The 57,671-nt window shown below is 28.9% G+C and carries 51 protein-coding genes and 2 pseudogenes (1 of these 53 running past the window's edge); 29 read left to right on the top strand and 24 right to left on the bottom strand.

Features of this window, described 5'->3' with window-relative positions; all coding sequences use genetic code 11:
* Window positions 1-722 precede the first annotated feature (722 nt).
* The 4 genes and pseudogenes from trmA to O6B72_RS01035 form a co-directional block, all read right to left on the bottom strand.
* Window positions 723-1,811: pseudogene (gene trmA, locus O6B72_RS01020) on the bottom strand (tRNA (uridine(54)-C5)-methyltransferase TrmA); the annotation flags it as partial.
* Window positions 1,811-2,566: an SDR family NAD(P)-dependent oxidoreductase gene (locus tag O6B72_RS01025; protein ID WP_269487454.1), complete on the bottom strand. Its 756-nt coding sequence runs from the start codon at window positions 2,564-2,566 to the stop codon at window positions 1,811-1,813. The gene O6B72_RS01025 and the pseudogene trmA, both read right to left, overlap by 1 nt.
* Complete coding sequence (locus O6B72_RS01030) at window positions 2,559-3,761, bottom strand: ankyrin repeat domain-containing protein (RefSeq protein ID WP_269491962.1); 1,203 nt, start codon at window positions 3,759-3,761, stop codon at window positions 2,559-2,561. The genes O6B72_RS01025 and O6B72_RS01030 overlap by 8 nt, the downstream gene beginning before the upstream one ends.
* 65 nt (window positions 3,762-3,826) lie before the next feature.
* Complete coding sequence (locus O6B72_RS01035; RefSeq protein WP_269491963.1) at window positions 3,827-6,379, bottom strand: bifunctional aconitate hydratase 2/2-methylisocitrate dehydratase; 2,553 nt, start codon at window positions 6,377-6,379, stop codon at window positions 3,827-3,829.
* Between the two features lie 93 nt (window positions 6,380-6,472).
* On the opposite strand from O6B72_RS01035, the gene O6B72_RS01040 reads away from it, so the two are divergent.
* Together O6B72_RS01040 and O6B72_RS01045 are read left to right on the top strand one after the other, a co-directional pair.
* Window positions 6,473-6,922: a methylated-DNA--[protein]-cysteine S-methyltransferase gene (locus tag O6B72_RS01040; RefSeq protein ID WP_016647073.1), complete on the top strand. Its 450-nt coding sequence runs from the start codon at window positions 6,473-6,475 to the stop codon at window positions 6,920-6,922.
* Between the two features lie 103 nt (window positions 6,923-7,025).
* Window positions 7,026-7,844: a transporter substrate-binding domain-containing protein gene (locus O6B72_RS01045; RefSeq protein WP_269491964.1), complete on the top strand. Its 819-nt coding sequence runs from the start codon at window positions 7,026-7,028 to the stop codon at window positions 7,842-7,844.
* Between the two features lie 18 nt (window positions 7,845-7,862).
* Here the strand turns inward: O6B72_RS01045 and O6B72_RS01050 are convergent, their stop codons facing one another.
* Both O6B72_RS01050 and O6B72_RS01055 read right to left on the bottom strand, forming a co-directional pair.
* On the bottom strand, window positions 7,863-10,001 hold the full coding sequence (locus O6B72_RS01050) for a heavy metal translocating P-type ATPase (protein WP_016647075.1): 2,139 nt from the start codon (window positions 9,999-10,001) through the stop codon (window positions 7,863-7,865).
* A complete protein-coding gene (locus O6B72_RS01055) occupies window positions 10,001-10,201 on the bottom strand; it encodes a heavy-metal-associated domain-containing protein (protein ID WP_244078823.1) in 201 nt (66 codons plus the stop codon). The genes O6B72_RS01050 and O6B72_RS01055 overlap by 1 nt, the downstream gene beginning before the upstream one ends.
* Window positions 10,202-10,354: 153 nt before the next feature.
* Here O6B72_RS01055 and O6B72_RS01060 point away from each other — a divergent pair, with 153 nt between their 5' ends.
* From O6B72_RS01060 to O6B72_RS01090, 7 genes are all read left to right on the top strand, one after another.
* Window positions 10,355-11,083, top strand: a complete 729-nt coding sequence (locus tag O6B72_RS01060; RefSeq protein WP_018713154.1) for a YebC/PmpR family DNA-binding transcriptional regulator — start codon at window positions 10,355-10,357, stop codon at window positions 11,081-11,083.
* A 17-nt stretch (window positions 11,084-11,100) separates the two neighbouring features.
* Complete coding sequence (locus O6B72_RS01065; protein ID WP_269491966.1) at window positions 11,101-11,589, top strand: peptidylprolyl isomerase; 489 nt, start codon at window positions 11,101-11,103, stop codon at window positions 11,587-11,589.
* Window positions 11,590-11,811: 222 nt separating this feature from the next.
* Window positions 11,812-12,783, top strand: a complete 972-nt coding sequence (locus O6B72_RS01070; protein ID WP_269491967.1) for an HlyD family efflux transporter periplasmic adaptor subunit — start codon at window positions 11,812-11,814, stop codon at window positions 12,781-12,783.
* Complete coding sequence (locus O6B72_RS01075; protein ID WP_269491968.1) at window positions 12,780-14,423, top strand: ATP-binding cassette domain-containing protein; 1,644 nt, start codon at window positions 12,780-12,782, stop codon at window positions 14,421-14,423. Before O6B72_RS01070 ends, O6B72_RS01075 begins: the two co-directional genes overlap by 4 nt.
* Window positions 14,413-15,504, top strand: coding sequence for an ABC transporter permease (locus O6B72_RS01080; protein ID WP_269491969.1), 1,092 nt, complete (start codon window positions 14,413-14,415; stop codon window positions 15,502-15,504). The genes O6B72_RS01075 and O6B72_RS01080 overlap by 11 nt, the downstream gene beginning before the upstream one ends.
* Window positions 15,501-16,547 (top strand): ABC transporter permease, encoded by a 1,047-nt coding sequence (locus tag O6B72_RS01085; RefSeq protein ID WP_269491970.1) that lies wholly within the window; start codon window positions 15,501-15,503, stop codon window positions 16,545-16,547. Before O6B72_RS01080 ends, O6B72_RS01085 begins: the two co-directional genes overlap by 4 nt.
* A 264-nt stretch (window positions 16,548-16,811) precedes the next feature.
* Window positions 16,812-17,636, top strand: a complete 825-nt coding sequence (locus O6B72_RS01090) for a class I SAM-dependent methyltransferase (RefSeq protein WP_258298420.1) — start codon at window positions 16,812-16,814, stop codon at window positions 17,634-17,636.
* Window positions 17,637-17,678: 42 nt separating this feature from the next.
* On the opposite strand, the gene lpxD is transcribed toward O6B72_RS01090, so the two are convergent.
* From lpxD to O6B72_RS01105, 3 genes are read right to left on the bottom strand one after another with little or no spacing between them, the layout of a single operon-like run.
* Window positions 17,679-18,632, bottom strand: coding sequence for a UDP-3-O-(3-hydroxymyristoyl)glucosamine N-acyltransferase (gene lpxD / locus O6B72_RS01095; RefSeq protein ID WP_269491971.1), 954 nt, complete (start codon window positions 18,630-18,632; stop codon window positions 17,679-17,681).
* A 1-nt stretch (window position 18,633) separates the two neighbouring features.
* Window positions 18,634-19,104 carry an acetolactate synthase small subunit gene (gene ilvN, locus O6B72_RS01100; RefSeq protein WP_024961659.1) on the bottom strand — a complete coding sequence of 157 codons (471 nt, stop codon included), beginning with the start codon at window positions 19,102-19,104 and terminating at the stop codon, window positions 18,634-18,636.
* A 9-nt stretch (window positions 19,105-19,113) separates the two neighbouring features.
* Window positions 19,114-20,802 carry an acetolactate synthase large subunit gene (locus O6B72_RS01105; protein ID WP_101637362.1) on the bottom strand — a complete coding sequence of 563 codons (1,689 nt, stop codon included), beginning with the start codon at window positions 20,800-20,802 and terminating at the stop codon, window positions 19,114-19,116.
* A 170-nt stretch (window positions 20,803-20,972) separates the two neighbouring features.
* Here O6B72_RS01105 and pta point away from each other — a divergent pair, with 170 nt between their 5' ends.
* Genes pta through O6B72_RS01125 form a run of 4 tightly spaced genes read left to right on the top strand, consistent with a single transcriptional unit; the run spans window position 20,973 to window position 25,489 of the window.
* Entirely contained in the window at window positions 20,973-22,454 is a 1,482-nt protein-coding gene (gene pta, locus O6B72_RS01110) for a phosphate acetyltransferase (RefSeq protein ID WP_269491972.1), read from the top strand.
* A 1-nt stretch (window position 22,455) separates the two neighbouring features.
* Window positions 22,456-23,658 carry an acetate kinase gene (locus O6B72_RS01115; protein WP_101637364.1) on the top strand — a complete coding sequence of 401 codons (1,203 nt, stop codon included), beginning with the start codon at window positions 22,456-22,458 and terminating at the stop codon, window positions 23,656-23,658.
* A gap of 16 nt (window positions 23,659-23,674) precedes the next feature.
* Window positions 23,675-23,950, top strand: a complete 276-nt coding sequence (locus tag O6B72_RS01120; protein WP_018713166.1) for a hypothetical protein — start codon at window positions 23,675-23,677, stop codon at window positions 23,948-23,950.
* 6 nt (window positions 23,951-23,956) lie between these two features.
* Entirely contained in the window at window positions 23,957-25,489 is a 1,533-nt protein-coding gene (locus tag O6B72_RS01125) for an ABC1 kinase family protein (RefSeq protein WP_269491973.1), read from the top strand.
* 12 nt (window positions 25,490-25,501) lie between these two features.
* Here O6B72_RS01125 and O6B72_RS01130 read toward each other — a convergent pair whose 3' ends face one another.
* The 13 genes and pseudogenes from O6B72_RS01130 to O6B72_RS01190 form a co-directional block, all read right to left on the bottom strand.
* Entirely contained in the window at window positions 25,502-26,236 is a 735-nt protein-coding gene (locus O6B72_RS01130; protein WP_269491974.1) for an ABC transporter ATP-binding protein, read from the bottom strand.
* Window positions 26,226-27,206 carry a FecCD family ABC transporter permease gene (locus O6B72_RS01135; RefSeq protein ID WP_269491975.1) on the bottom strand — a complete coding sequence of 327 codons (981 nt, stop codon included), beginning with the start codon at window positions 27,204-27,206 and terminating at the stop codon, window positions 26,226-26,228. The genes O6B72_RS01130 and O6B72_RS01135 overlap by 11 nt, the downstream gene beginning before the upstream one ends.
* Window positions 27,207-27,222: 16 nt before the next feature.
* Complete coding sequence (locus O6B72_RS01140) at window positions 27,223-28,245, bottom strand: ABC transporter substrate-binding protein (RefSeq protein ID WP_269491465.1); 1,023 nt, start codon at window positions 28,243-28,245, stop codon at window positions 27,223-27,225.
* A 104-nt stretch (window positions 28,246-28,349) separates the two neighbouring features.
* The gene (locus tag O6B72_RS01145; RefSeq protein WP_269491976.1) at window positions 28,350-29,414 is read right to left on the bottom strand and encodes a CapA family protein; all 1,065 of its coding nucleotides are present in this window, start codon (window positions 29,412-29,414) and stop codon (window positions 28,350-28,352) included.
* 97 nt (window positions 29,415-29,511) lie between these two features.
* Window positions 29,512-30,948, bottom strand: coding sequence for a Mur ligase family protein (locus O6B72_RS01150; protein ID WP_269491977.1), 1,437 nt, complete (start codon window positions 30,946-30,948; stop codon window positions 29,512-29,514).
* A 1,055-nt stretch (window positions 30,949-32,003) separates the two neighbouring features.
* Window positions 32,004-32,714 (bottom strand): annotated as a pseudogene (locus O6B72_RS09500) (alpha/beta fold hydrolase); the annotation flags it as partial.
* Window positions 32,704-32,931, bottom strand: coding sequence for a type II toxin-antitoxin system prevent-host-death family antitoxin (locus O6B72_RS01160; RefSeq protein WP_024961650.1), 228 nt, complete (start codon window positions 32,929-32,931; stop codon window positions 32,704-32,706). The gene O6B72_RS01160 and the pseudogene O6B72_RS09500, both read right to left, overlap by 11 nt.
* 55 nt (window positions 32,932-32,986) lie before the next feature.
* On the bottom strand, window positions 32,987-34,012 hold the full coding sequence (locus tag O6B72_RS01165) for a D-alanine--D-alanine ligase (protein ID WP_101637371.1): 1,026 nt from the start codon (window positions 34,010-34,012) through the stop codon (window positions 32,987-32,989).
* Window positions 34,013-34,027: 15 nt separating this feature from the next.
* The gene (ruvA, locus tag O6B72_RS01170) at window positions 34,028-34,582 is read right to left on the bottom strand and encodes a Holliday junction branch migration protein RuvA (RefSeq protein ID WP_269491978.1); all 555 of its coding nucleotides are present in this window, start codon (window positions 34,580-34,582) and stop codon (window positions 34,028-34,030) included.
* A gap of 17 nt (window positions 34,583-34,599) precedes the next feature.
* On the bottom strand, window positions 34,600-35,154 hold the full coding sequence (locus tag O6B72_RS01175) for a hypothetical protein (protein WP_114675289.1): 555 nt from the start codon (window positions 35,152-35,154) through the stop codon (window positions 34,600-34,602).
* 15 nt (window positions 35,155-35,169) lie between these two features.
* A complete protein-coding gene (locus tag O6B72_RS01180) occupies window positions 35,170-36,111 on the bottom strand; it encodes an MlaD family protein (RefSeq protein WP_024961646.1) in 942 nt (313 codons plus the stop codon).
* Window positions 36,112-36,852, bottom strand: coding sequence for an ABC transporter ATP-binding protein (locus O6B72_RS01185; RefSeq protein ID WP_101637373.1), 741 nt, complete (start codon window positions 36,850-36,852; stop codon window positions 36,112-36,114).
* Window positions 36,852-37,946, bottom strand: coding sequence for an MlaE family ABC transporter permease (locus tag O6B72_RS01190; protein WP_269491979.1), 1,095 nt, complete (start codon window positions 37,944-37,946; stop codon window positions 36,852-36,854). Before O6B72_RS01190 ends, O6B72_RS01185 begins: the two co-directional genes overlap by 1 nt.
* Before the next feature lie 79 nt (window positions 37,947-38,025).
* On the opposite strand from O6B72_RS01190, the gene murJ reads away from it, so the two are divergent.
* The 11 genes from murJ (at window position 38,026) to O6B72_RS01245 (ending at window position 50,528) form a co-directional block, all read left to right on the top strand.
* A complete protein-coding gene (gene murJ / locus O6B72_RS01195; protein WP_269491980.1) occupies window positions 38,026-39,438 on the top strand; it encodes a murein biosynthesis integral membrane protein MurJ in 1,413 nt (470 codons plus the stop codon).
* A complete protein-coding gene (cysS, locus tag O6B72_RS01200; protein ID WP_269491981.1) occupies window positions 39,425-40,807 on the top strand; it encodes a cysteine--tRNA ligase in 1,383 nt (460 codons plus the stop codon). Before murJ ends, cysS begins: the two co-directional genes overlap by 14 nt.
* Window positions 40,808-42,541: an ABC transporter ATP-binding protein gene (locus O6B72_RS01205; RefSeq protein ID WP_269483147.1), complete on the top strand. Its 1,734-nt coding sequence runs from the start codon at window positions 40,808-40,810 to the stop codon at window positions 42,539-42,541. It begins immediately after the preceding gene.
* A 56-nt stretch (window positions 42,542-42,597) separates the two neighbouring features.
* Window positions 42,598-43,659 carry a quinone-dependent dihydroorotate dehydrogenase gene (locus tag O6B72_RS01210; RefSeq protein WP_018713182.1) on the top strand — a complete coding sequence of 354 codons (1,062 nt, stop codon included), beginning with the start codon at window positions 42,598-42,600 and terminating at the stop codon, window positions 43,657-43,659.
* Window positions 43,660-43,731: 72 nt separating this feature from the next.
* Window positions 43,732-44,925 carry a M16 family metallopeptidase gene (locus tag O6B72_RS01215; protein ID WP_051080274.1) on the top strand — a complete coding sequence of 398 codons (1,194 nt, stop codon included), beginning with the start codon at window positions 43,732-43,734 and terminating at the stop codon, window positions 44,923-44,925.
* 3 nt (window positions 44,926-44,928) lie between these two features.
* Window positions 44,929-45,825, top strand: coding sequence for a 4-hydroxy-tetrahydrodipicolinate synthase (gene dapA, locus O6B72_RS01220; RefSeq protein WP_269483149.1), 897 nt, complete (start codon window positions 44,929-44,931; stop codon window positions 45,823-45,825).
* Window positions 45,825-46,604, top strand: coding sequence for an enoyl-ACP reductase (locus O6B72_RS01225; RefSeq protein WP_016647107.1), 780 nt, complete (start codon window positions 45,825-45,827; stop codon window positions 46,602-46,604). The genes dapA and O6B72_RS01225 overlap by 1 nt, the downstream gene beginning before the upstream one ends.
* Window positions 46,604-47,161: a CDP-diacylglycerol--glycerol-3-phosphate 3-phosphatidyltransferase gene (gene pgsA / locus O6B72_RS01230; RefSeq protein WP_180753821.1), complete on the top strand. Its 558-nt coding sequence runs from the start codon at window positions 46,604-46,606 to the stop codon at window positions 47,159-47,161. Before O6B72_RS01225 ends, pgsA begins: the two co-directional genes overlap by 1 nt.
* Window positions 47,154-48,278 carry an RIP metalloprotease RseP gene (gene rseP, locus O6B72_RS01235; RefSeq protein WP_269491982.1) on the top strand — a complete coding sequence of 375 codons (1,125 nt, stop codon included), beginning with the start codon at window positions 47,154-47,156 and terminating at the stop codon, window positions 48,276-48,278. Before pgsA ends, rseP begins: the two co-directional genes overlap by 8 nt.
* Complete coding sequence (locus O6B72_RS01240) at window positions 48,278-48,913, top strand: YggS family pyridoxal phosphate-dependent enzyme (protein ID WP_269491450.1); 636 nt, start codon at window positions 48,278-48,280, stop codon at window positions 48,911-48,913. The genes rseP and O6B72_RS01240 overlap by 1 nt, the downstream gene beginning before the upstream one ends.
* A complete protein-coding gene (locus O6B72_RS01245; RefSeq protein WP_269491983.1) occupies window positions 48,891-50,528 on the top strand; it encodes a hypothetical protein in 1,638 nt (545 codons plus the stop codon). Before O6B72_RS01240 ends, O6B72_RS01245 begins: the two co-directional genes overlap by 23 nt.
* A 24-nt stretch (window positions 50,529-50,552) precedes the next feature.
* On the opposite strand, the gene O6B72_RS01250 is transcribed toward O6B72_RS01245, so the two are convergent.
* Complete coding sequence (locus O6B72_RS01250) at window positions 50,553-51,218, bottom strand: hypothetical protein (RefSeq protein ID WP_269491984.1); 666 nt, start codon at window positions 51,216-51,218, stop codon at window positions 50,553-50,555.
* A 285-nt stretch (window positions 51,219-51,503) separates the two neighbouring features.
* Window positions 51,504-54,083: an ATP-dependent Clp protease ATP-binding subunit gene (locus O6B72_RS01255; protein WP_269491985.1), complete on the bottom strand. Its 2,580-nt coding sequence runs from the start codon at window positions 54,081-54,083 to the stop codon at window positions 51,504-51,506.
* Between the two features lie 174 nt (window positions 54,084-54,257).
* On the opposite strand from O6B72_RS01255, the gene O6B72_RS01260 reads away from it, so the two are divergent.
* The 5 genes in view from O6B72_RS01260 to O6B72_RS01280 are tightly spaced (at most 4 nt apart) and all read left to right on the top strand, a layout consistent with a single transcriptional unit that may run on beyond the window.
* The gene (locus O6B72_RS01260; RefSeq protein WP_269491986.1) at window positions 54,258-55,622 is read left to right on the top strand and encodes a S41 family peptidase; all 1,365 of its coding nucleotides are present in this window, start codon (window positions 54,258-54,260) and stop codon (window positions 55,620-55,622) included.
* Entirely contained in the window at window positions 55,619-56,332 is a 714-nt protein-coding gene (gene purC / locus O6B72_RS01265; RefSeq protein ID WP_018713192.1) for a phosphoribosylaminoimidazolesuccinocarboxamide synthase, read from the top strand. The genes O6B72_RS01260 and purC overlap by 4 nt, the downstream gene beginning before the upstream one ends.
* 4 nt (window positions 56,333-56,336) lie before the next feature.
* Window positions 56,337-56,570: a phosphoribosylformylglycinamidine synthase subunit PurS gene (gene purS, locus O6B72_RS01270; protein ID WP_018713193.1), complete on the top strand. Its 234-nt coding sequence runs from the start codon at window positions 56,337-56,339 to the stop codon at window positions 56,568-56,570.
* Window positions 56,567-57,241 carry a phosphoribosylformylglycinamidine synthase I gene (gene purQ / locus O6B72_RS01275; RefSeq protein ID WP_269491987.1) on the top strand — a complete coding sequence of 225 codons (675 nt, stop codon included), beginning with the start codon at window positions 56,567-56,569 and terminating at the stop codon, window positions 57,239-57,241. Before purS ends, purQ begins: the two co-directional genes overlap by 4 nt.
* Window positions 57,235-57,671: the 5' portion of an SH3 domain-containing protein gene (locus O6B72_RS01280; protein ID WP_269491988.1), read on the top strand. The gene runs 826 nt beyond the window's last position; 437 of the gene's 1,263 nt are visible here — the first part of the coding sequence; it begins with the start codon at window positions 57,235-57,237; its stop codon lies off the right edge, out of view. The genes purQ and O6B72_RS01280 overlap by 7 nt, the downstream gene beginning before the upstream one ends.

The raw sequence follows: 57,671 nt of genomic DNA on the forward strand, positions 1-57,671 counted from the left end.
TTTAAAATATCATTCTCCATTTCAACCTGTTTCAATTTTTTACGAAGTCTGATTATCTCTTTTTGTTTCGCATCCACATTATCAAAATGGTTACTCTAAGCAGCACACCAACTATTTATTTTTTGAGTTTTAAACTTTGGTAGAAGTCTTGAACTCTTTATATTTACATAACTATTTGCCTCTATCACTATTATGACACGAAACCCTGCACAATGATCTAAAATTTTCAATTCTAACAAGTCTTTTTCAGTATTTTTAACTTCATAAAAACCTCTTTGGCAATAATGCCTAATTCTTCTTTAGTTGTTAAAATTTTTTATTTTACCATCATCGTTCCCCTGATTTTCAATTAATCTTCTTAGGTTATATAAGAAGTACATATCTTTTTAATCTTAAAGTTTTTAAGTCTTAATTTTAAAATTTTCAATCTTAGATATTATTTAAATCATTCCAAAATGCTCTAAAGCATCTTCGATTGCTTTTTCTTTTTCTTCTGGGCAATTTGGCACTCTTTGATTTTCTTTCTTACTAAAATTATAATTTTCTCTCTCTATTAGACCATGTTTCCTTTTTATTTGTGCAATATATAGGCTTGAAACTTTTAGTCCGTATTTATCTAACACATACTTTTTAATTTCTCCATAAGTTGCGTCTTTTGAAAAGTCAATTTCAGATAATTCATCTTCCCCTATTTCTATATCTAAATGATGTTCTGTATTTAGTTTGGACAACAGAGCTACCGTCTCCACATGTTTTGTATGTGGGAACTGGTCAAATAATGCAAATTTGACAACTTTATGAGTTTTGCAAATTTCATCTAAATTTTCTTTTAAAGTTAGGGGATTGCAAGAAACATAGATGATATTTTCATAGTTTTTTATAAATTTTATAACTTCTTTGCTAAGCCCGGCGCGAGGTGGATCAACCAAAATATGGCTGATATCAAAACCGCTTAAATTTATATCTTTAAGCCTATTAAAACTTGCTCCATTAAACGCACTCATCAAGTCATTGCTATCCATTCGCAAAAACTCAATATTTGAAACGCCATTTAACTCGCAGTTTTTAAGTGCGTTTTTTATGGCATTTTTGCTTATTTCATTTGCCAAGACGGCTCTAAATTTGAAGCTTAAAGGTATTGTAAAATTGCCATATCCACAATACATCTCTAAGAGATCTTTTGGCTTATCAATGTTTTTTAAAACCCAGCTTATCATCTGTTCATTTACACTTTTATTTGGTTGGATAAAAGCACCACTTTCAAAAGTGTATTTAAACTCACGACCATTTATAAGCAAGCTTTCATGCAAATTTTCACTTCCAAAAACAAGCTTTTTGCCCCTACTTCTTGCTATCAAATTAACACCCAAAATTTGGCTTAAATTTGATAACTCATTTTGAATCTCTAAAATGTTTCTATGATATAACAAAATCACTAAAATATCATTTTTAGTTACGACAAACTCAGCTCCAAAAACTTTAAATTTCAGTTTATCGCTATTTTTTAACTCATTTAAAAGAGATGGCATTAAACTCGCTATTTTGCTATCAACTTTTAGGCACTCATCTACTTTTAAGTGCCTTTGTTTTGTGCCATTCATCGTGTAAAAAAGGTCGTTTTTTTCATGATATAGCCCAAACTCAGCTCTTATCCTATAGCCTGTTTTTGGCGATATAAAAAACTCAAAATCGCCGCTGTAAATTTGACTAAAAAGCTCTTTTATAAACTCTTTTTTATATGAAATTTGCTCATCATAAGGCAAGTTTAAAGTACAACTTCCACACTCACCTAAATGCTTGCAAAATCCCACTAATTAACTCTTTCGTGGAAAAATCCAGCCCAAGTTTGGGTTGTCGCCATAACTTCAAGAGAGTTGATATTGACATTTTTTGGCAAAATTGCACAACTATAGATAATCTGGGCGATATTTTCAGCTGTTATAAACTCGGTATTTTCATAGACTTTATCGGCTTTTTCTTTATCTCCTTTGAACCTAACAAGGCTAAACTCAGTCTTACAAAGTCCAGGTTCGATGTTTGTCACTCTTATGCCGCTTCCTCTTATGTCATTTCTTAAATTAAGACTAAATTGCTTGATAAATGCCTTTGTGCCACCATAAACATTTGAGCCTTGATAGCTCCAGTTTCCAGCAACAGAGCCAATGTTGAAAATATATCCACCCTTATTCATGAGTGGTAAAACCGCCTTTGTAACATATAAAACACCTTTTATGTTTGTATCAACCATAGTTTCTAAATCATCCATTTTTGCATCACCAAATTTATCCTGCCCCAGAGCCAAACCTGCATTATTTACCAAAATTTCAATGTTTTTAAACTCTTTTGGCAAGTTTTCAATGCTTTCAAAAATAGCTTTTTTATCCCTAACATCAGCGCAAATGGTGTGAGCTTTTACACCAAATTTGACAATACTATCCTTTAAACTATCAAGTCTTTCTTTCCTTCTTGCAAGTAAAATAGTGTTATAGCCATTTTTTGCAAAAAGCAAAGCAGTAGCCTCACCAAACCCAGATGTAGCGCCTGTTATTAATATATTTTTATTCATAATATTCTCCTAAAAAGTTATGTCTTTTAAGCCCTAAGCCCTCTAAATATCTTAAAACTTCTAAGTCGTTATTTTGCAGTGCAAAATCAGCTGCATTATACCCCATATCATCGACTTCATCTATATTTGCACCATTTTGGATTAAAAGCTTTATAATGTTTAAATTTGAATATTTTGCAGCGTGCATTAAAACGCTTTTTGAAGTGTGATTTAAAGCACAAAGGCTAAATGGTAAAGTTCCACTTGAACTAAGTGCTGTTTTTTCATAGTTTGAGATGATTTTTGAATTTACATCTGCACCATTTTGAATTAAAAAAGCAACTAGCCTTTCATCATTTAATTCACAAGCATAAAAAATTGGTGTTTTTCCAAAACTATTTTTATAATTTATCATAGCGCCGTTTTTAAGTAAAAATTTTAAAATATCATAGTTTTTTAATGCGTAAAAAAGAGTATTTTCATGTCCAAAATTTAAATTTGCACCCCAATTTATTAAAGTTTGTATAAATTCTTTATCTTTATTAAGTAAAATAGAAGTTTTTAATGCATTTGTAAGTTCTATTTCGGTTGGCTTATATGTGTAGAGATGATTAATTAATAAATTTATATCAAATTTTGTATTTAACAAAGATTTATTTAGCGTATCAATTTGATAGCTTTTAAAACTTCCAACAGCTGCTTTTAAATACTCATTAGCCACACGTGAGGCATAAAATATCGCACTTCCTTCATCATAACCTAAATCATCTTTATAATAATCCACAAGCATTGGAACAGCTACTTGATAAATGGAGTTAAAAAGATTAAATTTTTCGTAATTATCAAAACTTTGCAAAGCCCAAATTTGAAAATATTCTCTATTTTTATTTACTTCTAAATCGCTTGAATTTGCATCTTTTAAAGTAGTTTTATAAATTTCAGGTGTAAATAAAGCTTTATAAATAACAAATTGAAAATTTTGCCAAAAATTTATAGCTTCACTTCCATCACAATCAATATCAAGCCCTCTAATTTTGGCACTTACTTCTCTTAATGGCTCTAAAGATTTAGCCATATAAAAGCAATTTTCATCTTTTAAAAAAAAATCTTTATTTGAACTATTTGAGAAAAAATCGTTTGGGTTTTTTTTGATCTCATCGCAAATATTTGCATAAGAAAAAATGCAAAAAATAGCAAATATTAAAATTTTTTTCATAAAAACTCCAAATTTAAGATATATAATTTTACCTAAATTTAGCTAAATTTAGGTAAAAAGTTACTTTAAAATTTAAAATTTTCTTCTTCGTTAAAATTTAAATATCTATAAATTGATTTTTCTTTTCCTGCAAGTTTTTTTGGTACAATTTTCATATACTCTTCCACGCTTGGTATTCTTCCAAGGATTGCACAAACCGCGGCTAACTCAGCACTTCCAAGATATACTTTTGCTCCCATTCCCATTCTATTATCAAAATTTCTAGTAGAAGTTGAAAAAACTATCGCGCCATCTTTAACTCTTGCTTGGTTTCCCATACAAAGACTACATCCTGGAATTTCAGTTCTAGCTCCTGCTGCTGCATAAAGTGAGTAATATCCCTCTTCTTTTAGTGTTTTTTCATCCATTTTTGTTGGTGGAACGATCCAAAGTCTAGTTGGAATTTGACCCTCGCCTTTTAAAATTTCTCCCAAGGCTCTGTAATGACCGATATTAGTCATACAACTTCCTACAAAAACCTCATCTATATTATGGACTCTATTTTTATCGGCTAAAATTTCACTTATTGTAGCTACATCATCAGGATCATTTGGACAAGCTAAAATTGGTTCATTTACTTCATCTAAATTAATCTCTAAAATTTCATCATACGAAGCGTCTTTATCAGCCCTTAAAAGAGTAGGATTTTCAAGCCATTTAAGCATTTTTTCTTTTCTTCTTAAAAGTGTGGCTTTACTTTCATAACCAGCTTCTATCATCGCATCTATTAAGCTTATATTTGACTTTATATATTCTTTAACTGGCTCAATATCCAAATTTACAACACAAGCTGCTGCACTCCTTTCAGCACTTGCATCACTTAATTCAAAAGCTTGTTCGACTTTTAAGTTTTCAAGTCCTTCTATTTCTATAATTTTTCCAGCGAAAATATTTTTCTTATTCTTTTTATCTACCGTTAGAAGTCCTTTTTTTATAGCTGCGTATGGAATTACATTTACTAAATCTCTTAGAGTAATACCATCTTTTAATTTTCCTTTAAACCTAACTAAAACTGATTTTGGAACATTTAAAGGCATTTTTCCAGTAACTGCTGCAAATGCCACAAGTCCACTTCCTGCTGGAAAGCTAATTCCAATTGGAAATCTTGTGTGTGAGTCAGCTCCTGTGCCAACACTATCTGGTAAAACCATTCTATTAAGCCATGAATGAATTACTCCATCGCCTGGTTTTAAAGCCACTCCGCCACGACTACTCATAAATTTAGGTAAAGTTTTATGAGTTATGGTATCGCTTGGTTTTGGATAGGCTGCTGTATGACAAAAACTTTGAAGTACAAAATCAGCTCCAAAACCTAAACTCGCAAGTTCTTTTATCTCATCTTTTGTCATAGGTCCTGTAGTATCCTGACTTCCAACTGTTAGAGTGGTCGGCTCTATATACATTCCAGGAACAACACTTTCTAAATTACAGGCTTTTGCTAATATTTTTTGAGCCAAAGTTTGACCAAATTTATTTGATTTTGGTTGTATAGGCTTTATAAAAATATCTTCTTTTGGCATATTTAAAAACTCACGTGATTTTTCACAAAGTCCCTTATAAATAATCAGTGGTATTCTTCCACCTGCTCTAACCTCATCAAAAATAGTATTTGGACTTAAGCTAAATTTAGCGACAACTTTTCCATCTTTTTTTATCTCCCCATCGTATGGATAAATTTCTATCTCATCACCTGTATCTAAGCTAGTTACATCAGTTACTATTGGCATTGCACCACTGTCTTGGGCAGTATTATAAAAAATTGGAGCTATTGTTGAACCAATAATAATTCCACCTGTTTTTTTATTAGGCACTGCATTAATATCTTTTCCAATATGCCATTGAAGAGAGTTTATACCACTTTTTCTACTACTTCCAGTTCCTACAACATCTCCAACATAGGCGATATCTTTACCAATTTTTTTTAATTCATTTATTTTTTCAATACTTCCAGGAAGTCTTCTTACAAGCATTGCATTTGCATGAAGCGGGATATCACTTCTTGTAAAAGCTTCACTTGCTGGACTTAAATCATCTGTATTTGTCTCACCAGGAACTTTAAAAACAATAGCTTCAATTTTTTTAGGAATTTCAGATTTTTTTAAAAACCATTTAGCATTTGCATAAGACTCAATTACGCTTTTGGCAAATACATTGCCATGCTTTGCCAAATCCATAATATCATTAAAATAATCATGTAAAAATATGGTATTTCCTAATGCTTTAGCTGCAGCTTTTGCTATCTCTTCATCATTAGATTTTAAACATTTTATTAAAACAACAACATTATATCCACCAAGCATGGTCTCAAGTATATTAATTGCATCAAATTTTGTAATTCCATTAATTTTTAAATCATGATTTATAATTTCATTTAAAAATTCAGCTTTTATCTTAGCCGCTTCATCAACACCAGGATTTACTCTATTTTTTAAAATTTGTATTAATTTATCTTGATTTTTATCACCATTTTTTAAAGAATTAATTAAATCTTTTATCTCTTCTACATTTAAAGCAAGTGGTGGAACACCGAGAACACTTCTCTCATCGGCGTGTTTTTTATATTTGGTTAAAAAATCCATATTTATCCTTTTTAAAAATTAATTTTCCATATTTTCTTGTAATTGTAGCAAATTTAATATAATATAGTTATAAATAAATTTTTAAGGATAAAAGTGCAAAAAGTATATTTTAGAGCTGGTTTTATAAATTTAGAAATTTATGGTGATAACAATGGAATAAGTGAAATAAAATTTGTTAATTTTTATAAAAATTTATCAACAAATGATGAGAATTTAAAACTTTGTATAGATGAGTTAAGCAGATATTTTAAAGGAGAGCTTAAAAGTTTTAGCGTTAAGTTAAATATAATTGGAACTGAGTTTGAAAAAAATGTATATAATGCACTTTTAAAAATCCCTTATGGTCAAGTTAGAACATACAAAGAAATTGCTAAGTCTATAAATCACCCAAAAGCTTATCGTGCAGTTGGAAATGCAAACTCTAAAAATAAAATTCCTATTATAATTCCTTGTCATAGAGTTGTATCAAATAGTGGAATTGGTGGATATACGGGTGGAATTAGCATAAAGACAAATCTTTTAAAAATAGAGAAATATTTATAAATTTTATATATTATAACCATTTAATTAATTTTATTAAATTTACCTAACATTAACCATTTTTGCCATATACTTTGTTTTAGATTTTTTTAGAAAGGATGTTTTTATGAAGAGAATATTTTTTATTATTTTGTTTGGTTTTTGTGCTTTATTCGCAAGAAATCTAGAAGAAATCAAATCTTCAAATGAGATAAAAATAGGCGTTAGAACTGATTTTCCACCATTTAGCCAAATAAAAGATGGTGAATTTACTGGTTTTGAAGTTGAACTTGCAAAAGCCATAGGAAATAAAATATTAGACAATAAAGGCAAAGTTGTATTAGTCGGAGTTGAAGCAAAAGATAGAATTCCAATGCTTAAAAATGATCAAATCGACTTAATGGTAGCAAACTTTACAATGACAGATGAAAGAAAAAAAGCAGTTGATTTTTCATTCCCCTACTTACTAGACTTTATGGGAATTTTAGCCCCAAGCAATTCACATTTAAATAAACTTTCAAGCTTCAATGGTAAAAAACTTTTAGTTATTCCAGGAACTACCTCAGATGAGTTTTTAAAAGACAACAAAACTAAATTTAAAAACATTGAAGTAGTTAGCTGTGAAAACCTATATGATTGCTTAACAAAACTTAAAAACAATGAAGGTGATGGATATTTTCACACAGTATTTTCACTAGCAAACATAGCTGTTATAGATAATACATTTACTATAACAAATAAAGCTGTTGGACATCCTGACTATATAGCTTGCGGTATAAAAAAAGGTAATTCATCTCTTTTGAATGCAGTAAATAACGCAATCGTAGAACTAAGCAAAGAAAATTTCTTTACAAAAGCTTATGATGAGACTTTTAAGATTCATTATAAAGGAACAATTGATAAAAAGTATTTCTTAGTAGATGATATTTATAGAGTTTTTGGTTAAAAATTAAAGCTTTGGTTTTTACCAAAGCTTTAATCTAAGAGAATTTAACACAACACTAACTGAGCTAAAACTCATAGCAAGTGCAGCATAAACTGGACTTAGCAATAGTCCAAAACTAGCAAAAACCCCAGCTGCAAGAGGAATACATAAAGCATTGTAAAAAAATGCCCAAAAAAGGTTTTGTTTTATTATATTCATAGACCTGTTTGATGCTTTAATAAGTTTCAAAATTCCATTTAAATCATTATTTATAAGTAAAATATCGCCAGAACTTTTAGCTATATCACTTCCACTATTCATGGCAATACCACAATCTGCCTCTTTTAGCGAAAGTGCATCATTTACACCATCTCCAACAAAAACTGTAATTCCTTTTTCTTTTTGTTTTTTTACAATTTCAAATTTTTGTTCAGGCAAAATGTCACTAAAAACTTCTTTTATATCTAAATTTGAAGCGATAAAATTTGCAACTTTTTTATTATCTCCTGTTAGCATTAATGTATTAATTAAAGAATTATTTAAATTATTTATAGTTTCTTTTGATTCAGTTTTAATTTTATCACTTAAAATGATATAGCCTTCATATTTTTTATTAAAAGCTACCAAAATAACACCAAATCCATCATCTAAAAATTCTTTAAAGTCATTTTTATTAAACTCTACTCCATTTTCTAAAAGCAAAGTTTCATTGCCAACTATCAAATCATCAGTTTTTAAACCTTTGCCAACTAAATTTTCAAACTCTTTATTAAATTTTTCAAATTTTATATTTTGATCTTTAGCAAAATTAACTATTGCTTTTGCTATTAAATGTTCGCTCAAAGCTTCTAAAGAAGCAACTTTACTAAGTAAATCATCACTTAAATTTGTTTTAAAAACTTCAATTTTTCCATAGGTTAAAGTCCCTGTTTTATCAAAAATAACATTTTTAGTATCTTTTAAAATTTCCAAAACCTCTGGATTTTTTACTAAAACTCCTTTTTTTGCAAGAGAAGAAATAGCACAAACTATGGCTATTGGTGTTGCAAGTCCTAAAGCACATGGACATGAGATAACTAAAACAGAAATTGCACAAACTACTGCATATCCTAAATTTCCAAGTAAAAACCAAACTAAAAAAGTAACTAATGATATTAAAATAACAATAGGAACAAAAATATTTGCTATTCTATCAGCAAACCTTGAAATAGGCATTTTCTTTGCACTTGCTTCACTTAATAGTTTTGTCATTCGAAAAAGCAAGGTTTCGTGATTTTGTGTAGTTATTTTAATGCTTATTACACCATTTGTATTTAAAGACCCAGCATTTACGCTATCACCTACTTTTTTATAAATTGGCAAACTCTCCCCTGTTAAAATAGATGTATCAATCTCTGCACCGCCATCTACTATAACCCCATCTCTTGGAATTGTCATTCCATTTTTTACTAGTACCACATCGCCTATATTTAAAGTTGTAGCTAAGACTTCATCAGTTGTGCCATCTTCTTTTAACAAAATTGCCATTTTTGGTGTTAAATTTAAAAGTGATTTTATATAATCATCTGCTTTTGCTTTTGAGTTTTCTTCTAAAAATTTACCTAAACTAATGAAAGTTATGATCATTGCAGCTGATTCAAAATAAACATAATTAAGCTTGCTTGGTATTAAACTTGGAAATAAAAACGCAAAAGTTGAGTAAAAATATGCTGAAAAAACGCCCAAAGAAACTAAAACATTCATGTCAAAATTTCTATTTTTTAAAGCTCCAAAAGCATGTATAAAAAAATGTCTTCCGCAGTAAAATACAACTACTGTTGTTAAAATAAACTGCATTAATGAGTTTAAAAAACTATGTTTTAATCCCATATGTAAAATCATAACAATAATAGTTAGAAAAATTGATAATAAAAGAGTATTTTTCATACGTTTTAATGCATTTTGCTTTTTTAAAGCAAGTTCTTCATAATTTGTTGCTATTTCATAGCCTAATTTTTCTATCTTTTGTATTATTTTGTTTTTAACATCGTCATTTTCTATCTCAAATTCGCCTGAGTTTGCTGTAAAACTTACATTAGCATTTTTAACACCAGGTATTTTTTTAGTAACTTTTTCAACTGCGTTTGAGCAGTTTACACAAGTCATTCCCATGATATTTAGTTTAAAAATTTGAGACATTATTTTATCTCCTTAAGCACCTCAAAACCTAAATCCTTCATCTCATCGCAAAAATATTTTATTTTTTCATCATCTAAATCTAATGAAACTATGCCTTTTTCAACATCCACATCAACCTTGCCAAACTCATCTTCAAAATAATTTTTAATAGTATTTGCACAGTTTTGGCACTTTATATTTTTTACCTCAAAATTTTTCATAGAAATATCCTTTTTTTTAAATAAGATTTTAATTAAGCAATTATAATGCTTGTTATTAAATTGTTTTTTAATATTTTTATATGCTAAAATCAACGAAATTTTAAGTTTTTGTATGGTATAATTATACCTTTAAATTTTAAAAAGGATTTATTTATGGGAAGAGCGTTTGAGTATAGAAGAGCCGCAAAAGAAGCAAGATGGGGTAAAATGAGTAGAATTTTTCCAAAACTTGGGAGATCTATAACAATAGCTGCAAAAGAAGGCGGACCAGATCCTGATATGAATCCAAAGTTAAGAACCGCAATCGCTGCTGCAAAAGCACAAAATATGCCTAAAAACAATATTGATGCAGCTATAAAAAGAGCTAGTGAAAAAGATAGTCCTAATATCCAAACTATCCATTATGATGGCAAAGGACCACATGGATGTCTTATAATAGTAGAGTGTGCTACTGAAAACACAACAAGAACAGTTGCAAACATAAAATCTATTTTTGGAAAAAATGGTGGAGAGTTTTTACCAAATGGCAGTTTATCATATATGTTTTCAAGAAAATCAGTTTTTGAAGTAAAAATGCCAAAAAGAGATTTAGAAAGCGTTGAGCTTGATTTAATTGATTATGGAATGACTGAGATGATTGTAAACGAAGATGAAGAAGATGGTGGCGAGACAACTTTAATAATTTATGGTGAATATGAAAGCTTTGGAGAGCTAAACAATGGTATAGAAAAACTTGGTCTTGAAATAATAAACGGAAGCTTAAAATATATTGCAAACAATAAACAAGAATTTAGCGACGATGAACTTGAAGAGATAGAAGTTTTGATAGACAAACTCGAAGAAGATGACGATGTACAAGAGGTTTATACAAATATAGCGTAATAAAATAAAGGATAAAAATGGAAAAATTAAAAGTTTTTGATATAGATAAAGATGAGTTAGCAAAATATAAATTTGCTCTGATTAAAACTGAAAAAGGCGATATTAAATGTGAACTTTATCCAGATGAAACACCACAAACTGTAATGAATTTTGCAAGCTTAGCAAAAAGTGGCTTTTATGATGGGCTAAATTTTCACAGAGTTATACCAAATTTTGTTATTCAGGGTGGTTGTCCTTTTGGCACCGGAACTGGAGGTCCAGGATATAGGATCAAGTGCGAATGCGATAACCAAACTCACAAACACGAAAGAGGAACTCTTTCTATGGCTCATGCTGGACGCGATACTGGCGGAAGTCAGTTTTTTGTCTGCCACTTGGCTCAACCTCATCTTGATGGTGTGCATACAGTTTTTGGAAAAGCCATTGATGAAGAGAGTTTAAAAGTACTTGATAGCATAAGAGTTGGTGATAAGATAAAAACTATCGAGATAAAAGAGAGTTTATAAACTCCAACTTTAAAATAATTAAAAAAGAGTTACTTTAATTGTGGCTCTTTTTACCACATTAAGCTTTTTAAAAAATGTTTAAAATTTTTAATAAATACCAATTTTGCAAATATAAATTTTAAAAAGCATAGTTTTAGCTCTTTAAAAAATATATCATAAATTAAATTTAATAGTTAGCGATTTTATGGTATTATTACCACATCTTAATGTTAGGTTTATAATATGAAAAAAGCTGTTACTATTTTACTTATTATTGGTTTTATCATTATTGGATATTTCTTTTTTCAAAAACAAAATTTGCTTAAAAACAATGAGCTTGTCTTTTATGGAAATATTGACTCGCAAACCTCAACACTTTCATTTAGATTTTTAGGTGAAATTTCAGAAATTTATAAAGATGAAGGGAATTTAGTTAAGGCTGGAGATAAGCTTGCAGAACTTGATAAAAGCTATCTTTTAAATAAACTAGATGAGCTAAAATCTCAAATTTCATTAAATGAAATAAAACTTTCCAAGCTTGAAAAAGGTTTTAGACAAGAAGATATAGCTAAAGCAAAGGCAAATTTAGATATTTCAAAAGCAAGTTTAAATGAAGCAAGGATAAGTTTTAATAGACAAGCAAAACTCATAAAACTAAAAGCAACATCAGAAGATGCCTATACAAAAGCTAAATCAAACCTAGAAAGTCTTGAAGCAAATTTTGACCTCGCAAAGGCAGAATATGAAAAGTTAAAAAATGGCTATGAAAAAGAAGATATTGCATCTCAAATTGAACTTATAAACTCACTTAAAATAAATGCCGAAAAAATTAAACTAGATATGCAAAACTACTCATTGACTTCACCAATTGATGGTGTTATACAGACTAAATTTAAAGAAATTGGTGAAATTGCAAACCCAGGCGAACCCGTTTTTGAAATATCGAAAAAAGATAATTTTTTTGTTAGAGCCTATATAGATGAGCCATACATGGGAAAAATTAAAATTGGAGATAAAGTTTTAGTATATTCAGATATTAAAGATGAGCCATATACAGGTCATATTAGCTTTATTTCAAATATTGCTGAATTTACACCAAAAAATGTTCAAACTATAAAACTAAGAGCCGATTTGGTCTATAGATTTAAAGTAGATATTGATAAAAGTGATGATAAGCTAAAACAGGGAATGCCAGTACACATAAAACTAAAATGATAAAAGCTGTTAATTTAGAAAAGAAATTTAAAAATACAATTGCAATTAACAATATAAGCTTTGAAGCAAAAAGTGGTCTCATAACAGGCTTGGTAGGATCTGATGGAGCTGGAAAAACAACACTTTTAAGACTTCTTGTTGGTCTTATGAAACCAACTTCTGGAAACCTTGAAGTACTTGGCTTTAAAATGCCAAACTCGAGTCAAGAATTTTTATCAAGCATTGGATATATGCCTCAAAATTTTGGACTATACGAAGAGCTAAGCTGCTATGAAAACCTAAAGCTTTATGCTACTTTGCAAGATATTCAAAACCAAAATGATAGAATAAATGAACTTTTAGAATTTACAAAACTAGCTCCATTTAAAAATAGATTTGCTAAAAATTTAAGTGGCGGAATGAAACAAAAGCTTGCACTTTCTTGTGCTCTAATAAGAAAGCCAAAACTTCTTTTATTAGATGAGCCAGGAGTTGGAGTTGATCCGATAGCTAGAAAAGAGCTTTGGAATATGACAAAAGAACTCCAAAAAGATGGTATTACTGTAATTTGGGCAACATCATACCAAGATGAGGCAAATTTATGCGATGAAGTCATAATGCTAAACGAAGGTGAAATTTTACTTCATGAAAATCCACAAAACGCTAAAAAAATACTTAAAAATAGAGTATTTTTAATAAATATTGATGACAAAAAAACATATCTTGATACTCTAAAATCAAACCCAAATATATTGGATGCTTCTATTTTAGGGGATGATATAAAATTTAGTATTAGAAAAAATGCTAAATTTGAAATTCCAAAAAATGCTAAAACTATAGAACCAAGTTTTGAAGATCTTTTTTTAGATCTATTAAACCCAAAAAATATAAAAATTTCATCTTTAAAAACAGATATTTTTAAAAGCGATAAGCCAGTTATACAAGCCATAAATCTAACTAAGAAATTTGGTGATTTTACAGCTACAAATAATATAAATTTTAGTGTAAATAGTGGAGAAATTTTTGGGCTTTTGGGGCCAAATGGAGCTGGTAAATCAACTACTTTTAAAATGCTTTGTGGGCTTTTAAAACCAACTAGTGGAAAAGCATTAGTTTTAGGTCAAGATTTATATGAAAAAGCTCAAGAAACTAAACAAAAAATAGGCTACATGGCACAAAAATTTTCTCTTTATCAAAATTTAAATCTAACTGATAATTTAGATTTTTTTGCGGGAATTTATGGCTTAAAAGGAAAGCAAAGAAAAGAAAAAATTGAGCAAATGATAGAAACTTTTGAGTTTAAAAAATACCTTAAATCAACTGTTTTAGAACTTCCTCTTGGTATAAAACAACGCCTTAGTTTAGCTTGTGCGATAATGCATGAACCATCGGTATTATTCTTAGATGAGCCTACTAGTGGAGTTGATAGTGTAACAAGGCGTGAGTTTTGGACTCATATAAATACTCTTTCAAAAAATGGAGTAAGTGTTATGGTAACAACTCATTTAATGGATGAAGCCGAGCTTTGCGATAAAATAATGATAATTTATAAAGGCAAAGATATAAAAACAGGCTCACCTAGTAAAATAAAAAGTGATATTAAAAACAATGCAACAATGGAGGAAGCTTTTATAAAGCTTGTAAAAGATTATGAAGATTAAAAATATTAAAGCAATTGCCTATAAAGAAACTTTACAAGTTTTTAGAGATCCAAGTTCTATTTTAATTGCTTTTATCTTACCATTAATTTTGCTTTTTTTAATGGGGTATGCTGTTTCGCTTGATTCAAAAAATATTAAATTTGGTATAGTTTCTCATTCAAATCTCACAAATGATTTAATATCAAATTTTATGGCTTCAAAATTTTTTAATACCGAAGCTGGAAGTAATAAAGAAGAATTCATACAAAGAATTAAAAAAAATGATATAAAAGCACTTTTAATAATAGAAGATGATTTTTATAAAACACACAAAATTCAACTCTTATTAGATGGCAGTGAACCAAATACAGCAGGACTTATAGCAAAATACTCAAGCCAAATCATAAAAAATTGGGAAATTCAAAATAAAATAACAAGTAAACTAGAAAAAATAAATCCTATAAACTTGCAAACTCAAATGAGATTTAACTCAGAAATTTCAAGTAGATATTTTATAATACCAGGTTCAATTGCAGTTATAATGACATTAATAAGCACGCTTTTAACCGCTTTAGTAATAACAAGAGAGTGGGAAAGAGGTACGATGGAGGCTCTTTTAGCAACACCAATTAGTATGAATGAAATAATAATTGCAAAACTTATTCCATATCTATTTTTAGCTTTAGGCTCCATGTTAATGTGCTTTTTAGTCGCATTTTTTTGGTATGATGTTCCTTTTAGGGGTAGTATTTTGATACTTATAATAATGAGTATTATATATCTTTTTCCATCTTTGACTATGGGTCTTTTTATTTCATCTTTAACCAAAAGTCAATTTGTATCCGCTCAAGCTGCCATAATAGCTGGTTTTTTACCTGCTTTTTTAATTTCAGGAGCTATTTTTGAGATAAACAATATGCCTGAATTGCTTCAGTATTTTTCATATTTAATTCATGCAAGATATTTTGTTAGCTCACTTCAAACAATATTTTTAGTAGGAGATGTATATAAGATATTTATATTTGATATTATCGGGATGATTATTGTTGGGATATTATTTTTTATACTTGTAAATTTTAAACTAAAAAGGAGCTTAGATTGAGAATTCTTGCACTTATTAAAAAAGAGTTTTTATCCATAATTAAAGATAAACAAAACTCAATTATTGTTTTTTTAGCTCCACTAATTCAGCTTTTAATTTTTTCTTTTTCAATAAATTTAGACATTAAAAATATAGACTTAGCTATTTTTAATCAAAGCAATAGCAAACAAACAAAAGAAATCTTATATAAATTTGAAGGCTCAAGATATATTAGAAATATCTATATGGTGAAAAGTTATGAAGAAGCAAATAAACTATTAGAACTAAAAAAAGCTATCTCCATAGTTGTTTTTCCACCAAATTTTGGAATTAAAGATAATAATATACAGGTAATATCTGATGGACGCCGCTCAAATTCAGCTCAAATAGCAGAAAGCTATATCCTATCAATGACAAATGAAAACAATAGCCTTGAAATTAGAAATTTATATAATCCAAATTTAAATAATTATTGGTGGATTTTACCAAGTGTTTTTGGCTCAGTTAGCCTAGTATCAGCTTTTGCGCTAACTGCTATGTCAATAGCAAGAGAAAGAGAACTTGGTACTTTTGATCAAATTTTAGTATCTCCTCTTTCAGCATTTCAAATAATGCTTGGAAAACTTATCCCTGCGATAATTATAAGTATTTTTAATGCCACTATTATACTTTTAATTGCATTTTTTGGTTTTCATATACCATTAGTTGGAGATTTATGGCTTTTGTATCTTGGAGTGATAGTATTTTTATTTAGCGTTTGCGGTATTGGTCTTTTTGTCTCATCAATATCAAAAACACAACAACAAGCCATACTTTATACTTTTGTATTTTTACTACCTTCATTTTTATTATCAGGTTTTGCAACTCCTGTTGAAAATATGCCAAATTGGCTTGAGCCTTTTACAAATTTAGTAACTTTAAAATATTACTTGCTATTTTTAAGGAGTATATTTTTAAAAGATATAAGTTTTATCGATAGTTTGGAGTACTTAATACCTATGTTTTTAATAGGCATAGTCTCTTTTATATTTGCAATGCAGTTTTTTAAAAGAAAAAGTAGTTAAAAATTTAATTACTAATTTTGCTTTGGATTATACCTTGATAAAAAAATCATTTTATCAGGCTTTGAAACTGATATATGCATATTAAATTCATGATTTATATATTAATTCAAAATTTCTTTATTTAGCCACACAAAATCATTAAAAACCAATTTTTATCCTTTTAAAAATATTAATTAAAAGCTGAAATTTTATATAAAAATTCCTAAAAAATTTAATAAATATAAGTTATAATAATGATATTGATTTTTATAAAAAGGAAAAAATATGGAAAAGATAAAATTTAGCGATGGGGTTAGTGAGACTTTACTTATAAATTTATATTTTAGAAGTCTTGAAAATTTAGTTAAAAAGCCTATTTTAAAAGATGAGTTTTCAGGTGAAATTGTTAAACACCTAGACTATGATTTTTCTAAATTCGATAAAAGTAAATTGAGCCGTGTTGGAACAGTAATTAGAGCTAAATTTTTTGATGATGAAATTTTAAAAATAGCAAATGAAAATAAAAATTGTGATTTAGTCATCATTCAAGTTGGAGCTGGGCTTGATACGCGCCCTTTAAGACTTGAAAGTAAAATTTCAAACGCTATTTTTTACGACCTTGACTTGTGTGATGTTATAAATTTGCGTGAAAAACTGGTAAAAAAAGCTAAAAATAATTTTTATATAACATCATCAATGTTTGAAACTTCTTGGATGGATGAGCTTGTTAGTAAGCATAAAAATGCTAAATTTATCTTTGTATTAGAAGGCGTTACAATGTATTTTGAAAAGCCTAAATTAAAAGAGTTTTTTAAAAATTTACTTGATAGATTTCAGGGTGTTTTAATGGCTGATTTTTTAAATAAATTTGCTGCAAATTTCCCTCAAAGCCGCCATGATGCCATGAAATTTATAAAAAATGCAAAGTTTAAATTTGGAATTGATAGCGAAGATGAAATTTTAGAATTTGATGACAGGCTTAAATTTATTAAAAAAGGTGTAATGTTTGATATGTATAAAAATAGATGGGGAATTTTAGGTTTTATTTTAAGAAATTTCGTTCCAAAAGTTAAAAACTCATGCAATATGTATATTTTTAAACTAAATTAAAAATATTTAAATCATTAAAAGTAAGCAAAAGAGAGCGAAATTTTAGCTCTCTTTTTTAAAAAAGCGGTGGATTTTAGCATTTATTTTTAGCCACTCTTTTAGTTCATATATTGGATGGCCAGCATATTGTTTAAAGCCTTCTAAATTCTTACTAACTCCACCCCTTGCTGCTATTTGAGCAAAATCTCCAACTTTCACATGCCCAGCAGAGCCACTTTGTCCACCCATTACAACATTTCTACCAAGTATTGTTGAGCCAGATATTCCTGTTTGTGAAACTATTAAGCAGTTATTTCCAAGTTCACAATTATGCCCTACTTGAACAAGATTATCTATTTTTGTGCCAGATTTTATTATAGTTGGTTTAAAAACTCCCCTATCTATCGTAGTTCCAGCCCCTATTTCAACATCATCTTCTATTATTACATTTCCATTATGATGAATTTTTACATGCTTTCCGTCTTTTGTATGAGCATATCCAAAACCATCACTTCCAACAACGCTATTTGCATGAATTATGCAATTATTTCCTATAATTGTGTCATTATAAATAACAACATTTGGATAAATAATGCAATTTTTACCTATCTTTACATTATCACCAATATAAGCTCCAGGCATTATTAAAGTACTTTCATCTATTGATGAGTCAAACCCAACATAAGCATTTTTCATTATTGTAGCTGTTTTATCGATATTTGCTACATTACCATGCCTAATTAATTCTTTTTTAAAATATTTACTTAAAATAGCAAAACTAAGATGTGGGTTTTGACAAACTAAAACTCTAATATGCCCTGGAACATGATTTAACATTTTTTCACTTACTAAAACAGCTCCTGCTTTAGTGTGTTCGAGAAATTTTATATTTTTTGCTCCATCACAATAACTAAGCTCATTTTCTAAAGCCAAATCAAGTGAATTTATAGCCTTTATGTCAAAATCATCACCACTAAACTCAATATTTAATATTTCACAAATTTTACTAAGCAGCATTTTACATCTCCATTATAACCGAACCACTTCTTACTATATCAATCGGATTATATTTTTTCATAGTTTTTACAAAACTATCTATTCTAAGCGAGTCATCACACGCCATAACTATTAAAATTTCATCGTCGCTATTTGCAACGCTTCCATTATATGATTTTAAAACAGCATCAAGTCCTGATAAATTTTCTAAAAGCGAAATTTTAACTAAAGCCATCTCTTTTTCTACAAATTCACCTTCTTCTATAACTTTGTAAATAGGAATTAATTTATAAAGTTGTTTAACTATTTGCTCAAACGCTTTACCATCACCACTTGTTACAATACTAACTCTTGAAAATTCCGTATTTGGAACAGGAGCAACAGTTAAGCTGTCTATGTTATATCCACGACCAGAAAAAAGACCTACTATCCTTGATAAAACACCGTGCTCGTTTAATACTATAACTGAAATTAATCTTCTTTTATCTTTCATTTTAAAACCTTATTTAAGTATCATATTATATAACGCACCACCAGCTGGAACCATAGGAACAACATTTTCAAATCTATCTATTCTTGCATCAATCAAAGTTGTCTTTTTACTTTTTATAGCTTCTTTAAGAGCGTTTCTAAACTCATCTTTTGTATTTGCAACAAAACCTTTTCCGCCAAAACTCTCAATTAATTTTACAAAATCAGGCTGATTGCTAATGTCAGTTGAAGCAAACCTTTCTTTGTAAAAAAGACTTTGCCACTGTCTTACCATTCCTAAAAATTTATTATTTAATACTATATTTATGATAGGAAGTTTGTTTTCACAAATAGTTTGAAATTCTTGTAAATTCATCAATACTCCACCATCTCCATTAAAATTTACTACAACACCATTTTTATTTGCCATCGCTGCTCCAAGAGCTGCTGGAAGACCATATCCCATGGTTCCTAAACCTCCACTTGTTAAAAGTGTTCTTGGGTTTTTAAAAGGATAGTATTGAGCCACCCACATTTGATGCTGCCCAACATCAGTTACTATAATAGCTTTTTCATCATCTATAATTTTAGCAGTTTCTTCTATTACCCACTGTGGTTTTAAAACTTCATCGCTATCATTAAATTTAAGAGGGTGAATCTTATCATAAGTTTTTAAGATGTTTCTCCACTCTTTAAAAGAGTTAGAATCTACTTCATTTTTTAATAATGGTATTAAATCCTCAAGCACATTTTTTATATCGCCAACTATAGGATAATCAGCATTTACAATCTTAGAAATTGAACTTGGATCTATGTCAATATGAATAATTTTTGCATTTTTTGCAAACTCGCTTAATTTTCCAGTTACCCTATCATCAAATCTTGCTCCAATACAAAATATCAAATCAGCTTCACTCATAGCCATATTTGCAGCATATTTGCCGTGCATTCCGACCATCCCAAGATTTAATTCATCATCACTTCTTAAAGTCCCAAGCGCCATTAGTGTTTCAACTGCAGGAATTTTTGAAATTTCTGATAGTTTTCTAATCTCATTTGTTGCATTTGAGCTAATTACTCCACCACCTAAATATAAAAGAGGTTTTTTTGATTTTGATATTAAATTTACAGCTTTTTTAATCTGTCTTTGATTTCCTTTATAGGTTGGTTTATATGTTTTCATTGAAATTTCTTCTGGATAGCAGAACTCACCAAGAGCGGCACTTATATCTTTTGGGATATCAATGTGTACTGGACCAGGTCTGCCACTTCTTGCAATATAAAAAGCCTCTTTTAATACTCTTGGAAGCTCTTCAATGGTTTTTACTAAATAATTATGTTTAACACATGGTCTTGAAATTCCAACAGCATCAATTTCTTGAAAAGCATCTGTTCCAATGAGTGAATTAGCTACTTGACCACTTATTAACACAAGTGGTATTGAATCCATATATGCAGTTGCAAGTCCTGTTATTGTATTTGTAAATCCAGGACCACTTGTTACTATGCAAACTCCAACTTTTCCAGTTACTCTTGCATATCCATCGGCTGCGTGGGCTGCAGCTTGCTCATGTCTAGTTAAAATAAGCTCAAAATCTTTCTCATCATAAGTTGCATCAAATATATTTAATGCTGCCCCTCCTGGATATCCAAAAACTACTTTTACGCCTTCGTTTTTTAGTGCTTGCATTATCATTTGTGAACCAGTAAGCTTTGACATTTTGTTTTTACCTTTAAAATAAAATGCAATATTGTATCAAAACAATATTAATTTAAAATGATAAACTTAGTTAAATTTTATAAGTTTTTAGACTAAATTTAGCTAAATTTATATGCTTTTTATAAAATTATAACTACAATATATAGAAATAACAATTAAAAGGAGTTTTTATGAAAAATGGACTATTTATTTTAAGTAGTGATAATGTAAACAAAAGTGAGTTTAAAACCCTATCATTTATAAAAGAAATTTTTAGTACTAAATTTAAAAAAATAGCTATTTTTTCTCCGCTTTATAATGAGCATATATCTTCAATAAGCTGTTTTTGCAAAGATGATTTTCAAAGTTATTTTTCAAATCAAAAAGAACTAAGATTAAAAACAATAAAAAAATATGAGGAGATTTTAGAAAAAAATGACTTTGTTATCATAATAGGTGATAAGAATAAATTTAATGCTAATCTAGCAAAAGATCTTAATTTGCCTATTTTAACAGAATATTTAGATGCTGATGAAGCAAAATTTGATGAGCTTAAAAGCACTTTGGATTTTTCTTATAGTGTAGCTGATAAAATTTATTTTAATGGAAGTAATAAATTTGTTTCAACTAGTATTTTAGAGGTAAAGCCACAAATTTTCTTTGATGAGTTAGAAAATACAAAAACAAATTTTAAGACTCCAATTAAATTTGAATACGAACTTTATAAAAAAGCGAAATCAAATTTAAAAACCGTAGTTTTACCCGAAAGCGAAGATGAGAGAATTTTAAAAGCATCTGATATTTTGCTTAAAAAAGAGGCTGTAAATGTCATTTTACTAGGTGAGCCTGATGATATAGATAAAAAAGCAAAAAATTTAAAGTTAAACCTCTCAAAAGCAACAATTATCAACCCTTTAAAAAGCGAACTTTTAGATGAGTTTGTAAATAAATTTTATGAGCTTAGAAAACATAAAGGCATAAATTTAGAAGATGCAAAAAAAATTATGCTTGATAAAAACTACTTTGCAACAATGCTTGTTTTAGTCGGAAAAGCTGATGCTATGATAAGTGGTGCTGTTGGAACTACGGCTGATACTATCCGCCCTGCTTTACAACTTATTAAGACAAAAGAGGGAATTTCAACAGTTAGTGGGGCTTTTTTAATGTGTTTAGAAGATGAGGTTTTAGTTTTTGGGGATTGCGCTGTGGTGCCTGAGCCAACTGCTAAAGAGCTTTGTGATATTGCCATATCTTTATCATCTACAGCAAAATCTTTTGGTATTGAGCCTAAAATCGCACTTCTTAGCTACTCAACTGGTGAAAGTGGCAAGGGAAAAAGTGTTGATAAAGTAAAAGAGGCTTTAAATTTAGCAAAAGAGAGTTTGGGCGAAAATGTTGATGGACCACTTCAATTTGATGCTGCAATTGATGAAAAAGTAGCGAAGAAAAAAATGCCAAATTCAAAAGTAGCAGGCAAAACAAATACCTTTGTCTTTCCAGATCTAAACTCAGGAAATATCACCTATAAAGCAGTTCAAAGACTAACAGGATGCATTGCAATGGGACCTATTTTGCAAGGACTAAAAAAACCAGTAAATGACTTAAGTAGAGGTGCGAGTGTAGAAGATATCGTAAATACAGTGCTAATTAGCGCAATTCAAGCAGGAAATTGATATGAAAATTTTAGTATTAAACTCAGGAAGTAGTTCAATTAAATTTAAACTTTTTGATATGAATGGGCGAAATGTCATTTTAGATGGCTTTATTGAAGAAATTGGAAGTGATCATTCTAGAGTTAATATCAACTATAGCAATGAGCCTTTTGTAAAAGATGTCGCCATAAAAGACCACTTAGAGGGTATGGACTACCTAAATAATTTTTTTAAAAAAAGCAAAATTTTAAAAGATTTTAGTGAACTTGATGGCATAGGTCATAGAGTTGTTCATGGGGGAAATAAATTTCAAGACTCAGTCATTATAGATGATGAAGTTATAAAAACTATCGATGAACTTTCAGAGCTTGCCCCACTTCACAACCCTGGACATTTAGCAGGAATTAGAAGTGCTATGGCTGAAGCACCAAATGTCCCGAATGTCGCGGTATTTGACACAGTTTTTCACCAAACAATGCCGCAATATGCTTATATGTATGCAATTCCGTATGAATATTACGAAAAATATGATGTTAGAAAATATGGCTTTCACGGAACTTCACACAAATATGTTACAGAGCAAGCCGCAAACTACATGGGAATAAGACTAGATGCCTTTAATGCCATTTCACTTCATATTGGAAATGGTGCAAGTGTAACTGCCATAAAAGGTGGAAAAAGCATAGATACATCAATGGGTATATCACCACTTGAAGGACTTATGATGGGAACAAGAAGCGGAGATATTGATCCTGCAGCACTTTATCACATCGCCAAAGTAACAAATAAAAATCAAGCAGAAATTGACTATATGCTGAATAAGGAAAGCGGTCTTTTGGGAATTTGCGGTATGAGTGACATTAGAAAAGTAAAGAGAATGATTTTGGATCAAGATGACGAAAGAGCAAAGTTAGCTTACAATATGTACATGTATAGGATCACAAAATATATTGGTTCATACTTTGCTATTATGGGGAGAGTTGATGCTATAATCTTTACAGCTGGAGTTGGCGAAAACTACGCTCACTTAAGAGCTGATATTTGTAAAACAATAAATCACTTTGGCGTTAATATTGATGATGATTTAAATGAGTTAAAAAGCAACTCAATTAGATTTATAACCAAAAGAGACTCAGTTATAAGGGCTTTGGTAGTACCAACAAATGAAGAGCTTGCCATCGCACTAGAGGTTAGAAAACTTATCAAAAATAAAAATTTCATCTAAATTTGAAGGATAAATTATGCTAAAAGATATGCTTTATATAACAGCCGGTGGGTTTTTGACCATCAAAGATAAAGTCCAAAAAGAACTAAATGCTCTTGAAAATCGCGGTAAAATCACAAAAGAAGATAGTCAAGCTTTTGTAGATAGACTTTATGAAAGAGCTAGAGCTGAGCATAATGAAAATATGGAGTATTTTAAAGAAGTTGTTAATGAGCTAAATTTGGCAAGCAAAGATGACATTGCAAGAGTTGAAAAAAAACTTGATGAGATTTTAAAAAAGATGAAAAGCTAGGTAAAAATGACAAAAAATCTCTATAGTCCGCTAAGAATCTATAAGATTTTTCATCTTTTACTAACATTTTATCTACTCATTAAAAGACGTGAGAGCTTTTTGTTTATAAAAAGCATAAAAGCCAATAAAATCACATCTTACATCAACTATCTTGGTCCAAGTTTTATAAAAATGGCACAGGTTTTAGCCACAAGAAGTGATTTTTTCCCACCTAATTATCTAAATGAGCTTAAAAAAATACATGATAATTTGCCACCAATGAGCCAAAACGAGCTAGAGAAAGTCTATGAAGACAAAGGTTTTATAAATTTTAACCAAACTCCAATAGCAAGTGCATCTATTGGGCAAGTACATGAGGCTTTTTTAAAAGATGGTAGTAAAGTTGCCATAAAAATAAGGCGATACAATATAGATAAAATCGTAAAAACTGATATAAAAATCATCTCTTTTTTAAACAAAATTTTTAAGCCACTTTTTTCGCACTATACAAAAAACTCAATAGAAGCGGTAATTAACGAGTTTGCAAGCACTATTATAAAAGAAACTAGTATGAGAATAGAGCTTTCAAATTTAAAGAAATTTTCTAAAATATATTGCAATTCAAACATTATTTTTCCAAAATATTACGAAGAGCTTAGCAACGATAATATGCTTGTAATGAGCTTTGAGGAGGGATTTAGGTTTGATGATAGAAAAAATATTGAAAAATTTAAAATTGATATTAAAAAAGCGATAAATGACCTAGTTTTGTTTTATGTAGAGCAAATGCTTATAAAGGGCTATTTTCATGCTGATCCTCATCCCGGAAATGTCTTTATAAATAAAAAATCACAGATAATTTTACTTGATTTTGGCATGGTAAAATCAGTATCAAATGAAACTAGACTTAACATAATCTCACTTTTAAAAGCTGCAAATGAGCAAAACTATGAAGAGTATATCACCGCTTGTAAAAATCTTGGAATTAGTGCTTATGAAACACCGACTACGATGCTTGCTGAGTTTGTAGAACAAATTTTTGATATATTTTCAAATGACTCACTAAGCAAAACAACAATGCAAGATTTAGCCTTTGAAGTTATGGCAAATACCGCTAAATTTCCCTTCAAACTCCCAGCTGAAGCTATCTATATCCTAAGAGTAAGTGCCATTATAGAGGGTCTTGGTACTAGCTATTTAGAAAATTTTAACGGTATAAAAGACATACTTCCAATCTTAGTTAAAAATATTCCACGAGCAGTTGGTGCAAAAGAGACTTTAGTTGATACTATATTTGATGAATTACAAGAGTTTCCACAAAACTTACACTATATAAAAACAAGTTTTAATAAGATAAGTTCGGGACAGATAGAAACAAATATCTCTAAATCGCAACTTGAATACTTTAAAAAGGTAATTGATGAAAAGGTTGTAGAACTAATTTTTGGACTAATTTTAATCCTAACTTCATTTTTCATCTTACTTTTAGACAGAGATTTTAAATTTATAGCCACTGCTTTTTTTATAGCTGGTGTTTTAAGGCTAATTTATAAAAAATAGTTTTAAAAAAAATTAATCAAAAAGAGTAATTAAATAATCTTTGTTTTCGAATTTAACACTCTCAACTCTAACATCATATAGTTTTGTTAAGTTACTAGGCGTTAAAACATCATCTGTGTTACCAAATTCATAACTTAAATCATCATATAAAATCAATGTTTTATCGGCTATTGCGTGGGCATGATTTGGATTGTGTGTAGTGAAAATAACAGTTAAATTTAACTCTTTTTTTAGATTTTTTATAAGTGATAAAACTTTGTTTTGATTTTTTAAATCCATTGCACTAAATGGCTCATCAAGTATTAAAATTTTGTTATTAGGAACAATTGCACGGGCAAGTAAGACAAGCTGTTTTTGACCTCCTGATAAAGTGGCATATAATCTATTCTTTAATGATAAAATCCCTAAAATTTCAAGTGCTTTTTCACTTTTTTCGTAATCATTTTTTGATGGTGTTTTGAATAAAGAAATTTTACTAGCTAAGCCCATTAAAACAACATCTATCACACTATAATTAAAATTTAAAGAGAGATTTTGACTAAGATATGAAAAACTTTGATTTATATTAACTTCTCCAATTTTTGGCTCTAAGATATCTATTAAATTATACAGCAAAGTGCTTTTACCTTGTCCATTTAGTCCTAAAATAGCTAAAGTTTCATCTTCATTTAAACCAAAAGATAAATCTTTAAAACAAAATTTATCTTTAGTATAGAAATAGCCCAAATTTAAAGCTTTAATTAGCATACTTATGATTCCTTTTTAATAAATATGCAAAAACTGGTGCTCCAATAAGTGCTGAAATTATCCCTATTGGAATCTCGCTTTGTGATAGAGTTCTAGCTAAATTATCAACTAAAAGCATAAAAATCATACCTATTATAAACGCCGTAGGAATACTTTTGATATGATTTGCCCCACATAAAAGCCTTGCAATATGCGGCACAATAAGTCCCACCCAGCCAATATTTCCACTAATACTTACTTGTGTTGCTACAAGTAATGTTGCAAGAATTAATATAAATGTTCTTAAAAAATTTATATTAATCTTTAGAGCCTTTAAGTCCTTTTCATCAAGACTTAAAAGATTAAAACGCCACCTCATTAAAATCAACATAACTATACAAGGAAGTGATACAATAAGTAAAATTTGAAGTTTGTCATAACTAGATGTTACAAAGCTTCCCATTAGCCAAAATACAATGTTTGGAAGTACATCTTCATTATCGGCTAGAAATTGCGTAAGACTTATCAAAGCACCGAAAAATCCATTTATAATAACACCTGCTAAAATTAATGTATAAATTGATGAATTTCTAACAAAATGCGCAATAAAAAATAAAATAGCTAAACCTAAAATTCCAAAACCAAATGCAAAAACTATAAGCCAAAATGCACCCAAACCAAATAATAAAGCTAAGCAACCACCAAATGAGGCAGCTGTACTTACACCAATAATTTTTGGATCAACCAATGGATTTTTAAAAAGACCTTGCAAGCAAATTCCGCAAAGTCCTAAAATGCCACCACAAATACTTGAAATTAAAATTCGTGGCAGCCTAATATCAAAAATAGCTGTTTTAATAGTGCTTTCACTTTGGCTAAAAACAGCACTTAAAATTTCACCAAAATTTGCACTAATTTGCCCTATTCCAAGTGAATATAATGCAAATAAAATCCAACAAACAGCTAAAAATAAAAATTTAGAATTTAGCAAAAAAATCCTTTAAATTTTACTTTCCATCATACTCGAATTGATAAAATTTCTTATAATACTCTTTGACCTTTTTATCTAAATCAAAATCTTTAAAAATATCTGGATAAAGTTTTTTAGCTATCCAAAATTCACCAATACTCATGGCCTCAGGTGTTGGATAACCCCAAGCTTTAGCATATTCTGGCATTAAATAAATTTTGTTATTTTTTATAGCATCCAAATTTTTTAATGATTTATCATTTTTTAACTCATCAACAACACTTGAATATCTTGCTTGAACAAAAATTATATCAGGATTCCAAGATAGTATTTTTTCAGCAGAAACTTGTTTGTAGCCTTTTATATCTTTAGCTGCGACATTTTCACCACCAGCGCGTTTAAAAATTATACTTGTATATTTTCCACTACCGTATGTTTGGTATTTAGGATTTGCCATATAAAGTTTAATTTTATCTTTTATGTTTTTAGTATATTCTTTTAACTCATTTTGTGAATTTTTTATGTAAGTAACGAGCTCTTTTGCGTTATCTTCTTTATCTGCAATTTTTCCAAGAAGCATAATTCCTTCATAAAGTCCATTATCGTATGAATACTCTTCATCTTCAAACTCAGGATTTACACTATCTTTTCCCGCACTACTATCTTTAAAAAAGCTCATCATAACTACAGGAATTTTTAATTCTTCTAGTTTTTCAATATAGCTCTTATCAATATAATTTGTAACGATAACAACATCTGGTTTTAAATTTAAAATACTTTCAAAATTTATAGTCTTTAAATCACCTGGTGTTGGAAGTTTATCAATACCATTAAAAAGCCTTTTATAGTCACTTCCAAGACGTTTTTCCCAGCTTTGCAAAACACCAACAATTTTATCCTTAGCACCTATTTGAACTAAAACATTTAAGCTTTGGTGCTGTAAAACCACTATCTTATCTACCTTATCTGGTAAGACTACTTCTCTATTTAATTGATCTTTAATTACACTTGCGTAAGTAAAGGTAATAAATAGCAATAAAACTGATAAAATCTTTTTCATAACTTATCCTTTCTAAGAAATGAAGTTATTATAATAATTTAGACATTAAAAAATCATTAAATTTAATTCTAAATTAATTTTTATACTTAAAGTAATATTAGAAATTATCTTACTTTTTTGCTAATATTTTCATAAGCTTTTTTTGCCCTAGCTTTTGGATTATCTATTAAAAATTTAGTTGAGTTTTTATCATAATTTTCATTTATTATATCCTTTACTAGAAAAACTTTTATAGTTTTTTTGCCGTTTTCAAAAACTGGATTTATCCATAAAGGATTATAAAAAACATCAACTATTTTAGTAGAATTCTCATCTTTTGATATTAAAATTTCATAAGCAATGCTTTGCTCGCTTTCGATATTACCAATCGTTTCAACTCTTTGATTTGATATAAAATTTCCACAAGAATACGCTATAAAGCCATTTTGATTATACCACGCAATCTCTTGTGAAACATGAGGATGATTTCCAATGACAGCATTTGCGCCAAAACTAATAATTTTTTTAGCTAAATTTTGCTGATTTTTGTTTGAATAGCTTTGATACTCTACACCCCAATGTGGAAAAACAATAATAAAATCAGCCCCATAGCTTAAAAGTTTATCAATATCACTTTTAATTTTTTCTTCATCTAAGAAATTTAATAAACTTTTTTCTTCAGAATTTAGTGAGTTTTCAAGCCCATTATAGCCATACGAGTAACTTAAAAGCCCTATTTTAACACCTTTTACTTCTAAAAGTTTAAATTTCTCATCCTTGCCTGTACCAAAACCAAAAAGTCCGGCATTTTCTATAGCCTTATTTGTCGTTAAAATACCGTCTATTCCGCCATCAAGAGCGTGATTATTAGCTGTTGATAAAGCATGAAAACCAGCATCTTTTAATGCTTTAAAAATTTCAGCTGGAGTATTAAAAAGTGGATATCCCTTATAAATTAAATTTGGATTTGATGAGCTTTCAAAATTTCCAATAACTAAATCAGCACTTTTTAAAAAATATTTAATATTGCTAAACTGTGCAGAAAAATCAAATCCGCTATTATTTTCATCATAAAATCTAGCATAATCAAGTTGTGGTTTATGTGTCATAATATCACCAGTAACAATGATTTTAACAACACTTGCAAAAGTAAAATTTATAAATAAAATTAAACTTAAAAAAAATTTCAAATTTCAACCTTAAAAAATTAATTTGCGATGTATTCAACAAATAAAATATTTGAACGTTGTACTATATTCATAATTAGCAACAATAACTTAAAAGATTTCATATAAAATTTGGTGCATCGTTTGAAAACAGGATTAAATCCCCAGCTTTTGTTTTTTCACTTAATGCTTTTATAAGATCATTTTTATCTTTTAAAATAATCAGTTTATTTTTATCACAAATTTCACTAAAAATCTTTGCATTTAATTCACCAGTTACGATAATTAAATCAAAAATTTCATTTATAATTTTTGCTAAGTTTTCATTCATCTGTTTTGTGGCTTCTACTATTCCTGGAGTTACGACAACTTTATTCCCATCATATTCTCTAACAAGATCATAGCTTGCACTCATGCCTTCAAAATTGCCATTAAAGCCATCATCTATTATAAATTTAGGCGTTTTCGATATAATTTGAAGACGGTGCTCTACACTTTTTAAATTTTGAATTTTTAATTTTATTTCATCTATTTTTAAACCTAAAAATTTTGCCACACATATACAAACTGCTAAATTTGAAGCATTAAAACTACCTAAAATTGGTGCATAAAATTTATAACTTTCATCAAATTTCATATCAAAACTAACACCATCTAAATTCGCTTTGATATTTTGCAAACAATCATCATAAATAACTATTTTATCATCATCTTTTTTTAAGGTTGAGCTATGTAAAAAAGCCTTTTTAAGTCTTGCTGAGTTTAAAGCTTCAAGTTTTGTTTTTCTTATATTATCAACACTTTTAAAATATTCAATATGCTGACTTCCTATCTCACCTACAACAACAATTTGTGGTTTTAAAAATTTTGTTATCTCATCAATATCACCATTTTTCCTAGCGCCAGCCTCTGCTATGTAAATTTGCACATCGCTATTTAAATTTTCATTTATGTCTTTTACTAAGCCCATTAATGTATTTACACTTCTTGGGGTCTTATAACAATTAAATTTTTCATTTAAAATTTGATATAAAAAATTTTTAATACTTGTTTTTCCATAGCTTGCAGTAATTTGTATGATTGTTAAATTTGGCATACTTTCTAATTTTTTTTGTGCTTTTTGCATATAAATTTTCGCATTTAGCTTTTCAAAGCAAAAACTTATAAAAAATGATAAAAACAAAGGTGCAAAGATTGGAAGAACAAATGCTTTTTTAAATAAAATAATATCTAAAAACAGAGTTGTTAAAATTAAAATTAAAAAAAATCTTTTAACTCTTGAGGTGAAAACTAATTTTTTATCAAGTTTTTTATGCCAAAAAATAAGACTTGGTAACAAAATAATATAAAAATATATAAAAAATAAATTTTCATTTATAAGCCTTAGCCCAAAATAACAACATATTGGAATAAATAAAAAAATCAAATGCCAAAGAGGTTTAGTAAAATGAAAAAATACCCTTTCAAATTTATAAGAAAACCATTGAAGAGTTGTTATAAGGTAAAAACCTAGAGATAATATTAATAAAAAATGTGTAAAAAATTTTAAAAAAATCATTTTTTATCCTCTTCTTTTTTAATTTCTTTTAAAACTTTTTGAACTTTATATTTATAAATATCGCTAAATCTAATCGCTCTTTTTTTACTTTTTTTTAGCTCATCTTGAGTTAAATCAATATTTTTTGTGTCATTTTCCACACTTTTTTCAGATTTATTTTCTAAATTTTGCGTATCTTTATCTGTTTTATTTATGCTTTGTTTTTCACTTTTAAAGTTATTATTTTCAACCTCTTTATAGTTTTCATCTTTTGGTATTTTTTCATCTAAATTAGGCTTATTATCTATTTTTTTTCTTTTTACAACATCACTTACTAAAACTAAATCTTGCACAACTTCATTATTAGATAAATCTTTTTCATCTTTTTTTAAATCATTTTCATCTATAACTATTTCATCTATTTTTTTATCATCATCGCTATTGTTAGCTTTTTTTGCTTTGCTATCTTCTTTAAATTCATTTTCTTGATTAAAATCTTTATTTTTCTCTAAACTTGTAGAAGTCTCTTTTTTTTCTATATCTTCATCTAATTTGCTATCTTTTTTTTGTCCCTCAACAACATCTTCATTTTTTTTATCATCTTGATATTCTCTTTCATAGACTTCTAGGACCTCATAATCATCATCTAATTTATCATAAATAAATTTATTTCCAATAATTGGACCTTGTATGGTTTGGTTATTTTTATTTTTTATTTTAATTTCATTTTTTACATTTATTTCATCAAGATTTTTTGTTTTATTGAAATCATTTGCTAAGATTAAATCTTCTTCATCTTTTTTTTGATTTAGCTCATTTGTTTCTTTATTTTCGTTGTCATTTTTTACTGTATCCATATCTTCTTTACAGTCTTCATCTTTTTCTTGGTTATCAGTTATTTTTTTATTGTTTGTATTTTCACTGTTTTTTTTAGAATCATTCGTTTCGTATTCTCGCTCATGAACTTCCAAAACCTCATAATCATCATCAAATTCATCATAAATAAATTTTTTATCATCACTTGATTTATCTATTTTTAATTCACTGTTTTCATTTTTTTTACTAATACTTTTAAAATTATTCTCTATGGTATCTGAAATAAATTTAGCATGTATCAAAAAGAAAAAGTGATCTCCTGCAAGTGGAAAAAACTCACTATTTTTAATTAGCCTATTTATCATTTTACCACTTTCAAGACTTACAGCTTTATCACCCTCACCCCAAAAAATAAGAGTTTTGGATTTTGTTTTTGAAAAAATCTCTCTAAAGTCCTCATCTACTACATTTTTTAAAGTATCATACATAACCCTACTCATCCCTGCGACATCTTTTGTAGCAAAGAGTTTATAAAGTCCTGCAAAACCAAAAATTTTTAAAAATTTATAAAGTTTTATTTTAAATTTTACAATAAAAGGTTTTTTTTCAACAATTCCAGCAGTACTTAAAAGAACTAAATTTTCTGGTCTTAAAAGAGTTGCTATCTTACCACCAAAGCTATGACCCATAATAATATCTGGTTTTAGTTTTAATGAATTTAAAAAAACTTGAATAATTTTTTTGTATTTTATAGAATCAAGTTCATAAAAAATATCACTTTTCCCAAAACCTGGTAAATCTATATAAATTTGCTTAAATTCATTAAGGTAAGAGCCAAAAGCTTTTATCATTATCTCTTTATTTGCACCCCAACCATGAATTATTAAAATAGATTTTTCTTTATCTGGATTTTTAACTTCATAGCTAATTCTATAGGTTTTTGCTAAGTATGAAATTTCTCTAATTGCCATCTTTGTGCCTTTTTTGTGAATATACTATATCCAAAAGCTCAACAGCACGCTCTAGTCTTTCATACTCCTTTAAGCTAAGCATAACAGCTTCAAATTTGTTATTTTTTACAATAACAGCTTTTTTAAGCTCACCATCACTCACTTTTGATAAAACCGCACTAAAATTCCTTACAACTTCGGTTGCAGTATAAATTTCATCTTGTTTAAAACTAGGCATCTATAACCTTTTACATAAAATTATATGTAAAATTTATCATATTTTTAGTTAATTTTTACTTATAAACAGAAATTGATTTTACATAGTTATAATTTATATCTATTTTTTTATAATTTGGTAAACTTCTAGCTAAATCATAAAGTCTATCCTCAAAGTTATCAAACAAATAATGGGCTAAACTTCCTGGATTTGTATTTATCTCATTTAGATAAATTTCATCATCAATTATAAAAAAATCACATCTTATAAGGCTTCCATCAAATCCATATGAGTAAATTTTAGAAAAAGCTTTTCTTAATTTTTCTTTTAATTTTTCATCTAAATTAGCTTCTTTTATGGTCTTACTATCACTAAATCTCAAGTATTTTTGATCAAAATCTAAAAATTCATCTTTATTTGGCTCCTCTATCATAGAAAATTCCATCTTTGAGTCTGCTTTATAGCCAGCTAAATTACATTCTCTAACACCTTCAAAAAAAGGCTCAACTAAAAGCGTATCATCAAACTCAAAACTCTTATCAAGTGCATATGTAATCTCACTCTCATCTTTAACGATGCTTATACCAATACTACTTCCAAGAGTTGCTGGCTTTAAAATAAAAGGAGGTTTTATAGTTATTTCTTCATTTCTTTTTAAAATTTGATAATTAAGAGTTTTTACTCCTGTTATATTTGCTAAAAATTTAGTTAAAACTTTGTCGTAGCTTAAAATTGCTGGTTTTAATCTTGTGCCTATAAATTTAACATCAAAAAATTCAAAAAGAGATGCTAGTTTTCCATCTTCTCCATCACATCCATGTATTAAATTTACATAAACTTGAACATCTATTTTTTTGCTACTAAAAGCACCTTCGCTAAAAAAACCACCATTTTTAAGTATAAGTTTTTTTGATTTTTTATACTCAAAACTACTAAAGTATGTAGCTTTCATATTTTTTGAATCTATTAAGTAAAAATCCCTATCTTTATCGCAAAAAATAAATTTGATATCTTTTTTTAATACATCCTTTAAAGTTATAGCTGATACTATGCTTATCTCATGCTCATAACTTTGTCCACCAAATACAAGTCCTAAATTCACTATTTTTCTCCTTATTTATGCTAATTTTTTTAATGCTTCTTTTATAAGATCTGCTGTATTTTGAGCTTTGCAAGATGGTAAAATTTTAAGAATTTTATCTCTCTTAAAACCTAGGCTTTCTAAAGCCATTATGCTTTCACTTTTATAACTTTCTAAGCTTTGGCTACTTATTAATTTTGCATCACTTAATTCTGCTATTATTTTTCTAGCAGTTTTAAGACCAATACCAGGAACTGTTGTAAGAACCTTTGTATCACCATTTATAACAGCACTTGCAAAATCAGAATATTTCAAAGTAGAGCAAACTGCCATTGCAGTACTTGCACCAACACCGCTTACTTTTAAAAGAATTTCAAACATCATCTTTTCATCACTATCTTTAAAACCATATAATAAATTTGCATCTTCTCTAACGATTTGTTTTATTAATAAAGCTGTTTCTTCGCCCTTTACAAGGGTTGCTGAGCAATTTAATGAAATGATAATTCCATAGCTTATCCCGTTATTTAGTTTTATTACCGCCATACCAGGCTCTAATTTAGTTAAAACACCTTCAATCTCAACTATCATTTTTTTCCTTTAAATTTCTATTTTATCTCTTTAATAAGCTTATTTAAGGCCTCATTTACTGAAATATCCATATATTTTAAAATCGTATCAGTTGAAGGATCTGGCACAAAAGTGTGGTTTTTAATAACGCCTGATTTTAAAATTTCTGAGTTTTTAACAAGCTCATATCCTAAAATAACTTCAGCTTGATCAAAATTTACTTGCAAAGACAAAAGTGAAGTATTTAAAACTAACGCATCTTTTGTAGGTCTAAAAATTTGTTCAAATTCACATTGAGATGAAACCGCACTAACAATTCCTTTATAAACCATCTCACTTGGTGTTGTAATATATTTCGCATCATCAACATAAATTATATTATTTTTACCATCTACAATTAAAATATTTCTACTATCGGCTAAATTTAGAGCTTGTATATTTGCAACATAAATTCTTTTTGAATTTTGCAATTTATTATTGCAAACCTCACCTTTATAGGTCATTTCATAGTATCTTACAGGATTTGCTTTTTTACCTAAACAGCCACCTAGTAAAACAGATACGCAAATTATTAATAATATCTTTTTATACATTTTCTTCCTTTTATTTTAATCTAATGTTTGAGATCTTTTTTGCTTTTGAGTATCTCTAAAAAAGAAATCATATGGATCATCTTCTAACCTAAATAGAGCATTTTGAAACTCTCGAAGCATTTTTTTAAATTCCATTAAAGTCAAAGATGTTTCATGTAAGGTAGGAGATAATATTTCTTTTATATCATAATTTCCATTTTCTAAATCAGAGTTTATCAAATTTAAGGTTTTATTTAAATTAAGAGCTGTTTTATTTGCATTTTTTGCAAAATTATCTGCATTTTTAACTAATTCATTAAAATTTTTTAAACTTTCATCGATGTCTGATTTATCAATCTTTGCTAAAATTTCATCAAGACTTTTTAAAATGGAATTTAACTTAGCAAAATTTTCAGCATTGCTTAAATTTGAAGCTGTTAAATTTATAGAGCTTAAGGTTTGTTTTAAATTTTGTAGATTTTCATCATCTAAAACTGAGTTTATTTTTTTAATTGCCTCACTAACTCCAGTTGTTATAGCTTTTGCCTCGGAGTTAAACTTACTTAAAAAACTTTTATCTAGGTATAAAATTGGCTTTTCATTTTTAGAAAAACTCTCACCATCTCCTTTTGATAAATTTAATGTAGTAAGTCCGCTAAGACCTTGAATTTCAGTGGTTGCAATACTATTTTTCTTGATAGGAAAATCATTTTGAACATCAATTGCTATCTCAATTATTCCGTAATCACTACCTTTTGCAAAATTTATATCTTTTACATATCCAGCTGGAACTCCTATATATTTTACCGACGAACCTTCTTTTAGTCCATTTGGAAGCTCTTTTGTGTGTATATAATAGGTTGTATAATGAACATTTGAATCAGATCTTGTAGTCATCCACCAAACAAAACAAATAGTTAAAATTCCTACTAAAGTAGTAAAAATTCCAACAATTGTAAAAGAGTTTTTATTTTCCATCTAATTTTCCTTATTTCTGCTATCAAAAAGTTCTTTTAAAGGATTATTTTCAAAATTTTTAACTTCTTCTACATTTCCTTCAAAAGCTACTTTTTTATTATCAATTATTAAAAACCTATCAAGTATATTAAAAATAGAGTCACTATCATGAGTTACCATACCAACTGTTATTCCTAAACTATCTCTTAAATTAACTATTAGTTCATCCATTCTTCTTGCACTTACTGGATCAAGTCCTGAGTTTGGCTCATCTAAAAAAAGTACTCTTGGGCTTAGAACCAAAGCTCTTGCAAGAGCAACTCTTTTTTTCATACCGCCACTTAACTCACTTGGAAAAAGATTTGCCGCATCTTCTTTTAGGCCTGTTTTTTTTAGCCAAAACATAGAAATATCCTTAATATCATCTTTACTTAAAAAGCTATATTCTCTAAGTAATACTCCAATATTGTCAAGCACATTCATAGATGAATAAAGTGCACCAAACTGAAACATAACACCTGTTTTAAGCTTTATCTCTTCTCTTTGTTTTATATTAAGAGACCATAAGTCTTTATCAAACATGTAGACTTTTCCTTGGCTTGGCTCTTTTAAATAAATTAAAGTTTTCATTAGGGTTGTTTTGCCACTACCACTTCCACCTAAAAAGCCATAAATTTCGCCCTCTTTGATATGAAAGCTAGCATCTTTGTGAATCAATCTATCACCATATTTTATAGTTAAATTTTTAGCTTCTATAAACATTATAAATCAACTTTAAGAAAAAATATAGCAAATAAACAATCAATTAAAATAACCCAAAATATCGCATTTACAACACTTTTTGTAGTAAGCTTTCCAATGCTTGATGTACTTCCAGTTACCTCAAAACCTCTTAAACATCCTATTAAAGCTATTGCCATCCCAAAAAATGGTGCTTTTACAAGTCCAATATAAAAATGTTTTATTTCAACTAAATTTTTAAGTCTATCAAAATAGATTGAAAAATCAATTTCTAAATAGTAATATGAAACTAGCATTTGACCAAAAATACTTGCCATATCTGCTAAAAAAACAATGAATGGCATAATAATAATCATCGCTAAAATACGTGGAATAACTAAATTTATAAATGGATCAAAACTCATTGTTTTCATCGCATCAATTTCTTCTGTTATTTTCATAACACCAATCTCTGCAGTAAAAGAAGATGCACTTCTTCCAGCAACTACGATAGCTGCTATTAATGGGCTTAGCTCCCTAAAAGTAAGCATTCCCATAATTTCAACTATAAAAAGTGTCACACCAAAATCAGCAAGCATTTCTGAGCCTATATAAATAAGCACAACTCCTATTAAAAATGAGGTTAAACAGACTATAAAAACTGCATTAATCCCCGCATCTTTACAGACATTTGAAATAGCCTTAAACCTAAGTTTTTTTAAATTTAAAAGATTATAAAAAGATTTTAAACTAAGCTCGCCAAAAAAACTTAGAAAACTTAGAAAGCTTAAATATGCACCATAAACTGAAATTCCAACTTCTTCAAAAAAATTTTTTTTCTTAAATTTATATGTCTTTTTAGGGATGTCATCTTTTATTAGTGAAAATATAGAATCAAATTTTTTATTTGAGTTTGCAAAATTAATTTCTAAATTATTTTTTAATGCAAATTTATAGATAATTATAGCAATAGCATAGTCCATACTCTTTAAATTGGAAAAATCAAAAGTAACTTTATCTTTAAGATTTTTCATATCTTTTTTTATAAGAGAGATAGTTTTTTTGCTAACTTTATAATCCCAAATTCCATTTAAAAAAATAACTGAATTCTCAACACTAAAAGAGCTTTCTTGCAAATTTAACCTTAAATAAAAAAATAAGGTTAATTATACTATAATATTTCTTTACTTTAAATTAATAAATAGGTAGTTAAATTTGGCTAAAAAAAGGGTTTTTGCAGGGTTTTTTACAAATAGCATAGGAATATTTGTTTCTAGAATTTTAGGGCTTTTTAGAGACCTTTTAACAGCTAGTGTTTTGGGTGCTGGAGTTTGGAGTGATATTTTCTTTATAGCATTTAAATTACCAAATTTATTTAGAAGGTTATTTGGCGAGGGTGCTTTCACACAAGCTTTTTTACCAGGGTTTGCTCAAGCTAAAAAAAAGGCTATTTTTGCAACAACTGTTTTAATAAAATTTACTGTTTTTATACTGTTTTTAACTCTTCTAGTTAATGTTTTTGCTCCACTGTTTACAAAATTTTTAGCCATTGGATTCAATAAACAAACTATAAATTTAGCAGTTCCTTATGTAAGAATAAATTTTTGGTATTTAACTTTTATATTTTTAGTTACACTATTTGCCTCGCTTTTGCAATATAAAGATCACTTTGCAACAACAGCCTTTTCAACAGCACTACTAAATATCTCAATGATAATATCTTTAGTTTTAGCAAAAGGAAAAGATGATGAAACTATAGTGTTATATCTTAGTGTAGGCGTTGTAATTGGTGGAATAATGCAACTTCTTGTGCATTTATTTGCTTTAAAAAAACTAAAATTATTAAGATATTTTGGTGTTGGAATCACTGCATTAAAAAAAGGAAAAAAAGCTGATACAAAAGGCTTTTATAAAAATTTTTTTCACGGAGTAATTGGCTCAAGTGCAGCACAAATTGGGGCTTTTATAGATACTTGGTTTGCAAGTTTTTTAGCTTTTGGAAGTATAAGCTATCTATACTATGCAAATAGAATTTTCCAGCTTCCTCTTGCTCTTTTTGCTATTGCACTATCAACAGCACTTTTTCCAAAAATTGCAAAGACAATAAGTAAAAATGATGATAAAACTGCTTTGATTCTTCTTTCTAAAGCATTTCATCTACTTTTTGCCTTGCTTTTATTCTCTACAATTGGTGGTGTTATTTTAAGTAAAGAAATAATTTGGCTTTTGTTTGAAAGAGGTGCTTTTACAAGAAGTGACACTGTAAATTCAATGTTTGTTTTAAGTATGTTTATGATTGGACTGCTTCCTTTTGGACTAGCTAAAATTTTTTCGCTCTGGCTTTATGCAAAAAATAAACAAAATATAGCTGCAAAAATTGCAATCAAAAGCCTTATTTTAAATATAATAAGCTGTTTTTTACTTATAAAACCTTTAGGTGCAGCAGGCTTAGCACTAGCTAGCTCAATTGGTGGTTTTTACCTGTTTATTATGAATTTAAAAGAGTTTGGCTTTAGAAATTTTTTAGATATAATAAACCCTAAAAAAATCTTTATAATACTTGCTTTATGCTCAATAGAGGTTTTATTGCTTTTAGTTTTTAAGGAAATAATTAATGATTATATTTGATAGTGTTATGAAAAAAAAGGTAAATTTTGAACCTATTGATAAAAATATTGTAAGAATTTATCTATGCGGTCCAACAGTTTATGATGATGCCCATTTAGGACATGCAAAAAGTGCAGTTAGTTTTGATTTACTAAGAAGAGTTTTTATAAATTTAGGTTACGAGGTTAAATTTGTAAGAAATTTTACTGATATAGATGATAAAATTTTAAATAAAATGAAAACTAGCGGCAAAAGCTTAGAAGATATCACAAATTTTTATATAAAAAGATATTTGGATGATATGGATAACCTAAATGTCTTAAGGCCTGATTTAGAGCCAAAAGCGACTGAAAATTTGGAAAATATAATTGAATATATTTCAAAATTATTAGATAATGGCATGGCTTACAAAATAAAAGATGATGGCATTTATTTTGATACAAAAAAAGACAGTAAATATCTTAGTTTAAGCAAAAAAAATAGCGATGATGCAGCTATAGCAAGAGTAAAAAGTAATGAATTAAAAAAAGATCCAAAAGATTTTGTTTTATGGAAATTTGATGAGTTATGGTATGAAAGTCCTTTTGGAAAAGGAAGACCAGGTTGGCATACAGAGTGCGTTGCTATGATAAAAGCTCATCTTGATTCAAACAATAAATTCTACTCAATTGATATTCATGCAGGAGGAATGGATCTACTTTTTCCACATCATGAAAATGAAGCTGCGCAGTGTAGATGTGGTGAGTATAAAAATCTTTCAAAATACTGGATGCATAATGGCTTTATTCAAATAGACAATCAAAAAATGAGTAAAAGTTTAAATAATAGTTTTTTTATAAAAGATGCCTTAAAATTAGTGCCTGGTGAGGCTTTAAGATTTTATCTTCTAAGTTCACACTATAGGGCAAATTTTAACTATAGCTTAGAAGATTTAAAAGCCTCTAAAAAAAGACTTGATAAAATTTATAGACTTTTACAAAGAGTTGATAACTCCAAGATAGGAGAGTTAAATTTAGAGTTTAAAGATGAGATAATAAAAGCTTTAAGCGATGATTTGAATACCTCAAAAGCTTTTGCCGCAATTGATGATTTTGTAAATTTAAGTAACGATTTTTTAGATAAATTCCCAAAAGACAGATCTAAAAAAGGCGAAATTTTAGCAAATTTAGGGTTTATTAAAAATATTTTTGGAATTCTAGAAGATAAAAATTACTTTAAATTTGGCGTAAGCAATGAACAAAAAGAGGAAATTGAAAATTTAATAAATCAAAGATATGAAGCAAAAAAAGAAAGAAATTTTATAAAAGCTGATGAGATAAGAGATAAATTATTAAAAAATGGAATTTCTATAATGGACACGCCAAATGGCACAAGCTGGGAGAAAATTTAAATGAAAAAAAGCGAATTAAATAAAGGCTTAAAAGAAGTTTTTAAAAGATTTTTGCCTTACATAAAAAACTATATACCACAATTTTGTTTTGCAATAATAGGTATGATTATGGCAGCAGCTGGAACATCGCTAACTGCATGGCTTATAGAACCTGTTTTAAATAAAATTTTTATAGAAAAAAATGAAAATTTACTATATATTTTACCTTATGCAGTTATTTTTGTATATTTTATAAAAGGAGCTGGTGGGTATATGCAAAGATATTTTACCGTTTATATAGGTCAAGATATTATACGAGAATTTAGAGAAAAAATGGTAAAAAATCTAACTAATTTGGATATGAAATTTTTTAACGAAATACGCACAGGTGAACTAATAAGTAGAACTATAAATGACATCGATAGAATTAGAAATATAGTATCAAATATGATACCTGAGTTTTTTACAAATTTACTTACCATTATTGGTCTTTTAGGTGTTGTAATTTACCAAAGTCCAAAACTTGCTTTTTTTGCTTTAATCATACTTCCGGCAGCTATTTACCCACTAAGCTTATTAGCAAAAAAAATGAAAAAAATATCAAGAGAGTCCCAAGAAAAAACATCTGATATAAGCTCAGTTTTAAGCGAAATTTACACAAATATAGAGATAATTAAAGCAAATAACACAGAAGAAAAAGAGCTAAATAGATTTAAAAAAGAAAATAATAAGTTTTTTAAACTAAACTTAAAATCAGTTAAAATAAACGAACTCGTAAGCCCGTTAATGGAGACTTTGGGTTCAGTTGGAGTTGCAGTTGTTATAATCGTTGGTGGAAAAAGCGTTATTGATGGCACAATGAGCGTAGGAAGTTTCTTTTCGTTTTTAACAGCACTTTTTTTACTTTATACCCCAATTAAAAAAATATCAAGTCTTTACAATAACATGCAAGATGCAGTAGCTGCAAGTGAAAGAACATTTGAGCTAATTGATAAAACACCTTCAATTATTGGAGGAACTAAAAATTTTCCAAACGATGCAAAAAGCATAACATATCAAGATGTTTATTTAAAATATGGTGATAAAGATGTTTTAAAAGGCATTAGCTTTAGCGCTTATAAAGGCGAAATTATAGCCTTAGTTGGTGGAAGCGGAGGCGGAAAAACATCTATTATAAACACGCTTTTAAGGTTTTACGACATTAATAGCGGAAATATTTTGGTGAATAATAGCGATTTATATGAATTTAGCCTAAAAAGCTTAAGACAAAATATAGGACTTGTTAGTCAAAGAGTTTATATTTTCAACGACACGATTGCAAATAATGTAGCATATAGTGGTGAATTTGATGAAAAAAAAGTAATTAAAGCTTTGAAAATGGCAAATGCGTATGATTTTGTAATGAATTTAGAAAATGGTATAAATACCGTTTTAAATGAGTTTGGATCAAATTTAAGTGGTGGTCAAAGACAACGTATTGCAATTGCTAGAATGCTTTATAAAGACCCACAAATCATAATCTTAGATGAAGCAACATCGGCACTTGATAACACAAGTGAAAATGCAATTACAGAAGTCATAGAAAATATCAAACAAGATAAAATTATATTTGTAGTTGCCCATAGACTTACAACCATAAAAAATGCAAATAATATCCTAGTTTTAAATGAAGGAAAAATTGTAGGTTTTGGAAGTGAAGAAAAATTAAGCCTTGAATGTGATGATTATAAAAAACTTAAAGGCACTTTTAATTAAGAGAATTTAAAAGTAAGATTTGTTAGAATACCGTTTATTTAAAAAAGGAATAAATTTTGAAATATGAAACACTAAAAAAAATATTTTTTCAATTTGACCCTGAAAATGCGCATTCCTTAGCTATGAAAGGGCTTAGATTTGCCAACAATAATCCATGGATTTTAAATGTAGTTGGTAGAAATTATTTACAAAATGATGAAATTTTAAAACAAAATTTATGGGGAATTAACTTTGATAACCCCATCGGTTTAGCTGGAGGGTTTGATAAGGATGGTGTTGCACTAAAAGCTTTGCAAAGTCTTGGTTTTGGACATATTGAGTTTGGAACAGTTACACCAAAACCACAACCTGGAAATGAAAAACCACGTCTTTTTAGACTTGTAAAAAATGAAAGTATTCAAAATGCTATGGGCTTTAACAATGCAGGAATGGAAGTTGTTAAAAAAAATGTTTCGAAATTTTACCCACTAAATTCTGTTATAGTTGCAAATATAGGCAAAAATAAAATAACACCAAATGATGAAGCTTTAAATGATTATGAAATACTTGTAAAAGAATTTGATGAAGTTTGTGATATGTTTGTTGTAAATTTAAGCTCACCAAATACTCCAAATTTAAGAGATTTACAAGAAAGTGAATATATAAAAAAATTTTTTGAAACTTTAAAGCCATTAACTAAAAAACCAATTTTACTTAAAATTTCACCTGATTTTGCATACGATCAAGCTATTGAAATCTGCACCACAGCAGTAGAAAACAGAGCTGATGGGATAATAATAAACAATACAAGCATTGATTACTCTCTTTCACCAAATATAAAAGAACATAAAGGTGGTATTAGTGGAAAACTTATAACACATAAATCAAGAGAGCTTTTAAAAGCTATTTCTAAAGAATTATTTGGAAAAACAACTCTAATAAGCTGTGGAGGTATAGATAGTGCCGAGGAAGCTTATGAAAGAATTAAATATGGTGCAAGTTTAATTCAAATTTACACTTCTTTTATTTTTAAAGGTCCAACTATTGCAAAAGATATAAACGAAGGGCTTATAAAACTTCTTAAAAAAGATGGTTTTTCAAATATAAAAGAAGCTATCGGTATAGAAATAAAAAAATAAGAAGGGATAAATTTGTTACCAAAATATAATAAATTTATATTAAAAAACGGACTTGAAATTTATCATGTCCCTATGAATTTAGGAAGTGATGTTATTAGTGTAAATGTTATTTATAGAGTTGGTTCAAGAAATGAAACTATGGGTAAAAGTGGCATAGCTCACATGCTTGAACATCTAAATTTTAAATCAACTAAAAATAGAAAAGCTGGAGAATTTGATGCAATAGTTAAAGGTTTTGGTGGTATTAATAACGCATCTACAGGCTTTGACTATACGCACTATTTTATAAAATGCTCAAATAAAAACTTAGAAAAATCACTTGAATTATATGCCGATATAATGGAAAATTTAAACTTAAATGATGAAGAATTTCAGCCTGAGAGAAATGTAGTTTTAGAAGAAAGGCTTTGGAGAACAGATAATAATCCTTTTGGATATCTATTTTTTAGACTTTTTAATAATGCATTTATATATCATCCTTATCATTGGACTCCAATTGGGTTTAAAGATGATATTAAAAATTGGAGTATTGATGACATAAAAAGATTTCACTCAATATATTATCAACCTAAAAATGCAACTTTATTAATAGTTGGTGATATAGATGAAAAAACTGTCTTTAACCTATCAAAAAAATACTTTGAAAATATAAAAAATAGATGTGAAATACCAAATTTGCACACTTATGAACCAGTTCAAGATGGAGAAAAATCATTTGTTATTCATAAACAAAGTGAAGTTGAAATTTTAGGACTTGCATATAAAATTCCACCATTTAAACACAAAGATAGAATCAAATTTGAAGCGATAAGTCAATATTTAAGTGGTGGTAAAAGCTCACTTTTAAATAGAGTTTTAGTTGATGAAAAAAACTTAGCAAACCAAATAGATACTTACAATCTTTCAAGTATTGATGAAAATTTATTTATAATTTTTGCAGTTTGCAATCCAGGAATTAGTGCAGATGAATTAAAAAATGAAATTTTAAAACTCATAGAGGAACAAAAAGAAAATTTAATTAAAGATGATGAGATAGAAAAATTAAAAAATAGTGTAAAATCTGATTTTGTTTACTCGTTTGACAACACTAGTAAGGTTTCTTCAATATATGCAAACTATATAATGTGTGGTGATATAGATATGCTTTTTAACTATCAAGACGATATAAACTCACTTAAAAAAGATGATATAAAAGAAGCTTTTAAAAAGTATTTTAATAAATCAAATTTGACAATTGGTGTTTTAAAAAACGGACAAAAGGAGTAAAAGATGGAAAAAGCTATATTAAGTGGTGCCATGACAGCACTTATTACACCACTTAAAAATGGTGCTTTGGATGAAAATGGTTATGCAAGACTTATAAAAAGACAAATTGAAAATGGCATAAACGCAGTAGTTCCAGTTGGTACAACTGGGGAAAGTGCAACACTAACTCATGATGAACATAGAAGATGTATTGAAATAGCAGTTGATGTATGTAAAAATACAGGCGTCAAAGTTATAGCTGGTGCCGGAAGTAATGCAACCCATGAGGCGGTTGGACTTGCAAAATTTGCCAAAGAACATGGCGCGGATGCAATTTTATCAGTAGCGCCTTATTATAACAAACCAACACAAGAAGGACTTTATTTACATTACAAAGAGCTAGCAGCTTCAGTTGATTTACCTGTTCTTTTATATAATGTCCCAGGTCGTTGTGGAGTTGAAATTTCAACAGAAACTATAATTAGACTTTTTAATGATTGTCAAAACATAATTGGTGTAAAAGAAGCAAGTGGCAATATAGATAAATGTGTTGATTTATTAGCTCATGAACCAAGGCTTTGTGTAATAAGCGGTGAAGATGCGATAAATTATCCAATTTTAAGCAATGGCGGAAAAGGAGTTATATCAGTTACTTCTAACCTGCTTCCTGATTACACTGCAAAATTAACTAAATTTGCACTAGATAATGAGTTTTTAAAAGCAAAAGCAATAAATGATGATTTATACAATATAAATAAAGTTATGTTTTGCGAAAGCAACCCAATCCCTATAAAGGCAGCAATGTTTATAGCAGGATTAATCGATAGTTTAGAATACAGACTTCCTCTTTGCAAACCAAGTAAAGAGAATTTATTAAAAATAGAAAAAATAATGAAACAATATGATATAAAAGGATTTTAATGGATAATTTTTTTAAAAATAAAACGCTGGTTATAAGTGGTGGAACAAGAGGTATTGGAAGAGCAATAGTTGAAGAATTTGCACAAAATGGTGTAAATATAGCTTTTACATACAATTCAAATGAAGAGCTTGCAAAAGAAATTGAAAAAGAATTAGCCGATAAGTATGGCATAAAAGCTAAATCTTATCCTCTTAACATACTTGAGCCTGAAACATATAAAGAACTATTTTTAGAAATAGACAAAGACTTTGATAGAGTTGATTTTTTCATATCAAATGCTATTATCTCAGGTCGTGCTGTAGTTGGTGGATATACTAAATTTATGAGATTAAAACCTCGTGGAATTAATAATATATTTACAGCAACAGTAAATGCCTTTGTAGTTGGCGCTCAAGAAGCAGCAAAAAGAATGCAAAAAAATGGTGGTGGCTCAATTATCTCAATAAGTTCAACTGGAAATAGAGTATATATAGACAATTATTCAGGTCATGGAACATGTAAAGCAGCAGTTGAAGCTATGGTAAGATATGCAGCAACTGAACTTGGTGAGTTTAATATAAGAGTAAATGCAGTAAGTGGTGGACCAATAGAAACTGATGCTCTAAGAGCTTTTGTAAATTATGAAGAAGTTAGAGATAAAACAGCTGAGCTTAGTCCTCTTGGTAGAATGGGTCAGCCAACTGATTTAGCAGGAGCATGTTTATTTATCTGTTCAGATAAGGCTAGCTGGGTTACAGGACATACTTTTATAGTTGATGGCGGAACAACATTTAAATAATGATAAATTTACCAAATGCTTTAGCTATTATTAGGATATTCTTATCATTTTTATTTTTCTTTTTACTTGTAAATTTAGGTGAAATTTGCCCAAATTTACATACTAGTTGGATAAATTATTTTACAGTCGTTGTTTTTTTACTAGCATCAATTACTGATTTTTTTGATGGATATATAGCAAGAAGCTGGAATCAAATAACCAAATTTGGTGAAATAATAGATCCGTTAGCTGATAAAATGCTAACTCTTGCTGGATTTATAGGACTAATGTATTTAGGACGAGCAAACCCATGGGCAATTTATCTAATACTTATAAGAGAGTTTTTTATAACTGGATTTAGAGTTATAATGGCAAGTGATGGAGTAAAAGTAAGTGCTGGAATGGCTGGAAAAGTTAAAACTGTTTTCCAAATGATAGCAATTGTATTTTTAACCATGCAATGGTTTGGTGGCACAATTTTACTTTGGATAAGTGTATTTTTAACGCTTTATTCAGGATTTTTATATATTTTTGGATATGTAAAAGAGATAAAGCAAAGGAAAAAAAATAATGGATAAAAAAAACCTAAATTTAGCCATTGTTTTAGTGGTTTTAGCTGTAGCACTGTGGCATTGGGGGCCACTTTTTTTTGTAACTATTTTAGTCATTTCATTCTTGATTTTCTTTCATGAGCTTGGGCATTTTTTGGCAGCAAAACAACTTGGGGTTTGTGTAAATGTTTTTAGCATCGGTTTTGGAGAAAAAATTTATACTAAAAAATTTGGCTCTACAACTTATGCGTTAAGTGCGATTCCACTTGGCGGATATGTCCAGCTAAAAGGACAAGACGATGCCAACCCAGCACTTAAAAACTATGATAAAGATAGTTATAACACCCTAAGCCCTTTGGGGCGAATTTATATACTTCTTGCGGGACCATTTTTTAACCTTATTTTGGCATTTTTTATCTACATTGCACTTGGATTTATAGGTGTTGAAAAACTAGCCCCTGTAGTTGGAGAGGTTATGGAAAACTCAGCTGCTAAAAGTGCAAACATAATGCCAAATGATAAAATTTTAAGCATTGATGGCAAGCCTATCAAAGAGTGGGATGATATCTCAAAACTAGTTACATTACAAACCATGAATATAGAAATTTTAAGAGATAAAAAAGCCTTAAATTTAACTCTTACACCAAAAACAGGAGATGCCAAAACTTTGTTTGGAGAAGATATTAAAAAGCCACTAATTGGAATAACTCCAAAAGGCGATTTTATAAGAGTTTATCACAAAGGATTTAGTGCTATTCCATACGCTTTTAATGAAAGCCTTGAAGCCTCAAAGCTCATCATAGTAAGCCTTCAAAAGCTAGTAAGTGGCGTTGTTTCAGTAAAAGAAATGGGCGGAATAGTTGCAATTACCGATATCACAACAAAAGCAGCAAGCATAAGTTTATCGGTGCTTTTGGTATTGACAGCGCTTATTTCAGTAAATTTGGGTATTTTAAACCTCTTTCCAATACCTGTTCTTGATGGTGGGCATATAGTTTTTAACATTTATGAGTTCATCTTTAAAAAGCCAGTTAGTGATAGAGTTTTTGTGGGACTTAGTTACGCTGGAATGGCACTACTTTTCACGCTTATGGCATTTACTATCATAAATGATTTTTTAAGAATGTTTGGAGCATACAACTGATGAATTTAAACAAACTTTTAGATGAGATAAACGAGCTTTCAAATGGCAGAAAAGTTGAGCTCGTAGCAGTTAGCAAGTATGTCGGCTCAAAAGAGATCAAAGAGCTTTTTAATAAGGGTCAAATGAGCTTTGGAGAAAACAGAGTTCAAGATCTTGTTAAAAAAAGTGATGAGCTAAAAGAACTCAATTTAAACTGGCATTTCATAGGCACTTTGCAGACAAATAAAATAAATGCCCTTTTACAAATCCGCCCTACTTTATGGCAAAGTTGCAACTCCATAAAACTTGCACAAGCTGTAGATAAAAGGCTTAATTATAGGCTCGATACTTTGCTTGAGATAAATATAGCAGATGAAGATAGTAAAACCGGACTTGATATAAGCCTTACAAAGGAGAGCTATTGCGCCATAAAAGAGAGTTGTAAAAACCTCAATTTAAAAGGCATAATGTGCATTGGTGCCCATAGCGATGATGAGTTAGAAGTTGCAAAAAGTTTTGAAAAAGCTTATCTAATTTATGAAAGCTTGCAAAATAAAGGTGCTGAAATTTGCTCGATGGGAATGAGCTCTGACTATAAAATAGCTATAAAATGTGGCTCAAATATGATAAGAGTTGGAAGCTTACTATTTAAGTAAATTTGGAAGTGACAAAATGAGAATTTTAATCTGTTTAGTTTTGATTGTTGGTCTCTCCTTTTCAAAAGAGATAAGAAATTTTGATGATGCAAAAGAGTTTATAAATGATGGCATAAAAAAGGGATATTTTCCAAAAACAATCCTCTCTTTAGCTACACCCAAAGGCTCTTTAAAAGATCTAAATTTGCTTCCTAGAGATGAGATTATCTGTGATGAAACTACAGCTTGCAATGATGATAACTTAAACGCTCTTTTTATAATAGACAATGATGCAAACAACACCTTAGAATGTAGCGATTATAGTGACAATATCTTTATCCTAAACAGCGGTAACAACACGATAAATGGTGGCGGTGGCGATGATATATTTTTCCTTAGTAGTGGCAATGATATCATAACCAAACAAGATGGCTTTAATATATTTGTTTTTGAGAAAAACTGGGGAAATGATGAATTAAAGATATCAAATCGCCCTTTAGACTTTGTCTTAAAGATGAGTGGTAGAGAAAATATCTTGGGCTATGATGGAAGCTTTCCATTTGACTACTCCAACTTTATCATCTTTGGTAGTGGAATAAAAAAAGAAGATCTCGCATGGAGTGGCAATACACTAATCAACCTAAAAACCAACGATACTATTAAATTTACATCTGATAAAGGTGTGAATTTTTTATTTAAAGAAGAGCCTATCAATATAGTTGATAATAATTTTATAAAAAAACTTCCAAACTCTTATGAGTTAAATTTAAGCGACAAAGAAATAAATTCTATTACAAAAGATGAGAAAAATTACTACATCTTAACAGATAAAGCCCTAAAAAAGGCTATTTTAAATGATAGTGATAAATTTAAAATAATAAATGAGCTAGAAAGACTCTATGTTAGAAATTTAACTATAAGTGATAAATTTATCTTTTTTAGTGACTCTTTTCAGGGCTATTCCAATCTAAACATGGTCGATAAAAATCTAAATTTACTCTACAAAGTCCAACTAAAAGGCGAGACTTTAGATATGAAGTTATACAAAAACTATCTCTATGTTTTACAAAATTTTGAAAACTTTAAAAATCCTAGCAACTTTATCTATATATATGAGGTCGGCAAAAATAACTTAAATTTAATAAATAAAATAGACACAAATTTAAAAGAAAAAGATGGAAATTATGGCAACAAACTCTTCATTATAAAAGACAATCTTTTTATTATCAATCTTTTGGAAGGCATTAGATCTTACACATTAAAAGAGCCTGCAAATCTTCAAAAAGTTTTTGATGATGAGGAAGAAAATGTCGAATTTATGCAAGAGTATGGGGATTTTATAATCGTCGTTAAAAAAGATGGAACTATTTTAAAAACCAAATTTAAAAATAACAGCTTTGAAAAAACCAGCACCTTAAGCTTTGATATAGAACCATATGTTGTTAAAAGTAGAGTGACAATTTTATCAAACAAGCTTTTTGTTCTTTTTAAAGATGAGCTAGTCATCGTAAATTTAGATAATTTTAAAGTTGTGGAAAAGATTAAATTTGACAAAGATATCAAAACATTTTTACAAATTGACAATAGACTACTTTTGGATGGCTCAAAATTGATTGAGTTGGATAGATATTTATAAATTTAAATTTGGCTTTTGCACCTTTTATATCTTTTTATCCAATTCTTCAACAGGTAAAATTTTTAAAACAATTCTATATAATAGATAAAACAAAACAAATGTTAAAATTAAAATATAATCACTGTCTTTGTCTGTCTTTAACGCAGAAATTAAAATAAAATTTATTAGAAATATATAAAAAATCCAAAGATATTTTACATTAAACATAAAAATCTTTTCAAATTTATTTTTTATTTTATATTCTGTATGACAACATTCACACATACTTTTATACACGCCCAAAATAGCTGGGTATTTAGAAGTTGCAATTGATATTTTTGAGCCGCATTTTTTACATTTTTTTGGAAAGAATTTAATATTTTTATATTTTGTTTTATATGGAACCCAGTAAATCAACCCTAGAAACAACCTTAAAAGTAGAAAAAATATTGCAGTTGCAATTATCCAAATTTCTAAGCCAAATTTTGCCGGAAATATATAATCTATTGCCAAAACTATTAAAATTATATGTAGCCAAAAAACAGACCCAACAAACCATTCCAAAACAAACATCCAAGCAGGACTAATGCCATGAACCAAACCGCATTTACTACATCTTGCACATATGGTACCAAAGATGTAATCACTTATAGAATTACATTTTTTTATTTTATTTCCACAAATTTCACATCTTTTGTAAAGAAATCCCATTTGTTTTTTCCTAGCGACACAGATTTATAATTTTAAAAAATTATAAATCTTTTCATTTATTTATCTTTATTTTTAAATTTAGAATTTAAATGCAATGAAGAAATTATATAACTTTGTTTCTTAAATTTGGATGTTTTTATTTTGCCTTGTATGGTAAATTTCATTTATCAGTGTTATTTTAATTTGGTATCTATACATTAAAATTATAATTTATTTTTAAGAATTTGTGTATTAGTTTTAAATAGAAATTTAAAACCAAAATGGCAGTCAAAACTGCCATTTTTACTATTTTACACTTATTTTTATATTGTTTTCATCAGCATCTATTACTATCTCATCGCCACTTTTTATCTCATCTTTGAGTATCATCTCAGCTATCTCATCTTCAACCAACTCATACATTGCTCTTCTTAGCGGTCTTGCGCCAAACTCAGCGTCATATCCAACACTTGCGATAAGCTTTTTAGCATTTTGAGTTAGAGTTGCTTTTATCTCCCTTTCTAATAGCTTGTTTTGTAGCGCCTTAAACATAATATCTACAATTTTTACTAGATTTTCCTCTTTTAAAGGATTAAATACAATAATATCATCAAGTCTATTTAAAAACTCGGGCTTAAAATAGCTTTTCAAAGCAGCCTTAACAAGCTCATCTCTTTTTTCTTTATCACCACTAAACTCCATAATTTCACTTGAGGCGATATTTGAAGTTAAGATTATAATTGTATTTTTAAAATCAACTGTAACGCCCTTATTATCGGTTGCTCTACCATCATCTAAGATTCCAAGCAAGATATTGAAAACATCTTTATGAGCCTTTTCTATCTCATCAAAAAGCAAAACCGAATAAGGTTTTCTTCTAACAGCCTCGCTAAGTTGTCCACCCTCATCATATCCAACATATCCTGGAGGTGCTCCAAGAAGTCTTGAGACACTATGGCGCTCCATATATTCACTCATATCAAAGCGTATCATCGCCTTTTCATCATCAAACAAAAACTTAGCCAAAGCTTTTGCCGACTCAGTTTTTCCAACTCCAGTAGGTCCTAAAAACAAAAAGCTTCCAATCGGCCTATTGGCACTTGAAAGACCTGCTTTATTTCGCTTTATTGCTCTTGCTAATGCATGAAGTGCCTCATCTTGCCCTACAACACTCTCTTTTAAATGCTCTTCAATATTTAGGTATTTTTCTTTCTCACTAGTTAGCATTTTAGCTACACTAATTCCAGTCCATTTGCTTAAAATTCCAGCTACTAAATTCTCATCAACCTCATTCTTTAAAAGTGTCCCGTTTTCTTGCATTTTTGCCCATTTTTCTTCAAGAGCTTTTATTTCATTTTCTTTAGCAGGAATTTTTCCATACTCTATCTCAGCAGCTTTGTTTAGATCTCCATTTCGCCTAGCCATCTCAGCTTCATTTTTTAAACTATCAACGCTTTTTTTAGCATCACTTATAGAGCTAAATACCTTTTTTTCGTTTTCAAATTGCGAATTTAGGGCATTTTTCTTTTCATTTAAATTTGCTAGTTCTTTTTCTATCTCATTAAGCCTTGTTTCGTTCTTTTCTTTATCTTCCATTTTTAAGGCTTCTTTTTCAACCTGCAAAGTTACAATTTCTCGCTTTATTTTTGCTAACTCAAAAGGCTCACTTTCTATCTGCATTTTAAGCTCAGCTGCTGCCTCATCGATCAAATCTATAGCCTTATCTGGTAAAAATCTGCCTGAGATATAGCGATCACTTAACTTTGCAGCTGCAACCAATGCACTATCAGTTATGCTAACATTGTGATGAACTTCAAGACGCTCTTTGATACCTCTTAAAATTTGCAAAGCTTCATTAACACTTGGCTCACCGACATTTACAGGCTGAAAACGGCGCTGCAATGCTGCATCTTTTTCAAAATATTTTCTATACTCTTTTAGTGTTGTTGCACCGATTGTGTGAAGCTCACCTCTTGCAAGAGCTGGTTTTAGTATATTTGCCGCGTCCATACTTCCTTCACTTGCGCCTGCTCCTACAATTGTGTGGATTTCATCTATAAATAAAATGACATTTTTTGCTTTTACAACTTCATCAATAACCGCTTTTAGTCTATCTTCAAACTCTCCACGATACTTTGCACCTGCAATTAATGCACTCATATCAAGAGCAATTAATTTTTTGTTTGCAAGGCTTGTTGGAACATCATTTTTTACTATTTTTTGAGCTAGACTTTCAACAATTGCAGTTTTTCCAACACCTGGCTCACCAAGCAAAATAGGATTATTTTTAGTTTTTCTTATTAAAATTTGCATAACCCTTTGAAGTTCTTCATCTCGCCCAATAACAGGATCTAACTTGCCCTCTCTTGCCTTAGCTGTTAAATCGATACCGTATTTTGCCAAACTATCCATTGTCTCATCAGCAGTTTTTGAGTCGATCTTTTGCCCTGCTCTTAACTTTTCAAGCTCTTTTTTAAATTCATTTAAATCTACAAATTTACTTAAAATGTGTTTAATAGGATCATTTTCTAAATTTGCTAAAATCCAAGTATCAATAGCTATAAAACTATCTCCAAGTTTTGTCATTAGCCCTTTTGCGTTATCCAATGAGTTTATCAAATCCAAACTAATTTTAATATTATCCCTATTTACATTTGAACTTGTAGGCAAATTTGAAATACGAGATTTTATCTCCAAATTTAATGCTTCGTTCGAAACGCCAAATTTATTTAAAATTTGATTTAATATCGAGCTTTTATCTGTACTCATCGCCCAAAGCATATGTAAGGGCTTTACCTCGCTATTTTTTGAATGAAGAGCCAAAGAAAGCGAACTCTCAACTGTTTGTGTAAGTTGATCAGTTAAAATTTCAAATATATTATTCATCTTTTTTCCTTTTTATTTTTATAATGATGATATTATATAACTTTAGTCTTTAATTGTCAAGTTTCCTAAATGAAATTTTTAAATTTATACTTTTTTACAAAAATGTGAATTATTTATCTAAATTTTATTGATTTATGCTAAAATTCCCACATAAAATTATATTTGGAGAATGGATTGAAACAAAGAAGTAAAATTTTAAGTTTTGGCATATTTTCTGCCATAGTCACATCAGTTGTTATATCAACAAATTTAAATGCACAAACACCAAAAAAACCTGAAAAAGAAGAAACAAAGCTTGAGAGTTTAGCTAAATTTACAAGAGTTATTACAACTGTTGAGAGTAGTTATGCTGATGAACTTACTTTTTCAGAAATTATTAACAAAGCAATTTCTGGCCTAATGACAAACCTAGATGCACATTCTGGCTTTTTAGATGAAAAAGCATTTGAAGATACAAAGGTTCAAACTCAAGGAGAGTTTGGAGGACTTGGCATAACAGTTGGCATGAAAGATGGAGCTTTGACTGTAATATCACCTATTGAAGGAACTCCTGCTGACAAAGCTGGTGTAAAATCAAATGACGTTATATTAAGAATTGATGGAAATGCAACTTTAGGCATAACCCTAGAAGAAGCAGTTAGTAAAATGCGTGGAAAACCAAAAACTCCAATAACAATAACAATAGTAAGAAAAGGAGAGCCTCGTCCATTTGATATAAACATAATAAGAGATATTATAAAAGTTGATTCTGTTTATGCAAAGAATATAGAAGATGAAGATATTTTATATTTAAGAGTTACAAATTTTGATCAAAAAGTTACAAAAGAATCAGCTAAATTTATAAAAGAATTTGCTAAAAATAATAAAAATGCAAAAGGTATAATCTTAGATCTTAGAAATAATCCAGGTGGACTTTTAGATCAAGCAATTGGACTTACAAATTTATTTGTTGATAAAGGCGTGATAGTATCTCAAAAAGGAAGAGATGCAAAAGAAAATCTTGAATATAGCGCAAAAAAAGATGAAAAAATTACTGACTTACCTCTTGTTGTCTTGGTAAATAGCGGAAGTGCTAGTGCAAGTGAAATCGTAAGTGGAGCTTTGCAAGATTTAAAAAGAGCTGTTGTAATAGGAGAAGAAACTTTTGGCAAAGGAAGTGTTCAAGTTATACTTCCATTAAATGAAAAAGAAGCTCTAAAAATGACAATAGCAAGATATTATCTACCAAGTGGACGAACTATACAAAATAAAGGTGTTACGCCAGATCTTGAGGTATTTTATGGAAAAGTTCCTAATGATGATAAGGCATTTATTATAAAAGAAACTGATCTAAAACAACATCTTGAAAACGAACTTCAAAAAATTGATGATAATAAAACAGAAAGCAATAAAACTATAAATTTAGACCATAACAAAACAAATACTAAAGAAAAAAACAAAGAAAAAATAATAACAAAAAAAGATCTTTATGATGATATGCAACTTAAAACTGCTGTTGACACTATAAAGGTTTTAAATCTTACAAAGGATGGAAAATGACAAAAGACAAGCTAATCTATGAAGGAAAAGCTAAAAAGATGTGGAGTGTAAAAGAAGATGATGATCTTTTAATAGCTGAGTTTAAGGACTCTTTAACTGCATTTAATGGTGTTAAAAAAGCCGAAGAAAGTGGAAAAGGTGCATTAAACAATAAAATAAGCACTGAGATTTTTAAACTTTTGGAAAAACATGGCATCAAGACAGATTTGGTAAAAAAAATCGATGATATAAATCAAGTAGTTAGAAAATGTAAAATTATCCCTCTTGAAGTTGTCGTTAGAAATATTGCAACAGGAAGTCTTACAAAAAGACTTGGCATAAAAGATGGCACAATTCTTCCTTTTACATTAGTTGAGTTTTGTTATAAAAACGATGAACTAAACGATCCTATTTTAAATGATGAACACTGTTTGCTTTTAGACGCTGTTAAAACAAAAGATGAACTTGAAATTTTAAAAACAGAAGCTAAGAAAATAAATAAAATTTTAAAAGATTTTTTTGATAAAAAAGATTTAAAATTGGTTGATTTTAAAATCGAGTTTGGAAAGACAAAAGATGGCGAAATTATTCTAGCTGATGAGATAAGTCCTGATAGCTGCAGATTTTGGGATAAAAATACAAACGAAAAACTTGATAAAGATAGATTTAGACAAGATCTTGGCAATGTCAAAGTTGCTTATGAAGAAGTTTTAAGAAGAATTTTAGGGTAAAAGTATGAAAGTAATTGTAAATATAAAATTAAAAGATTTAGTTTTAGATCCTGCTGGTAAAGCCACGCAGGATGCTCTTTGCTCACTCGGTTTTAATGTTAAAAATGTAAGAATTGGTAAGCAAATTGTTTTTGATCTTGATAAAAAAAATGAAGATGATGCAAAAAAAGAAGTTACTAAAATGTGTGAAGAGCTTCTTGCAAATACAGTTATTGAAGATTATGAGATAGTTTTATGAAAGTAGTAATTATAAAATTTCCAGGAACTAACTGTGATGAAGATACAAAATATGCTTTTGATAAACTTGGCTTTAAGTGTGAGATAATAAATCATAAGCAAGACAAATTTTGTGCTGATTTGGTTGTACTGCCTGGTGGATTTAGCTATGGAGATTACTTAAGAACAGCTGCTATTTCTAAATTTAGTCCAGCTATGAGTGAGGTTTTAAACCATGCAAAAAAAGGTGGTTATATTTTAGGAATTTGCAATGGATTTCAAATGCTTTTAGAGTTAAAACTTCTAGAAGGCGCAATGTTAAAAAATAAAAATTTAAATTTTATTTCTAAATTTCAAAACTTAAAAGTTATTTCAAACAATAATAAATTTCTTTCAAAATGCAGTAAAGACGAGGTTTTAAATATACCAATAGCTCATGGCGAGGGAAATTATTATGCTGATGAAAAAACTATTAAAAGTTTAGAAGAAAATGATCAAATTATTTTAAAATATTGTGATGAGTTTGGAAAAATAACAAATGAATCAAACCCAAATGGTTCGGTTTTAAATATAGCTGGAATTTGTGATAAAAATAAAAAAATATTTGGTCTTATGCCACATCCAGAGCGTGCTTGTGAGGAAATTTTAGGTGGTAGTGATGGCGTTAAAATGCTAAAAGGTTTTCTTTGTTAAGAGTAGTTTTTTTACTCATTTTTACTAGTTTTGTTTTTGCACAAGATGTTGATATAGAGTTTTTGAAAAGCATAAAGCCAGTTTCTTCAAATGAACTTTTAGAAAAAAATTCAAACCAATCAGCAAAAACAACTGATGAAATTTTAAATAAAGATACTCTTACACTTGATGATTTAAAACAAATTGCACCAAACGAAGATGGTAATTTGGAGCTTGATGATTCATTGATTTATCAAGAAGTAAGAGTAACCGATTTTTTACTATCAACTAGAAATGTTCCTAAAAACGTTTATCAAAATCAAATTTTTAGCATAAATTTCAATGCAGATATTCAACAAAACATAAGTTTAGATTTAAATTTAACAGTTGACAAAACTCCGAATTTGGAGTGGTTAAATGAAGGAAAAATAAACTGGGATAAAGATATAAA

The sequence above is a fragment of the Campylobacter ureolyticus genome, assembly GCF_027277485.1.
Classification (GTDB): domain Bacteria; phylum Campylobacterota; class Campylobacteria; order Campylobacterales; family Campylobacteraceae; genus Campylobacter_B; species Campylobacter_B ureolyticus_B.

Excerpts from the sequence above, each read along its gene's own strand:
- O6B72_RS01025 (WP_269487454.1), bottom strand. The coding sequence starts at position 2,566 with ATGAATAAAAATATATTAATAACAGGCGCTACATCTGGGTTTGGTGAG.
- O6B72_RS01030 (WP_269491962.1), bottom strand. The coding sequence starts at position 3,761 with ATGAAAAAAATTTTAATATTTGCTATTTTTTGCATTTTTTCTTATGCA.
- O6B72_RS01035 (WP_269491963.1), bottom strand. The coding sequence starts at position 6,379 with ATGGATTTTTTAACCAAATATAAAAAACACGCCGATGAGAGAAGTGTT.
- O6B72_RS01045 (WP_269491964.1), top strand. The coding sequence starts at position 7,026 with ATGAAGAGAATATTTTTTATTATTTTGTTTGGTTTTTGTGCTTTATTC.
- O6B72_RS01050 (WP_016647075.1), bottom strand. The coding sequence starts at position 10,001 with ATGTCTCAAATTTTTAAACTAAATATCATGGGAATGACTTGTGTAAAC.
- O6B72_RS01055 (WP_244078823.1), bottom strand. The coding sequence starts at position 10,201 with ATGAAAAATTTTGAGGTAAAAAATATAAAGTGCCAAAACTGTGCAAAT.
- O6B72_RS01060 (WP_018713154.1), top strand. The coding sequence starts at position 10,355 with ATGGGAAGAGCGTTTGAGTATAGAAGAGCCGCAAAAGAAGCAAGATGG.
- O6B72_RS01065 (WP_269491966.1), top strand. The coding sequence starts at position 11,101 with ATGGAAAAATTAAAAGTTTTTGATATAGATAAAGATGAGTTAGCAAAA.
- O6B72_RS01070 (WP_269491967.1), top strand. The coding sequence starts at position 11,812 with ATGAAAAAAGCTGTTACTATTTTACTTATTATTGGTTTTATCATTATT.
- O6B72_RS01075 (WP_269491968.1), top strand. The coding sequence starts at position 12,780 with ATGATAAAAGCTGTTAATTTAGAAAAGAAATTTAAAAATACAATTGCA.
- O6B72_RS01080 (WP_269491969.1), top strand. The coding sequence starts at position 14,413 with ATGAAGATTAAAAATATTAAAGCAATTGCCTATAAAGAAACTTTACAA.
- O6B72_RS01090 (WP_258298420.1), top strand. The coding sequence starts at position 16,812 with ATGGAAAAGATAAAATTTAGCGATGGGGTTAGTGAGACTTTACTTATA.
- lpxD (WP_269491971.1), bottom strand. The coding sequence starts at position 18,632 with ATGCTGCTTAGTAAAATTTGTGAAATATTAAATATTGAGTTTAGTGGT.
- ilvN (WP_024961659.1), bottom strand. The coding sequence starts at position 19,104 with ATGAAAGATAAAAGAAGATTAATTTCAGTTATAGTATTAAACGAGCAC.
- O6B72_RS01105 (WP_101637362.1), bottom strand. The coding sequence starts at position 20,802 with ATGTCAAAGCTTACTGGTTCACAAATGATAATGCAAGCACTAAAAAAC.
- pta (WP_269491972.1), top strand. The coding sequence starts at position 20,973 with ATGAAAAATGGACTATTTATTTTAAGTAGTGATAATGTAAACAAAAGT.
- O6B72_RS01115 (WP_101637364.1), top strand. The coding sequence starts at position 22,456 with ATGAAAATTTTAGTATTAAACTCAGGAAGTAGTTCAATTAAATTTAAA.
- O6B72_RS01120 (WP_018713166.1), top strand. The coding sequence starts at position 23,675 with ATGCTAAAAGATATGCTTTATATAACAGCCGGTGGGTTTTTGACCATC.
- O6B72_RS01125 (WP_269491973.1), top strand. The coding sequence starts at position 23,957 with ATGACAAAAAATCTCTATAGTCCGCTAAGAATCTATAAGATTTTTCAT.
- O6B72_RS01130 (WP_269491974.1), bottom strand. The coding sequence starts at position 26,236 with ATGCTAATTAAAGCTTTAAATTTGGGCTATTTCTATACTAAAGATAAA.
- O6B72_RS01140 (WP_269491465.1), bottom strand. The coding sequence starts at position 28,245 with ATGAAAAAGATTTTATCAGTTTTATTGCTATTTATTACCTTTACTTAC.
- O6B72_RS01150 (WP_269491977.1), bottom strand. The coding sequence starts at position 30,948 with ATGATTTTTTTAAAATTTTTTACACATTTTTTATTAATATTATCTCTA.
- O6B72_RS01160 (WP_024961650.1), bottom strand. The coding sequence starts at position 32,931 with ATGCCTAGTTTTAAACAAGATGAAATTTATACTGCAACCGAAGTTGTA.
- ruvA (WP_269491978.1), bottom strand. The coding sequence starts at position 34,582 with ATGATAGTTGAGATTGAAGGTGTTTTAACTAAATTAGAGCCTGGTATG.
- O6B72_RS01175 (WP_114675289.1), bottom strand. The coding sequence starts at position 35,154 with ATGTATAAAAAGATATTATTAATAATTTGCGTATCTGTTTTACTAGGT.
- O6B72_RS01180 (WP_024961646.1), bottom strand. The coding sequence starts at position 36,111 with ATGGAAAATAAAAACTCTTTTACAATTGTTGGAATTTTTACTACTTTA.
- O6B72_RS01185 (WP_101637373.1), bottom strand. The coding sequence starts at position 36,852 with ATGTTTATAGAAGCTAAAAATTTAACTATAAAATATGGTGATAGATTG.
- cysS (WP_269491981.1), top strand. The coding sequence starts at position 39,425 with ATGATTATATTTGATAGTGTTATGAAAAAAAAGGTAAATTTTGAACCT.
- O6B72_RS01205 (WP_269483147.1), top strand. The coding sequence starts at position 40,808 with ATGAAAAAAAGCGAATTAAATAAAGGCTTAAAAGAAGTTTTTAAAAGA.
- O6B72_RS01215 (WP_051080274.1), top strand. The coding sequence starts at position 43,732 with ATGAATTTAGGAAGTGATGTTATTAGTGTAAATGTTATTTATAGAGTT.
- dapA (WP_269483149.1), top strand. The coding sequence starts at position 44,929 with ATGGAAAAAGCTATATTAAGTGGTGCCATGACAGCACTTATTACACCA.
- O6B72_RS01225 (WP_016647107.1), top strand. The coding sequence starts at position 45,825 with ATGGATAATTTTTTTAAAAATAAAACGCTGGTTATAAGTGGTGGAACA.
- pgsA (WP_180753821.1), top strand. The coding sequence starts at position 46,604 with ATGATAAATTTACCAAATGCTTTAGCTATTATTAGGATATTCTTATCA.
- rseP (WP_269491982.1), top strand. The coding sequence starts at position 47,154 with ATGGATAAAAAAAACCTAAATTTAGCCATTGTTTTAGTGGTTTTAGCT.
- O6B72_RS01240 (WP_269491450.1), top strand. The coding sequence starts at position 48,278 with ATGAATTTAAACAAACTTTTAGATGAGATAAACGAGCTTTCAAATGGC.
- O6B72_RS01250 (WP_269491984.1), bottom strand. The coding sequence starts at position 51,218 with ATGGGATTTCTTTACAAAAGATGTGAAATTTGTGGAAATAAAATAAAA.
- O6B72_RS01255 (WP_269491985.1), bottom strand. The coding sequence starts at position 54,083 with ATGAATAATATATTTGAAATTTTAACTGATCAACTTACACAAACAGTT.
- purC (WP_018713192.1), top strand. The coding sequence starts at position 55,619 with ATGACAAAAGACAAGCTAATCTATGAAGGAAAAGCTAAAAAGATGTGG.
- purS (WP_018713193.1), top strand. The coding sequence starts at position 56,337 with ATGAAAGTAATTGTAAATATAAAATTAAAAGATTTAGTTTTAGATCCT.
- purQ (WP_269491987.1), top strand. The coding sequence starts at position 56,567 with ATGAAAGTAGTAATTATAAAATTTCCAGGAACTAACTGTGATGAAGAT.